50 protein-coding genes (1 of these 50 running past the window's edge) are annotated in these 56,957 nt (G+C 69.0%); 27 read left to right on the top strand and 23 right to left on the bottom strand.

The annotated features are described in order from the left end of the window. The 4 genes in view from LZ199_RS43160 to LZ199_RS43145 are tightly spaced (at most 60 nt apart) and all read left to right on the top strand, a layout consistent with a single transcriptional unit that may run on beyond the window. Window positions 1-528, top strand: the end of a protein-coding gene (locus tag LZ199_RS43160) for an FAD-dependent oxidoreductase (RefSeq protein ID WP_253999660.1). It extends 651 nt beyond the left edge of the window; the window shows 528 of its 1,179 coding nt (coding positions 652-1,179); its start codon lies beyond the left edge, outside the window; it ends in the stop codon at window positions 526-528. Between the two features lie 33 nt (window positions 529-561). Continuing rightward, the gene (locus LZ199_RS43155) at window positions 562-1,095 is read left to right on the top strand and encodes an AidA/PixA family protein (protein ID WP_253999659.1); all 534 of its coding nucleotides are present in this window, start codon (window positions 562-564) and stop codon (window positions 1,093-1,095) included. 60 nt (window positions 1,096-1,155) lie between these two features. Continuing rightward, window positions 1,156-1,689 (top strand): AidA/PixA family protein, encoded by a 534-nt coding sequence (locus LZ199_RS43150; RefSeq protein WP_253999658.1) that lies wholly within the window; start codon window positions 1,156-1,158, stop codon window positions 1,687-1,689. A 31-nt stretch (window positions 1,690-1,720) separates the two neighbouring features. Next, complete coding sequence (locus LZ199_RS43145) at window positions 1,721-3,232, top strand: peroxidase family protein (RefSeq protein ID WP_253999657.1); 1,512 nt, start codon at window positions 1,721-1,723, stop codon at window positions 3,230-3,232. Between the two features lie 68 nt (window positions 3,233-3,300). Here the strand turns inward: LZ199_RS43145 and LZ199_RS43140 are convergent, their stop codons facing one another. From LZ199_RS43140 to LZ199_RS43100, 9 genes are all read right to left on the bottom strand, one after another. Continuing rightward, the gene (locus LZ199_RS43140) at window positions 3,301-4,104 is read right to left on the bottom strand and encodes a hypothetical protein (protein ID WP_253999656.1); all 804 of its coding nucleotides are present in this window, start codon (window positions 4,102-4,104) and stop codon (window positions 3,301-3,303) included. Window positions 4,105-4,237: 133 nt separating this feature from the next. Beyond that, window positions 4,238-4,627 carry a hypothetical protein gene (locus LZ199_RS43135; RefSeq protein ID WP_253999655.1) on the bottom strand — a complete coding sequence of 130 codons (390 nt, stop codon included), beginning with the start codon at window positions 4,625-4,627 and terminating at the stop codon, window positions 4,238-4,240. 199 nt (window positions 4,628-4,826) lie between these two features. Beyond that, on the bottom strand, window positions 4,827-5,261 hold the full coding sequence (locus LZ199_RS43130; RefSeq protein WP_253999654.1) for a DUF779 domain-containing protein: 435 nt from the start codon (window positions 5,259-5,261) through the stop codon (window positions 4,827-4,829). Next, window positions 5,261-6,781, bottom strand: a complete 1,521-nt coding sequence (gene adh, locus LZ199_RS43125; protein ID WP_253999653.1) for an aldehyde dehydrogenase — start codon at window positions 6,779-6,781, stop codon at window positions 5,261-5,263. The genes LZ199_RS43130 and adh overlap by 1 nt, the downstream gene beginning before the upstream one ends. A gap of 246 nt (window positions 6,782-7,027) precedes the next feature. Beyond that, complete coding sequence (locus LZ199_RS43120; protein ID WP_253999652.1) at window positions 7,028-9,007, bottom strand: sigma-54-dependent Fis family transcriptional regulator; 1,980 nt, start codon at window positions 9,005-9,007, stop codon at window positions 7,028-7,030. 115 nt (window positions 9,008-9,122) lie between these two features. Continuing rightward, a complete protein-coding gene (locus tag LZ199_RS43115) occupies window positions 9,123-9,350 on the bottom strand; it encodes a YtxH domain-containing protein (RefSeq protein ID WP_253999651.1) in 228 nt (75 codons plus the stop codon). A 99-nt stretch (window positions 9,351-9,449) separates the two neighbouring features. Next, window positions 9,450-9,833, bottom strand: coding sequence for a hypothetical protein (locus LZ199_RS43110; RefSeq protein ID WP_253999650.1), 384 nt, complete (start codon window positions 9,831-9,833; stop codon window positions 9,450-9,452). A gap of 119 nt (window positions 9,834-9,952) precedes the next feature. Further along, window positions 9,953-10,693 carry a hypothetical protein gene (locus LZ199_RS43105; RefSeq protein ID WP_253999649.1) on the bottom strand — a complete coding sequence of 247 codons (741 nt, stop codon included), beginning with the start codon at window positions 10,691-10,693 and terminating at the stop codon, window positions 9,953-9,955. Continuing rightward, complete coding sequence (locus LZ199_RS43100) at window positions 10,690-11,370, bottom strand: hypothetical protein (RefSeq protein WP_253999648.1); 681 nt, start codon at window positions 11,368-11,370, stop codon at window positions 10,690-10,692. Before LZ199_RS43100 ends, LZ199_RS43105 begins: the two co-directional genes overlap by 4 nt. 163 nt (window positions 11,371-11,533) lie before the next feature. Between LZ199_RS43100 and LZ199_RS43095 the strand changes: the two genes are divergently transcribed. Then, on the top strand, window positions 11,534-12,277 hold the full coding sequence (locus tag LZ199_RS43095; protein WP_253999647.1) for a DUF6600 domain-containing protein: 744 nt from the start codon (window positions 11,534-11,536) through the stop codon (window positions 12,275-12,277). Between the two features lie 74 nt (window positions 12,278-12,351). Here LZ199_RS43095 and LZ199_RS43090 read toward each other — a convergent pair whose 3' ends face one another. After that, window positions 12,352-13,419 (bottom strand): fatty acid desaturase family protein, encoded by a 1,068-nt coding sequence (locus LZ199_RS43090; protein ID WP_253999646.1) that lies wholly within the window; start codon window positions 13,417-13,419, stop codon window positions 12,352-12,354. Between the two features lie 273 nt (window positions 13,420-13,692). Between LZ199_RS43090 and LZ199_RS43085 the strand changes: the two genes are divergently transcribed. Beyond that, window positions 13,693-14,172 carry an FBP domain-containing protein gene (locus LZ199_RS43085; protein ID WP_253999645.1) on the top strand — a complete coding sequence of 160 codons (480 nt, stop codon included), beginning with the start codon at window positions 13,693-13,695 and terminating at the stop codon, window positions 14,170-14,172. Window positions 14,173-14,175: 3 nt separating this feature from the next. Here the strand turns inward: LZ199_RS43085 and LZ199_RS43080 are convergent, their stop codons facing one another. The 4 genes from LZ199_RS43080 to LZ199_RS43065 are packed head-to-tail and all read right to left on the bottom strand — an operon-like array spanning window position 14,176 to window position 24,941. After that, window positions 14,176-15,675 (bottom strand): DUF4388 domain-containing protein, encoded by a 1,500-nt coding sequence (locus LZ199_RS43080; protein WP_253999644.1) that lies wholly within the window; start codon window positions 15,673-15,675, stop codon window positions 14,176-14,178. A gap of 18 nt (window positions 15,676-15,693) precedes the next feature. Then, on the bottom strand, window positions 15,694-17,544 hold the full coding sequence (locus LZ199_RS46870) for a GGDEF domain-containing response regulator (RefSeq protein WP_253999643.1): 1,851 nt from the start codon (window positions 17,542-17,544) through the stop codon (window positions 15,694-15,696). Between the two features lie 38 nt (window positions 17,545-17,582). Beyond that, window positions 17,583-18,434 carry a diaminopimelate epimerase gene (dapF, locus tag LZ199_RS43070; RefSeq protein WP_253999642.1) on the bottom strand — a complete coding sequence of 284 codons (852 nt, stop codon included), beginning with the start codon at window positions 18,432-18,434 and terminating at the stop codon, window positions 17,583-17,585. 24 nt (window positions 18,435-18,458) lie between these two features. Further along, a complete protein-coding gene (locus LZ199_RS43065; protein ID WP_253999641.1) occupies window positions 18,459-24,941 on the bottom strand; it encodes a methyltransferase domain-containing protein in 6,483 nt (2,160 codons plus the stop codon). 104 nt (window positions 24,942-25,045) lie between these two features. On the opposite strand from LZ199_RS43065, the gene LZ199_RS43060 reads away from it, so the two are divergent. The 3 genes from LZ199_RS43060 to LZ199_RS43050 all read left to right on the top strand — a co-directional run bounded on the left by LZ199_RS43060 (window position 25,046) and on the right by LZ199_RS43050 (window position 30,039). Beyond that, window positions 25,046-25,864 (top strand): IF-2 protein, encoded by an 819-nt coding sequence (locus LZ199_RS43060; protein ID WP_253999640.1) that lies wholly within the window; start codon window positions 25,046-25,048, stop codon window positions 25,862-25,864. Between the two features lie 453 nt (window positions 25,865-26,317). Beyond that, on the top strand, window positions 26,318-28,819 hold the full coding sequence (locus LZ199_RS43055; protein ID WP_253999639.1) for a ribonucleoside-diphosphate reductase subunit alpha: 2,502 nt from the start codon (window positions 26,318-26,320) through the stop codon (window positions 28,817-28,819). Window positions 28,820-29,028: 209 nt separating this feature from the next. Beyond that, window positions 29,029-30,039 carry a ribonucleotide-diphosphate reductase subunit beta gene (locus LZ199_RS43050; RefSeq protein WP_253999638.1) on the top strand — a complete coding sequence of 337 codons (1,011 nt, stop codon included), beginning with the start codon at window positions 29,029-29,031 and terminating at the stop codon, window positions 30,037-30,039. A 39-nt stretch (window positions 30,040-30,078) separates the two neighbouring features. On the opposite strand, the gene LZ199_RS43045 is transcribed toward LZ199_RS43050, so the two are convergent. Continuing rightward, window positions 30,079-30,729 carry a GNAT family N-acetyltransferase gene (locus LZ199_RS43045; RefSeq protein ID WP_253999637.1) on the bottom strand — a complete coding sequence of 217 codons (651 nt, stop codon included), beginning with the start codon at window positions 30,727-30,729 and terminating at the stop codon, window positions 30,079-30,081. 394 nt (window positions 30,730-31,123) lie between these two features. On the opposite strand from LZ199_RS43045, the gene LZ199_RS43040 reads away from it, so the two are divergent. From LZ199_RS43040 to LZ199_RS43030, 3 genes are all read left to right on the top strand, one after another. Then, the gene (locus LZ199_RS43040) at window positions 31,124-37,159 is read left to right on the top strand and encodes an FG-GAP-like repeat-containing protein (protein ID WP_253999636.1); all 6,036 of its coding nucleotides are present in this window, start codon (window positions 31,124-31,126) and stop codon (window positions 37,157-37,159) included. A 95-nt stretch (window positions 37,160-37,254) separates the two neighbouring features. Further along, window positions 37,255-38,676, top strand: a complete 1,422-nt coding sequence (locus LZ199_RS43035) for a hypothetical protein (protein WP_253999635.1) — start codon at window positions 37,255-37,257, stop codon at window positions 38,674-38,676. A 52-nt stretch (window positions 38,677-38,728) separates the two neighbouring features. After that, window positions 38,729-39,403 (top strand): site-2 protease family protein, encoded by a 675-nt coding sequence (locus tag LZ199_RS43030; protein WP_253999634.1) that lies wholly within the window; start codon window positions 38,729-38,731, stop codon window positions 39,401-39,403. A gap of 20 nt (window positions 39,404-39,423) precedes the next feature. Here the strand turns inward: LZ199_RS43030 and LZ199_RS43025 are convergent, their stop codons facing one another. The 5 genes from LZ199_RS43025 to LZ199_RS43005 form a co-directional block, all read right to left on the bottom strand. Next, window positions 39,424-40,080, bottom strand: a complete 657-nt coding sequence (locus LZ199_RS43025) for a LysE family translocator (protein ID WP_253999633.1) — start codon at window positions 40,078-40,080, stop codon at window positions 39,424-39,426. 151 nt (window positions 40,081-40,231) lie between these two features. Next, complete coding sequence (gene aqpZ, locus LZ199_RS43020; RefSeq protein WP_267145182.1) at window positions 40,232-41,059, bottom strand: aquaporin Z; 828 nt, start codon at window positions 41,057-41,059, stop codon at window positions 40,232-40,234. Between the two features lie 232 nt (window positions 41,060-41,291). Next, window positions 41,292-41,825 carry a hypoxanthine phosphoribosyltransferase gene (gene hpt / locus LZ199_RS43015; protein WP_163862068.1) on the bottom strand — a complete coding sequence of 178 codons (534 nt, stop codon included), beginning with the start codon at window positions 41,823-41,825 and terminating at the stop codon, window positions 41,292-41,294. Window positions 41,826-41,838: 13 nt separating this feature from the next. Beyond that, window positions 41,839-42,654 (bottom strand): uracil phosphoribosyltransferase, encoded by an 816-nt coding sequence (locus tag LZ199_RS43010; protein WP_253999632.1) that lies wholly within the window; start codon window positions 42,652-42,654, stop codon window positions 41,839-41,841. A 45-nt stretch (window positions 42,655-42,699) separates the two neighbouring features. Further along, window positions 42,700-43,299: a thymidine kinase gene (locus LZ199_RS43005; RefSeq protein ID WP_256569837.1), complete on the bottom strand. Its 600-nt coding sequence runs from the start codon at window positions 43,297-43,299 to the stop codon at window positions 42,700-42,702. A gap of 204 nt (window positions 43,300-43,503) precedes the next feature. Between LZ199_RS43005 and LZ199_RS43000 the strand changes: the two genes are divergently transcribed. The 12 genes from LZ199_RS43000 to dnaB all read left to right on the top strand — a co-directional run bounded on the left by LZ199_RS43000 (window position 43,504) and on the right by dnaB (window position 53,243). After that, window positions 43,504-43,881, top strand: a complete 378-nt coding sequence (locus LZ199_RS43000; RefSeq protein ID WP_407667345.1) for a DUF5658 family protein — start codon at window positions 43,504-43,506, stop codon at window positions 43,879-43,881. Window positions 43,882-44,014: 133 nt separating this feature from the next. After that, complete coding sequence (gene spoVG / locus LZ199_RS42995) at window positions 44,015-44,314, top strand: septation regulator SpoVG (RefSeq protein WP_046715132.1); 300 nt, start codon at window positions 44,015-44,017, stop codon at window positions 44,312-44,314. 45 nt (window positions 44,315-44,359) lie between these two features. Continuing rightward, window positions 44,360-45,310 (top strand): ribose-phosphate pyrophosphokinase, encoded by a 951-nt coding sequence (locus tag LZ199_RS42990; protein WP_253999630.1) that lies wholly within the window; start codon window positions 44,360-44,362, stop codon window positions 45,308-45,310. Window positions 45,311-45,486: 176 nt separating this feature from the next. Continuing rightward, the gene (locus LZ199_RS42985; protein ID WP_253999629.1) at window positions 45,487-46,167 is read left to right on the top strand and encodes a 50S ribosomal protein L25/general stress protein Ctc; all 681 of its coding nucleotides are present in this window, start codon (window positions 45,487-45,489) and stop codon (window positions 46,165-46,167) included. A 72-nt stretch (window positions 46,168-46,239) separates the two neighbouring features. Beyond that, on the top strand, window positions 46,240-46,815 hold the full coding sequence (gene pth / locus LZ199_RS42980) for an aminoacyl-tRNA hydrolase (RefSeq protein ID WP_253999628.1): 576 nt from the start codon (window positions 46,240-46,242) through the stop codon (window positions 46,813-46,815). Between the two features lie 275 nt (window positions 46,816-47,090). Continuing rightward, window positions 47,091-47,573 (top strand): 30S ribosomal protein S6, encoded by a 483-nt coding sequence (gene rpsF, locus LZ199_RS42975; protein WP_253999627.1) that lies wholly within the window; start codon window positions 47,091-47,093, stop codon window positions 47,571-47,573. Between the two features lie 50 nt (window positions 47,574-47,623). Then, window positions 47,624-48,022: a 30S ribosomal protein S18 gene (gene rpsR / locus LZ199_RS42970; RefSeq protein ID WP_141648007.1), complete on the top strand. Its 399-nt coding sequence runs from the start codon at window positions 47,624-47,626 to the stop codon at window positions 48,020-48,022. A gap of 27 nt (window positions 48,023-48,049) precedes the next feature. Continuing rightward, window positions 48,050-48,493: a 50S ribosomal protein L9 gene (gene rplI / locus LZ199_RS42965; protein ID WP_253999626.1), complete on the top strand. Its 444-nt coding sequence runs from the start codon at window positions 48,050-48,052 to the stop codon at window positions 48,491-48,493. A 183-nt stretch (window positions 48,494-48,676) separates the two neighbouring features. Further along, window positions 48,677-49,858 carry an acyltransferase family protein gene (locus LZ199_RS42960; RefSeq protein WP_253999625.1) on the top strand — a complete coding sequence of 394 codons (1,182 nt, stop codon included), beginning with the start codon at window positions 48,677-48,679 and terminating at the stop codon, window positions 49,856-49,858. An 11-nt stretch (window positions 49,859-49,869) separates the two neighbouring features. Further along, window positions 49,870-51,009, top strand: a complete 1,140-nt coding sequence (locus LZ199_RS42955; RefSeq protein ID WP_253999624.1) for a sensor histidine kinase — start codon at window positions 49,870-49,872, stop codon at window positions 51,007-51,009. After that, window positions 51,006-51,776, top strand: coding sequence for a LytR/AlgR family response regulator transcription factor (locus tag LZ199_RS42950; protein WP_253999623.1), 771 nt, complete (start codon window positions 51,006-51,008; stop codon window positions 51,774-51,776). The genes LZ199_RS42955 and LZ199_RS42950 overlap by 4 nt, the downstream gene beginning before the upstream one ends. A 99-nt stretch (window positions 51,777-51,875) precedes the next feature. After that, complete coding sequence (gene dnaB / locus LZ199_RS42945) at window positions 51,876-53,243, top strand: replicative DNA helicase (protein WP_253999622.1); 1,368 nt, start codon at window positions 51,876-51,878, stop codon at window positions 53,241-53,243. A gap of 15 nt (window positions 53,244-53,258) precedes the next feature. Here the strand turns inward: dnaB and thiD are convergent, their stop codons facing one another. The 3 genes from thiD to thiE are packed head-to-tail and all read right to left on the bottom strand — an operon-like array spanning window position 53,259 to window position 55,438. Beyond that, window positions 53,259-53,999, bottom strand: a complete 741-nt coding sequence (thiD, locus tag LZ199_RS42940; RefSeq protein WP_253999621.1) for a bifunctional hydroxymethylpyrimidine kinase/phosphomethylpyrimidine kinase — start codon at window positions 53,997-53,999, stop codon at window positions 53,259-53,261. Beyond that, window positions 53,996-54,760, bottom strand: coding sequence for a gamma-glutamyl-gamma-aminobutyrate hydrolase family protein (locus tag LZ199_RS42935; RefSeq protein WP_253999620.1), 765 nt, complete (start codon window positions 54,758-54,760; stop codon window positions 53,996-53,998). Before LZ199_RS42935 ends, thiD begins: the two co-directional genes overlap by 4 nt. 21 nt (window positions 54,761-54,781) lie before the next feature. Next, window positions 54,782-55,438, bottom strand: a complete 657-nt coding sequence (thiE, locus tag LZ199_RS42930; protein WP_253999619.1) for a thiamine phosphate synthase — start codon at window positions 55,436-55,438, stop codon at window positions 54,782-54,784. A gap of 93 nt (window positions 55,439-55,531) precedes the next feature. Here thiE and LZ199_RS42925 point away from each other — a divergent pair, with 93 nt between their 5' ends. The 3 genes from LZ199_RS42925 to LZ199_RS42915 are packed head-to-tail and all read left to right on the top strand — an operon-like array spanning window position 55,532 to window position 56,828. After that, window positions 55,532-55,870: an RNA polymerase subunit sigma gene (locus LZ199_RS42925; protein WP_253999618.1), complete on the top strand. Its 339-nt coding sequence runs from the start codon at window positions 55,532-55,534 to the stop codon at window positions 55,868-55,870. After that, complete coding sequence (locus LZ199_RS42920) at window positions 55,867-56,181, top strand: DUF1844 domain-containing protein (protein WP_253999617.1); 315 nt, start codon at window positions 55,867-55,869, stop codon at window positions 56,179-56,181. The genes LZ199_RS42925 and LZ199_RS42920 overlap by 4 nt, the downstream gene beginning before the upstream one ends. After that, a complete protein-coding gene (locus tag LZ199_RS42915) occupies window positions 56,178-56,828 on the top strand; it encodes a hypothetical protein (RefSeq protein WP_253999616.1) in 651 nt (216 codons plus the stop codon). The genes LZ199_RS42920 and LZ199_RS42915 overlap by 4 nt, the downstream gene beginning before the upstream one ends. Window positions 56,829-56,957 lie beyond the last annotated feature (129 nt).

Genomic DNA, 56,957 nt, shown 5'->3' with positions numbered 1-56,957 from the left:
AACGTCCAGTTGGAGCTGGAGATCTGGACCATGACGTATGCCTACTTCACGGTGGCCCAATCCCAGTACAACTACCCGCTCTGGTTCTACTTCGGCGCGCCCCAGTTCCCTGGCGATGACCAGACGACCTACTACGGCCTGCCCCCGCTCCTGACGCCCGGGCGCCTCAAGGTGGGCACGGACTTCACCTTCCAGAAGTCCCCGCTGCCGCCCACCTCGCCGCCCCAGGCGGACCCTCGGATGGTGGAGCTGCTCAACACCTTCATGCGGGCGCACTTCCAGGGACTTCAATCCCTGGCACAGGACGCCGTGGGCTGCCTCTACACGATGACCCCCGACTTGAACTTCGTCCTGGATGCCCTGCCCGGCCACCCGGACATCCTCCTGTTCACCGGTGACACGGGGCAGGCGTTCAAGTTCACCCCGCTGCTCGGGAAGATTCTCGCCGAGCTCGCGCTGACGGGCGTCACCCAGTTCAACATCCAGCCCTTCTCCATCCAGCGCCCCGGAATCCTGCGGCCCCGCTGAGCCCTCTCACCCCGTCTCAATCAGGAGTGGTCCATGCCGGATACTGAAAATACAGCCAACGTCCTCGTCGTCGTGGATGCGGAGAGCATCTACAATGCCTACCAGGGGCAGTTCAGCACGGACTCCAACAGGCCCGTGTCCCTGGGCGAGAGCACGCCCTACATCTACATGTTCGTCCGTCAGGACGAGGTGCTCTCCGGACAGGCCACGGATGACCTGGTCATCACCCTCAACACCAACAACAACATCCGCTGGCGCATCACCTCGCTGACCGGGAACACGCGCTTCAGCGTCGCGCTCAGCCAGTGCAACATCCTCCGGGGCGTGGAGCTCATCACCCAGCCTGGCCTCATCGAGCCCACGGTGACGGTGCCCCTCCCGTCGGTGAATGGCTCCCAGGTGACCATCAATCAGACGCAGACCTATACGGACGCCTATTTCCAGGCGACGGCGGTGAACCCCTCGCCGCCCAATGTCTCGTACCAGTTCTCGTTCGTCCTCGCGAACAACGACGGGAACATCCTGAGCTACTTCTCGTGGGATCCGCAGATCTCCATCACCTCATGACGTCACCGGCTGGCTTGCCGACGGTGTCTGGTTTCTTCCTTCAAAAGGATTGGATGCGATATGGGAACGGATAGCGGATTCATCGATGTGCTCACCGTGGTGGACGTGGACAAGGTCGTCGGCAAGTACGGCCCCAACGCGTCGCTCGACAACCCCGGGGTGGCCATCGCGGACTGTGTGTACATGCTCGTCCGGCGGGACTCGGCCGTGGGGGCGGAGGCGATACCGGAGCTGACGGTCGCCGCGAAGACCAGCGACAACCTCCGGTGGCGGCTGGCGTCGATGACGCTCAACACGCGCTACAGCGCCCTGCTCTACAAGATGAATGTCTCCGGAAACGCGCAGTGCATCACCCCGCCCCAGCCCCTGGTGTCCCACATCAAGGTGCCAGTCCCCGAGGTGTCGGGCGGGCAGAGCAGCGGCTTCAACGTGCAGCCCTACGTGGACTTCTTCTTCCAGTCCACCGCGATGCTGCCCACCGCCACGCTCCCCGGCGGGCGGGTGACCTACCAGCTCTATCTCCAGGTGACGGACAACCAGGGCAACAAGGTGGGCACCTACTCGTGGGACCCGTACATCACCATCACGTCATAGGCCGCGCTTCCCATTCACGAGGAGACCCATCATGAGTGACAAGAACCGGCCCTCGGGCCACACCGCGCTGCCTGGGAGCGGCTGTCCGTTCCACCGGGGCGCGGGAAACGCGATGCTGTCCAAGGCGCCCTCCGGCAACCTGGTGCGCCCCCACGGCGGCGTGGGCACGGCCGTCTCCAGCAAGTCCGCGCAGTCGCTGAGCGGAGACAACGGCCCCGTCTTCTCCGACTTCTTCCGCATGTTCCCGGACCTGGGCCCTTCCCTCTTCAACGTGGAGGACCTCCGGGCGCTCACCCTGCCTGGCGGTCCCATGGATGTGGCCAACCAGAGCCCGGGGCTCCCCCAGGACAACCCCACCATCCCCGCGGGCTACACGTTCCTGGGCCAGTTCCTGGACCATGACCTGACGTTCGACGTCTTTTCGAACATCAATGGTCGGGACACCCAACCCAACCAGACGCGGGATGCCATCACCCCCACCCTGGACCTGGGCAACATCTATGGCCGGGGGCCCGTGCAGGACGCCTTCCTCTTCGACCAGAAGGACGGCGCCACGCTGCTGTTCGGCCGGCCTGACAATCCGGACGGCGACGTGCTCCGCAACTCCCAGGGCACGGCCATCATCGGGGACCCGCGCAATGACGACAACATGTTCGTCGACCAGCTCCACCTGGCCGTCATCAAGTTCCACAACCAGGTGGTCAAGGACCTGTCGAGCCAGTTCTCCGGAGGGGCGCTCTTCACCGAGGCGTCGCAGCGCGTGCGCTGGCATTACCAGTGGATTGTCTACCACGACTTCGTGCGCCGCTTCGTCGGGGATGAGCTGTATGGGAAGCTGCTGAGCCAGGGCCCGCAGTACTTCCCGCCCAACCTCCAGGCGATTCCCATCGAGTTCTCCGCGGCCGCCTACCGCATGGGCCACGCGACGATTCGCGAGGTCTACCAGGTCAATGACAACTACAAGGACGCGCAGATTTTCGACCTGCACCAGCCCGGGACGTTCCTGAGCCCGGAGAAGCGCGTCGACTGGAAGTACTTCTTCAACACCGACTCCCGCGTCACGCCCCAGGGCGCCAAGCTGTTCGACACGCTGGTGGCGTCGGAGCTGCTTCAGCTGCCCGAGGCCCTCATCCCCGGCTTCGACCATCCCCAGTATCAGGGCAAGCCGGATCCGCTCTACCTGTCGCTGCCGGGCCGCAACCTGCTGCGCCAGAATGAGTTCACCCTGCCGGCGGGACAGACGGTCGCCAAGGCGCTGGGGACGACCCAGTACTCCAACTCCCAACTGGGCCTGCCGACGAGTTGGGGGAGCACGCTGGCGCCGCTCTGGTTCTACATCCTCAAGGAGGCGAAGCTCGCCAACCAGGGCCGCTTCCTCGGGCCCGTGGGCGGTCGCATCGTGGGTGAGACGTTCTTCAGCGTGCTCATCAACGACCCCCAGTCCTTCCTGCACAACAAGGGCTGGAAACCCACCTACGGCACGGGCGGCGACTTCACCATCGTCGACCTGCTGCGCATCGCGGACGCGTACAAGTCCTCCTGAGGTTCCCCCCGCGCATGACTGTCTCCGGGCTCTGCCTCGAGCCCGGAGACGCTCGCGCACCTGGAGGGCTACTTGCCCCAGCGGAGCAGCTTCGTGCGGGCCGTCTCGGAGAGCTGCGTCACGACGAACTGCTCCAGCAGCGAGGGGTCCGGCTCCTTGCGCACGGGGTCCACCATGAAGTCCCAGGTCTCGAAGTCGGTGGGGTCCTGGAAGAGAATCAACCCCACGCCCATGCGCTGCGCCTCCGAGGTGAGTCGGGAGATGTCCGAGTCATCGGGGTTGGGGGGCAGCTCCAGGAGCGCGAAGGCGTGGGTCGCCGTTCTCGCGTGCGCCGCGGCCTCGAAGATGCCGGTGATGTTGAACTCCCACTGCGGTTTGACTTCGAACGTCCAGATATCGAACGTGCGCCCGGGCCAGTGAGAGAATGTGCGCATGCTGATGGCGGTGATGTCCGGCCGGGTCCAGACGCCGCCTGTCTTCCTGGCGCCCTGGTTGGCCGTAATCTCGATGTGGACGTCGTGGAGCCCTCGCTCCTTGGTCCACTTCTCCTTCAGCACCGCCAGACAGGGGCCGTAGAGGTCCGCCTCGGTCCTGTCCAACAGGGAGGCGGCGGCCGCCGTTCCCGGGACGGGCCCCGTGAGGGTATTCGTCTCCGGAGGCTTGAACTCCTTGACCAGCACCACGCTGCCGCCGCGGCCCCTGCCCCGGAGAATCTGTCCCTCCTCGATGAGCTGCTCCCGCAGGCGCCAATACTCGGCATCCGACCACCCCAGTTCACTCATCAGACTGGTGTTGCCGGACGAGCCTCCATTCTGGGTCAGGACATCGAGGAACCTCTTCCGCTGGATGTCATCGATGGGGCGTCCGGCCATTGACAGTCCTCCGTGCGAACCTCGCACGGCAAGCCTATCAATTCCGCCACGAATGGGGGAATGGCCACGCAAGACAGGAGAGCCCCCTCGCGGAGGCTCCCCCAGCACTCGAAGAGCGCGCTTCTACCGCGACTCAGTGCGTCTCGACGTAGATCTGGTCGAGGGTCGGGCTGAGGCCCTGGTTCTGGACATACAGACGCGCGCCGGGCCAGGCGCAGTTCAGGCTCGTGGGATAGACCTGATTCGGCGCCAGCAGGATGGAGATGTTGTTCGCGCCACAGTACGCGTTGAAGCGCGTGGAGCGGGTGGCGGACATGTTACGCACATAGAACGGCGTCGTGCCGAACAGCCAGGTCGAGAAGTCACGCGTCTGACCGCCAGCGATGAACGCGCTCTCCACGGCCTGCGTTGCTTCACCCATCTCCGGGTTCTGAGCGGCCTCTTCGGGCGTGTACTCCCCACCGCAGCCCACCGCCATCAGAGACACCACTCCCATCACTCCCAACGTCTTGAACGACTTCATGACTTCCCCCTCATTGCGAGTTACCCCTGACTTGGGGCGGGCTCTGTGTATAAGTACTTCCACGCAGTGTAAATGGTGTATTCATGACACCGCATGGGTCTTGTTTGAGGGGATGGTTGTCATTGCCCGCGCTGTAACATGACTCGTTACTGTCGGGTGGCGGGCGACCCGGGCTCCGCTTCGAGCCCGGGGCCCTGGCTCACTCCGGCGGTCCGCGCCTGGGCGGTGGCTGGGTTTTCATGCGCTCGTACTCCTCATCCGTGAAGACACGGCTTCGCGTGAGGAAGCGCACGCCCAGGGGCGCCTCCAGGCTGAAGCCCGCGCCCCTTCCCGGCACCACGTCCAGCGTCAGGTGCGTGTGTTGCCAGACCTCGAACTGCGCGCCGCCGATGTAGACGGGGCAGCCTTCGACTTCGCCCAGGAAGACATCCCGCTGACCGACACGGAACTCCTTCGCCGGGTAGCACATGGGCGCGCTGCCGTCGCAGCAGCCGCCCGACTGGTGGAACATCAGCGGCCCGTTCGCGGCACGCAGGGAGCGGATGACGGCGGCGGCCTCGGGCGTCACCGCCACCCGGGCCACCTCCTGCTCCGGCGGCCCACCCGCGCCGGGCTCGGCACGGGTGTCACTCATCAGAAGAACCCCATCGCCTTCGGGCTGTAGCTGACGAGCAGGTTCTTGGTCTGCTGGTAGTGGTCCAGCATCTTCCGGTGCGTCTCGCGGCCGATGCCCGACTGCTTGTAGCCGCCGAACGCCGCGTGCGCCGGGTACAGGTGGTAGCAGTTGGTCCACACCCGGCCCGCTTCGATGGTGCGGCCCGCGCGGTACGCGGTGTTCGTGTCACGCGTCCACACCCCCGCGCCCAGGCCGTACAGCGTGTCATTGGCCATGCGCATCGCGTCGTCGAAGTCCTTGAACGTGGTGACGCTCACCACCGGCCCGAAGATCTCCTCCTGGAACACGCGCATCTTGTTGTTGCCCTGGAACACCGTCGGGGCCACGTAGTAGCCGCCCTTGAGGTCGCCCGGCAGGCTCACGCGCTCGCCGCCCGTGAGGACCTTGGCGCCCTCCTTCTTGCCGATGTCGATGTAGCCGAGAATCTTCTCGAGCTGGTCATTGGACGCCTGCGCACCCAGCGTCGTCTCCGTGTCCAGCGGGTTGCCCGGGCGAATCCGCTTCACACGCTCCAGCGCCCGCTCGATGAACTGGCCGTAGATGCGCTCGCCCACCAGCGCGCGGGACGGACACGTGCAGACCTCGCCCTGGTTCAGCGCGAACATGGCGAAGCCCTCCATCGCCTTGTCCAGGAAGTCGTCGTCGTGCGCCATGACGTCGTCGAAGAAGATGTTCGGGCTCTTGCCGCCCAGCTCCAGCGTCACGGGGATGAGGTTCTCGCTCGCGTACTGGAGGATGAGCCGGCCCGTCGTCGTCTCACCCGTGAAGGCGACCTTCGCCACGCGGGGGCTGCTGGCCAGCGGCTTGCCCGCCTCGACGCCAAAGCCGTTGACGATGTTGAGGACACCCTCGGGCAACAGGTCCTGGATGAGCTCGGCCAGGACGAGGATGCCCACGGGCGTCTGCTCCGCGGGCTTGAGCACCACGCAGTTGCCCGCCGCCAGCGCGGGCGCGACCTTCCACGCCGCCATCAGGATGGGGAAGTTCCACGGGATGATCTGCCCCACCACGCCCAAAGGCTCATGGAAGTGATAGGCGACGGTGTCGTGGTCCAGCTCGCCCACCGTGCCTTCCTGCGCGCGGATGCAGCCGGCGAAGTAGCGGAAGTGGTCGATGGCCAGCGGCAGGTCCGCCGCCAGCGTCTCGCGCACCGGCTTGCCGTTGTCCCACGCCTCGGCCACCGCGAGCATCTCGAGGTTCTGCTCCATCCGGTCGGCGATTTTCAGCAGGATGTTCGAGCGCGCGGTGGGCGACGTGCGGCCCCAGGAGACGCGCGCCGCGTGCGCCGCATCCAGCGCCAGGTCGATGTCCTCCGCCGTGGAGCGGGGAATCTCGCAGAAGACCTGTCCCGTCACGGGAGAGATGTTCTCGAAGTATTGCCCGCGCTTCGGCTCGACCCAGCGACCTCCGATGAAGTTCTGGTAGCGGGACTTGAACTTCACCTTCGAGCCGGGCTGATTGGGGGCGGCGTAGAGCATGAACGCTCTCCTTGCGGGTGGGGCTGCGGGTGGAAGCCCCGTCCGCCAGAGCAGCGCGCATGCCATTCCCCGCACCGACGACGTCGCGGCGCGTCGTGTCCCGCGATGCGACACCTTCGTCCGAACGCCTGGCGCACCTCGCGACAGTGTCGCGTCCGGTGTGCCACCGCCTGGATGAAATGTTCCGATGCGGGCGCGCGGTGCACGCGGTGCCCGGCCTCTCTCACAGCGGCCGAGCGGCCCGCGTCACGAGCGCGGAGGGAGCTTCAAGCCGAAGCGCTCCACCATCCGGTACAGCGTGCTCCGCGCAATCCCGAGCAGGCGCGCCGCGCGGGCCACGTTGCCACCGCTGCGCGACAGCGCCTCCAGGATGGCGTGGGCCTCCAGCTCTCGCAGGCCCGTGGCGCTGACGGGCTGCTCGACAGCGGGCGCGGGAGTCCGTCCCAGCTCGGGGGGAAGCGCCGCCACGCTCACCACGGACTCGCCGCCGGCTCGGACCAGGGCCAGGCGCAACACCGTCTTCAGCTCGCGCACGTTGCCCGGCCAGACATGGGCACGCAGTCGCGCCAGCGCCTCCGCGGACAGCGTGCTCGGGGGATGGCCTCCTTCGACGCACAGCTCGCTCAACAACGAGCGGGCCAGCTCCGGCAGGTCCACCCGCTCACGCAATGGCGGCAGCCGCAGCACCGCCCCCTGGAGGCGATAGTAGAGGTCGCTCCGGAAGGTGCCCTCGCGCACGGCCACTTCGAGGTCCCGACACGTGGCGCCGATGAGGCGGAAGCGCGAGTGCCTCACGCGCGACTCGCCCACGCGTGAGTAGCCGCCGTCCTCCAGCACGCGCAGCAGCATCACCTGAAGCGCCGCGGGCATCTCCGCGAGCTCATCCAGGAAGAGCGTGCCACCATCCGCCGCGGCCAGCTTCCCGTCCGCCCCGGCCGAGCGCGCGCCCGTGAAGGAGCCCGGCGCATGGCCGAACAGCTCGCTCTCCAGCAGCGTGGCGGAGAGCGCGCCGCAGTTGACGGCGACGAAGGGACCGGACGCCACCGCGCTCGCGTCATGCACCGCGCGCGCGAGCAGCTCCTTGCCCGTGCCCGTCTCCGAGAGGAGCAACACCGGCAGCATCGTCGGCGCGAAGCGCGCGGCCTCACGCAGCGTCGCGCGATGCTCGGAGTCACTTCCCTTCAGCCGGGCCCAGGCGCCTTCGTCGGGGGTGACCTCCGCCACCGCGGGCCGCACCCGCGCCGTGACATGTGTCGCGCGTGGCTCCAGCCGCACCAGCACCGCCAGCGCCGAGTCACCCTCCCCCACGGCCTCCGCATGCACCCGCCACGTCGCGCCCGACGCCTGATGCCGCGCCTCCAGCGCATGGCCGCGCAGCGCCGCGTCCTTCAAGGCCCGCCAGGACAAGCCGAGCACGCGCCCCGGCGCGATGTCCTCCCGCGAGGACTCCATGCCGAGCAGCGAGCGCGCCGCCCCGTTGAGGCGCCGCACGCGTCCCGGCGGCTCGATGAGCAGCACGGGGCCGTCCTCGCGCGACAGGCGAGCCTCCAGACCTCCTCGGGCCGCCGCCGCCACGCTCGCCCAGGCCACCTCGCGCAGCCGCGCCTCCGCCGAGTGCGCGATGCTCGCCACCGCCACCAGCACCAGCGGGTCCGCGCCGCTCGCCGGGCCCGTGATGTCCAGCACGCCGATGACTTCGCCGAACGGGTCTCTCACCGGCGCGGCGTAGCAGACGAGCCCATGGTGCCGCTGCGCGTAGTGCGCCGGCCCCACCACGGCCACGGCCGAGGACTCCACCAGCGCGGTGCCAATCGCATTGGTGCCTCGCGACACCTCATCCCAGCAGGCGCCGGCCACCAGTCGGACGTAGTCCGCGTGGTCCCTGAAGTCGCCCCCCGAGCTGCGCGTGGCGAGGATGACGCCTTCCCGGTCCGCCAGCAGCGCCACCCGCCCCGAAGGCATGGGCGCGGCGGCGAGCAGGTCGAGGATGTCACGGACCTCGTGCCACACCGGCTCCAGGCGGGCGCGACGCTCGATGAGCGCGACACCGGCGACGCTGGGGCCCTCGTCCGGCAGGCCGGTGCTCGGAGCGCCGAGCGCCCGCGAGCGCTGCCACCGCGACAGGATGGGCGGGGCCTCTGGAACCGAGGCCACCTCCCCGTCGAGCGCGCCGACGAGAAACTGCTCCCACAGGTGCGCGGAGGCGCTGAGCGTGAGCGTTCCCATGGGACGTGATTATTCGGCCAGTCCCCACGCCGACGGCAACCCGTGGCCTCCCCGAAACGCGACTGCCGAACCAACGCAGTGCGGCGTCCAGGGAGGCCAGAGGCCTGTCACCTGACTACTTGTCGGTGGCGTCCTCAATCTTGTCACCCGCCTCCTCGGCGGCGTCCTCGACCTTGTCGCCGACCTTCTCGGCGGCGTCCTCGGTCTTGTCCGCGGCGCGCTCCGCGTCATCCTTCGCGCTCTCACGGGTGTTGCGGTGGCAACCCACTCCGAACGTCATGGACCCGACCACCAGGGCCAGCAGAATCTTCGCCTGCACCGTCAGCTCCTCGCGTGACGACACCGGGCATTTCGCCCCGGTGTCGCATTGTGCGCGGAAAGCTAGTCACGACCCGCCGGCTGCCAAGTGCTCACCCCCGAGCTTTTCGCCGGGCTCACGGGCTCAGAAGACGCAATAGCCATTGGAGCCGCAGGTGCCCTGCTGGCCCTCGCAGACGCAGTTCCAGTCGCCGCCACAGCGGTAGCCCGTGCACAACCCAGGGCCCCCACCGCCGCCACCGCCACCGCCGCCCGGCTCCGGGTAGGTGTACTCGCAATAGAAGTTGACGCAGACGGCGGTGGCCGCCTCGGGGCAGTTGGCCTCGCAAGTCCAGTCCGCTCCGCACCGGGCCCGCCCACAGGTGAGCAGCGAGGCCTCACTGCTGGAGTCCTCGCGAGAGACCAGCTCCTCCTCCGACGAGGACTCCGCGAACGCGGGCAGCGCGGTGAGCGCGAAGGTGAGCACCACGGCCAGGCTCCAGGGATACGACACGCGACGCGAAGTCATAGCGGCTCCTCCAGGTGACCCGCCCGGGCTTCAGTCCAGGGCCCGTACGGGGAGTGCGAGACTAGCACTCCTGGAAAGAGCCGTTCGCACAGGCCTTCACCCGCGCCTGGATTCCGCCGTCAGGGGGAGGTGGCCTTGACGGTGCCCGGCGCGTCGGGCCCGGGCTTCAGGGTCTTCGCGTCGAGCACCTCGCTGTCCGACGGCTTGGGAACGCAGCGCACCTCGCCGTCCCGCTCGCGGACGCGGGGGTCCCTGGCGGCCACCAGGATGACCCGCTCGCCTTCGGGGCCCACCCGGGAGAACACCTGCTGCGCCTCCAACAGGGCGTGGAGCGAGGGCTTCGCGAACAGCTTGCGCGTGAGCTGCTCGGGGGGAATGCCCGCGTCGACCAACTCCCGGACCTCGTCACACAATCTGTGAGAAGTGCGCACGCCCTCCATCTCGAACTGGGGCCATGAGCTGCGCACCAGCCGCGCGCGCCCCGACATCAGCCAGCCCACGTGGTGCCCGACTCCCACCGAGGCCATCGTCGCGGCGAAGAGCAGGACGCCCACGAGCAGCAGCGACACGCTCCAGCGCGGGCGCCACGTGGAGGCCTCTGGCGCCTGCGCATGCAGCTGACGCCACAGCCACCGGAGGAACAGGTGGGAGCCTGTGCCGAGCACCGCCGCGACGACGAGGAACTCGACGATGGCGCCCCACCGGAGCGTCACCTCCGGCACCACCTGCTTGAGGAAGGACAGCCAACCGAAGGCGAGCAGGAACGGCACGCTCATGACCCAGACCTGCCCCATGCAGAGGAAGATCATCATCACGAAGACGCTGACCAGGACGACCACGCCCTTCTTGCCCGACGTCACGGCGCGCCCTCCGCCACGAGCGCGCGGTGGATGTCCTCGACGGGGAGCCGCCGGAGGTCGCCATCGGTGAAGAGCACCCAGCGCTCACGTCCGAAGAGGCCCGGCTCGTACGCCAGTGGCGCCGCGGGGGCGTCCGCCTTCTGTCCGCCGATGTAGATGAAGTGCAGGCCGGAGTCCCCGAGCACCTTCCAGCGCGCGGCGGGAAGCTCGGTGCCCAGGTCGTTCTGGGGGAAGTCACCGCCATGCTCGGCAGCATGGGCCCACAGCGCCACTCGCAGCTCATCCAGCCGCTGCCGCCGCGCCTGGACCAGCAGGTCCGCGTCCGAGGGAGGCGGCGCGGGGATGACCTGGTACGTGACGCCCTTCTTCTCCCACGCACCCGGCGTCATCAGCTCACGGCCACCGGCGATCATCGACAGGACCAACTGGAGGCCCAGCCCCAGCAGGAACACCAGCGCGAGCGACGCCCGGTAGCTCAAGCGGGGCAGCCGGGGCACGTCCCGCCGCAGCCAGTTCCACAGCCCCCAGACGCCCAGCGACACGAGCAGGAAGATGGCGATGAAGAAGGAGATGGCCTCCAACCGCTGCTCGGCGATCTCCGTGAGCATGAAGCTGGGCATTCCGGCCAGGGCCACGGCCGGCGTCAGCAGCAGGGCTGAGAGGAGGAGTTTTTTCACGCGCACGCCGGGCAGTCTGCCTTGCCTGGGTGACAGGAAGTCAACCAGGGGGCCGGTCACGCCGAGCGACCAGGCATCCCAGGGCATCGCCCCCGAGGGTCTCTGCGTTCAAGGAGAAGGCACATCCTGAGGCAAGACGGATATCCACCATGGAGGGCCGACGATGCGCACCTGGAAGAGAACCTGGCGCTGGCTGCGCCTGGGTGGCGTGAGCGCGGGCGCGCTGCTGGCTTCACTGGGCTGCGCGACGGGGCCCGAGGAGTTCGGTCCCCAGGTGAAGTCGAACGCGACGACGCTCGGCAGCAACATCTCCATCTTCCGCGATGTGATGGCGCCACATGGCGAGTGGCTCCAGCTGCCCGAAGTCGGCTGGGTGTGGCGCCCCGACGCGAAGGTCGTGGGCCTGGACTTCGTGCCCTACGCCACCTCCGGCCAGTGGGTATTCAGCGACTGGGGCTGGACGTTCCAGAGCGACTGGGACTGGGGCTGGGCCCCCTTCCACTTCGGCAGGTGGTTCGTCGCTCCCTCGGAGGGCTGGGTGTGGTGGCCCGACGACGAGTGGGCCCCTTCATGGGTCGACTGGCGCTGGGGAGAGGGCCTCGTCGGCTGGCAGCCCATGCCCCTGCCCGGAATGAATGTCCGCAGGCCGTGGACCTTCGTCGCCACCAGCGACCTGGTGCAACCCGATGTCAGCCGCTACCTGGTTCCACCTGACCAGGAGGCCGCGCTGGTGGGGAAGACGCAGCCGGTGGGCGAGCGCGTGACGGGACGCACGGGCCAGTGGAACGTGGGCCCCGCGCCCGACGAGGTCGCGAGCGCCACCGGAGCACCCGTGCCTCGCACCGGGCCCATCGCGCCGCCCACGGGGCAGCCGCCCATCGCGGGGCCCCACGCCGCCGCGCGGTGACGCGCACGCCAACGCCAGGCACGACCTGGGGTTGGCGCGCGAGCGTCAGCCGAGACTCGACCACCCTGGCCTGCTCACGACACCGCGTGCCCCTCGGAGGAGACAGCGCTCCGGGCGGGCGCGTCGGCCCGGGCCTCCCAGGTGCGCACGCTGGCGTCGCGATAGCGCACCATCCGCCCGAGAGCGGGCTCCCACAGGTTCAACCGCAGGCAGTGGGCGATGTCGCGCGGGCTCAGCGTCGTGACGTGCGGGTGCTGCAGCTCGGGGATGGCCGCCATCGCCTCGGGGAGTCGGTAGAACGGGATGCGCGGGTTGAGGTGGTGCACGTGGTGGTAGCCGATGTTGCCGGTGAACCACGCCATCACCTTGCCGCAGCGCAGGTAGCTGGAGGCCTCCAGCGCGGCATCCGCGTGGGTCCACTGATGCTCCGGCAGGATGCGGACCTCGTCGAAGTTGTGCTGCGAGTAGAACAGGTACGTGCCCAGGGCGTACGCGAGGAACAGCGGGCCCACGAAGGCGAACAGGTACACGGCGGGGCCGAAGAAGACCCAGAGCGCCACGGACAGGGCCACGTGCACGCCGAGCGCGAGCCCGGACGTCCAGTAGCGCTTCGGGTCCTTCACGAAGGGCACCAGGCACAGGCTGATGAGGAACGCGGTGACGTAGCCGAACAGGATGGTCACCGGGTGGCGCTCCACCACGTAGCCCAGCCGCTGCCAGCCGGAGGCGTTGCGCCACTGCTCGGTGGTCCACGTGGCGAACGTGCCCGCCGAGTCCGCGGCGATGCGCGCCGTGTTGGCGTGGTGGTGGTTGTGCGTGTCGTTCCAGATGCGCGCGGGAGTGAGCGTCAGGATGCCCTGCACGTGGAAGACGACCTTCGCCCAGCGCGACGAGGGCAGGAGCGCGCCGTGCATGGCGTCATGGAAGAGGATGAACGCGCGGATGAGGACGAGCGCCTCCAGCACGCCGCCCACGACGCGCAGGGGCCACCAGGGCGCGGCCACCGCCAGCGTCACGGCCGCCGCGAGCGCGGCATAGGTGGCCACCAGGTTCCAGCTCGAGCGCGCGACGTCCTGCAGGGCGAAGGGGCGCGTCCGGGCAATGAGCTCCTTGCTCGACGGCGGCGGTGCGGCTCGTTCCATTGAGAGGGGCTCCTACAAACGTGGGGTGTGTCCGGCCCTGTGCCGGAGATGAGGAGCCAGCGTTGTCCCATCGCCATGTCACGCGCGGGTCAGCCGTTGGAACGACGCGGGGCCGCGACGGCGATGACGCGGTTCGCCGTGTGCAATGGCTTGCACGCTCGCGCCTCCCTCCTCCCCGGGCGACCTGGAGGCACGGCGCCTGGCCCCCCGGTGGGTTTGGGTAGAATCAGGGGCCGGTGGCTGTTAGGTCGAAACGTTCTCCAAGGAGCAACCGTGTTCCGCATCGAAACCGACCGGGACCTCATCCAGTCCTTCCGCCCGAGAGACCGCCGCGTCATCGAGATGCCGCCGGGCCTCACCTTCCCCTTGTTCGTGCGTGACTACGTGGCCTGGACGGAGACGTCCGGCTTGCGCGTGTACCTCATCTTCTCCGCGCCCGGCAGCCACCAGCCCATCGGCATCATCTTCCGGCGTGACAGGGGTGGCCCCGACGTCGCCCGCATGTGCGAGTGGTGCCACGACTACGGCTCGTCGCAGGCGGTGGACCTGCTCACCACCGACGTGAACAGCAAGGTTCGCGTGGGCATCAGCCTCTGCGTCGACCTGCGCTGCAAGGAGAAGCTGGAGGACGCGGCCAACCGCGCCGGCAGGCACACCCTGGAGGCGTTGGAGCAGCTCCGCGCCCGCATGTACCGCTTCGCGAACGAGGCGCTCGGCATCGAGGCCAGGCCCTCCGCGCCCGCCGCCTGGTGACGACTACCCGACGGAGGCGGTGGCACGCTGCACCTGCGTCACGCCGGGCAGCATGGGCGCGGGGTTGAGGGCCTGCACCAGCAGGGACCTCAGCGCCTCGCCCAGGTCGTCCACCACGCTCAGCGCGCCCGCGGGTGCGCCCTGGAGCACCGCGGGGACTTCGGCGCCCACGACGACAATGGGCATCCGCGCCTCCCACGCCAGGTAGTGCGCCAGCCTCACCGCCGGCTCGGACACGTCCAGCAGCAGCGCCCCCACCGCGCCCGCGCTGAAGGGACGCCACAGGGGCCGGGCCGCTTCGGCCGGGGGCAGCGTGCAGAAGTCCAGCCGCAGCACCTCGCTCAGCACCAGCCGCCCCAGCGTCCCGAAGCCGCTCTTCACCGCGGTGGGCTCCGCCGACAGCGCCTCCAGGCCGGGCACGCGCGCCATCACCCGACGCGCCGCGGACGCGCCGCTGCCGCACACGAAAATCTTGGCGGTGGCCACCCGCGACGGCGCCTTCGTGCGGAGGATTCGGCCTCGCAGCGCGTGCACCTCCGCCGCGCCCAGCAGTTCGTTGGCGTTGGCGTCCGTGCCATTCACGTCCGCCGGCCTCGCCACCCCGCGCTGCATCAGCGTGGACAGCACGCCCAGCACTTCCAGGTCCGTGGCGGGCGCCAGGTCCAGCACCTCGCCCAGCGCGCGCGGCTGGCGCAAGAGGTCCATCACCTGCGCCGTCACCGGGTGCTGGTCCTGCTGGAAGTCCACGTCCAGCGCCAGCATCAGCCGCGTGTGGCGCGGCGGCAGGCCCGGCATCAGGCGATTGACCTCGTCCGACTGCCGCATGCCCTCCAGCAGCGCGTCGTCCATGGCGCGGTTGATGCGCGCCTTCGCCGCGCTGGCGCCCGGGGAGAACGTGAAGGTCCCATCGCCCCAGGCCAGCAGGCGGAACAGCGCCTTCTCGCCCTCCACCCGCCCCAGCTTCGAATTCACGGGGCGGCCCTCCACCACGTGGATTTCACCGCGCTCGTTGCCGCGCTCCAGCGAGAGCTTCCCGCTGCGCCGGTTCATCCCGAGCAGCTGCATCAGGTCCGGGATGCTGAGCTGACTGAGCGAGCCTTCGATTTCCTGCTGCTCGACCTTGAGGTCCTTGGCCGCCTCGTTGCGCCGGAAGATGTGCTCGATTCGGCTGAGCACCTCGTCCAGGTTGAAGGGCTTGCGCAGGTAGCCGTCCCGCAGGCCGCGATACCGGTCCCCGTCGAAGCTCGACGTGGTGAGCACCACCGGGATGTCTTCGGTGCGCGGGTTGGTGCGCAGAATCTGGATGAAGGTGCGCGCCTCCAGCAGCCGACAGTGCTCGTCGAACAGCGTGAGGTCCGGGTGGCGCAGCACCGCCACCTCCAGCGCCCGCGAGCCGTCCGGCGCGTAGTGCACCTGGTAGCCCTTGGTGCGCAGCGCGCGGGACAGCGCGCGCACGGACTCGAGGTCGGGGTCGGCGATGAGGATCTTCCGGACCTGGGCCACGCGTCACTCCACTTCGTGTCAGTAGGGCTGCAGGTCGTATTCGGCCTGCAGCTTGGAGATGAGCCCGTCCACCACGGCGGTGTCCGAGGTGTGGAAGCCCCACGTCGCGCCCCGCCCCCGCCGCTGGATGAGCGCGTAGGCGGCGCTCTCCGACAGCCAGAGGATGAACTCGTGCCGGGACACCCGCTCGTCGCCCTCCAGGAACACGGGCGTCAGCGCGGGATGCGACTCCAAATCGACCCGGCGGCCCAGCAGGTAGATGCGCGAGGACAGGTCCGGTGGCGCCGACTCCAGCCCGGCCGCTATCGGCAGGTCCGCGCGAATCTCCGGCCCGCCCACATACAGGAGGCCGCGCGTGCCCGGGTCTCGGGTCAGCTCGCGGGCAATCTCCGCCTGGAGTTCGTCGAAGAGGACGTCCGCCACCTTGCCTCGGCGGCTGGGCTCGGCGCGCTCGTCCACCGGCAGCCGGGGGCTGTTGGGCGTGCCCAGGAGCAGGTCCACCTCGTCCCAGAACGGCAGCCCGTCCAGCATCAGCCGCCGCTGGAGCGACGCGCGACGCTCGTCCATGCGGCGACGGCAGCGGTGCACCAGCTCGTCGAAGTCCTCGCCGTCCTTCGGGAAGGTGCTCGCACCGCCCACGAGGGCCAGCGGCAGGCGCGACTCCACGTCCTGGACTTCCGGCTCCTCGCGCACCGCCGCCACCGCGCGACGCACGAACATCATCGCGCCGAAGAAGTCCGTCTCCGGCAGCAACAGGTAGAACTCCTGGTCGCTCGCCTTCGCGATGACGTCCGAGTCGCGGATGATCTTGCTCAGCGCGCGGATGATGCCGCGCACCGCCTTCTTCGCGTCCGCCGCGCCCTGGCGCACGCGCACCAGGGGCAGGTTGTCGATGGAGAAGGTCAACAGCGAGAACGTCCGCCCGTACCGCCGCGCCTTGTAGATCTCCTTGGAGGCGTAGTCGGTGAAGTAGCTGAGGTTGTAGGCCGCCGTCTCGCGGTCTCTCAGGCCCAGGCGCTGGAGCGCCATCATCCGCCGGCCGTTCTTCACGCTCACGGCGGCGAAGTCCGCGAGCACGCGGGCGTCCCGCGAGTGCTCCGGCCGGAAGTCCCCGGTCAGCGGGTCCGAGAGCTGCGCGAGGCCGACGATTTCCCCGGAGACCATCAGCGGCACGTACAGCACCGCGGAGCGCTCATCGCGCGCGAACCACGGCTGCGCATCCCGCAGGCGCCCCGCCAATGGCCCCTCCGGGTTCATCTTCTCCGCGAGGAACTGCTTGTCGAGCAGCCCCCGGTACGCGCGCAGCACCAGGTCTCCCCGGTCGTCCAGCACCCACAGCGCGGCGCTCTGCGCGTCGCACACCGCGGACAGCTCCGAGATGATGCGCTCCTGCAGCCACTCCAAGTCCGATTGGGAGATGAGCTCCAGGCAGCGCTGGTGCAGGTTGTGGAAGCGGGCGAACTCGATGTTCTCGTCGCGCAGCTGGGTGCGCTCCCGGCGCAGGGCGGCGCGCTCCAGGGCGCGGTCCACCGCGAGCACCAGGTCCGTCTCCTCCACGGGCTTGGCCAGGCAGTCCGCCGCGCCCGAGCGCAGCGCCATCTCCGAGCCCTTCACGTCGGTGCGTTGGCTGACCAGGATGACTTCCTGGTCCGGGTCTCGTTCGCGAAGGCGCGCGGTGAGCGCGAAGCCGTCGACGCCCGGCATCACCACGTCGGTGATGACCAGGTCGAAGGGCGTGCGAGCCGCCTCCTCGAGCGCCAACGTGCCGTTCTCCACAGAGACCACACGGTGCCCATGACGGGACAGCATGTCGCTGGCGAGCTGGCGGAAGAACAGGTCGTCGTCGACGACGAGAATGGGACCGGCCACGCGCTGTCTGACCCGGGTGCGAAGGGGGAGGTCGGAGGTTACCGGCCCCCAGCAAGCGCGACAACGCCCTCGAAGACGAAGGCGACAGGTCCACGGAGGCGGATGTCGGACAGGTCGGCCGGCACGCGGATGCGCAGGTTGCCTCCTGGCAGGGTGACGCGCAGCCAGGTGTCCGAGGGCAGGCGACCCGCCAGCACCGCCGCCACCGCCGAGGCGCAGGCCCCCGTGCCGCACGCCTGGGTGAGCCCACAGCCCCGCTCCCAGACGACGACGGTGAGGCCGTCCTCCTCCACCCGGACGAACTCCACGTTGGTGCGGTCCTGGAACGAGGGGTGCCGCTCCAGCTCCGGCCCCAGTCGAGGCGCGTCCTCCAGCGGCTGGTCCAGGAGGACCAGGTGGGGATTGCCCATGCTCACCGCGGAGGCTCGAAGCTCGGGGCGCCCTGGCAGTGGAGCGTCCAGGAACGGCTTCCCGGTGACGCCCGATGGCAGGTTCGGGGCCACGAGCCGTGCTGGCCCCATGGAAATGTCCACCGCGACCACCCCGCCGTCGCCATAGCCGGGCATGCAGGTGAGCACTCCGGCGCCCGTCTCCACGTCGATGCGGCCCGGGTTTTCCCCGGACTGGTCGACCAGGTACTTCACGGCGCAGCGCAGGCCGTTGCCGCACATCTCCGCGATGCTGCCGTCGGCGTTGTGGACGACCATCCGGGCCAGGCCGTGCTCGGAGGGGAGCAGCGCGAGGACTCCGTCGGCGCCGATGCCGAGCCGGCGGTCGCACATCCAGCGGGACGTCGCCGCGTCGATGTCCACGCCGGACTGGCGACGGTCGAGCACGACGAAGTCGTTGCCCAGTCCCTGGTACTTGAAGATGCGTTCGCGAGCGTCCACGGACGCAATCCTAGCCCTGGTCCGTCACTCGCGCTCGTCCGCCTTCTTCGGAGGTGTCGGGTCGGGCATGTCGAGCGCCGGCACGGCGGTGCGCGGGGGTTTGGCCTGGGGGATGGTGGGGGTCCGGACGGGTGTGCCACCGGGAGGGGTCAGCGCCACGCCCGTGCGCCGGGACAGCTCGCTCTTCACGGCGTTGATTTCCGCGTTGGCGCGCTCGTAGATGTCCTGGACGGGGTTGCCGCCGGCGCGGGCCACCTGACGGCGCAGGGTGCCCAGCTCCGACTCCTGGGCCTGGAGCTTCTCCTGGAGCGAGTCCACCTCCGACTGGAGCTGCTCCAGCTCCGCGGCCATCTCCAGGACGGCGTCGGTCTGCGAGGCGGCCTTGAGCTCCTCGGTGGCCTTGAGCAGGTCGTTGCGCTCGGCCTCCAGGGAGGTGAGCCGGGCCTGCTGCTCCTTCACGAGCGGCTCCAGGCGCTCCCGCTCGAAGCGGTCCTTGAGGAGGTCCTGCTTTTCGGCCGTGAGGGCCTGGGCCTGTTCCTGGAGGCGCGTCAGCTCGGTGCGCAGCGTGGTGAGTCGGTCGGACGTGGTGCCGTCGCGCTGCGCGAGCTGGCGGCGGGCTTCCTCCAGCGCCTCGGAGGCACGGGTGCGCTCGGCGCGCTCGGCGTCGAGCAGGCGGACCGCGTCCGTGGAGGCGGTCTCCAGTGCGGTGATGCGGCCTTCCAGTCGGACGCGGGCGGCCCGGGCGACGGTGAGGTCCGATTGGAGACGCTCCCGTTCGGACTCGGCGCGAGTCAGGCGCTCCTGCACGGCATGGAGCGCGGTGGCGCTCGCCGTCGTGGAGGACTCCAGCTCGGACAGGCGGGCTTCGAGTTCGACGCGTCGGGCCTCGAAGTCGGTGGTGGCCTCGGCGAGCTTCGCGGTGTGCTCCTCACGCAAGGCCGCGGCGCGAGCCTGGAGCGAGGAGAGCTGGGCTTCCAGTTCGGCTCGACGGGTCTCGGTGTCGACGAGACGCAAGGACAGCGTGGACTGAGTCGCCCACTCCGCTTCGAGCCGGGACTCCAGCTCGGCGCTCTCCGTGCGCTGTTCCTCCAACCGAGCCACTGTCTCCGTGAGCCGCGCCTCCACTTGCGCTCGCTCGGCGCGCTGCGCTTCGAGCTGCGACGTGGTCTCCGTGAGGCGTGCATCCAGCGCGGACTGTTCCGCGCGGTGTGCCTGGAGCTGCGTGTCCGTCTCGGTGAGCCGTGCCTCCAGCGCGGCCAGGGCCGAGCGCTGTGCCTCGAATCGCTCCACGGTCTGCGTGAGCCGAGCCTCCAGCTCCCCCTTCTCCGCGCGGCTGGACTCCAGCTCGGTGCGCTGACGTTCGAGGTGCGCGGTGAGGTCGGCGAACCGGGCCTCCCAGTCCGCGCGGGCCTGTCCCAGCGCCTCCGTGGCCTCCCGCAGTCGTGCTTCCAGACTCGCGGAGCGCTCCTGTTCCGTGCGGGCCGTCTCGGTGATTCGCGCCAGCTCCGCGCGAGTGGTCTCCAACGCGGCGCGCTCGCTTTCGAGCGAGCTCTCCATCGCGGTGGCCTTGCCCGCGAAGCGCCGCGCCGTCTCCAGCTGCACCATGAGCAGCTCGGCGTTCTCGCGCTGGGCGACCAGTCGCTCCCTCGCGTCCACCAGCTCCGCATCGAGCCGGGAGAGGTGCATCCCCCGGTCGTGAAGCGCGGCCATGGCCCGCTGGAGTTCCATGCCCAGGCGCATCACTTCCTGCCGCGCCGCTGCCAGGTGCGTCAGCTCGCCGCGCAGGTCCAGGACTTCCTGGCGCGTGGTCTCCAGCGTGGCCTCGGTGGCTTCCTGCGTCCGCAGGCTCTCCCGAAGCTCTGTTTCACGTGCGGCAGCCTGGGCCTGAAGCTCTTGCAGAGCCCACTCGCGCTCGGAGAGCGTCGCGTCCACGGCGCGCTTCGCCAGCTCCGACTCGCTCAACGCCTGCTCCACGGACGCCAGTCGCGCTCCCATGGACTCCGCTTCGGACAGCCGTGCATCCAGGGTCGTCCGCAGCTCCCGCGCCGAATCCTCGGCCTGGGAGCGTTCGCCTTCCAGTCGCTCCACGCTGGCGCGCAGCGCCTGCTCGCGAGCCTCGGAGTCCTCGCGCAACTGAGTCAGGGCCTGCTCGCGGGCCGCCAGCTCGGCGCGAACCTGGGCCAGCGCCTCGCGTTCGGCCTGAAGGGCCGCTCGCGCTTCGGCATGCGTCTCCCGCTCACGGGCCAGCTCGGAGCGTGCCGCTTCCGCGCCCTGCTGCTCCGTCGCCAGCGCGGCTTCCGACGCAGCGCGGGCGGACGACTCGGAGGACAGCGCGTCACGGGCGCGCGTCAGCGACGACTCGACCTCCGCGCGGGCGGACGACTCGGAGGACAGCGCGTCGCGAGTGCGCGTCAGCGACGACTCGACCTCCGCGCGGGCGGCCTCTTCAGCGGACAGCGCCTCGCGAGCGCGAGCCAACGACGACTCGACCTCCGCGCGCGCGGTCTCTTCACGGGTCAGGGCTTCGCGAGTGCGAGCCAGTGACGACTCGACCTCCGCGCGCGCTGCTTCTTCTGTAGAGAGGGCCTCGCGAGTGCGAGCCAGTGACGACTCGACCTCCGCACGTGCCGTCTCTTCAGACGCCAGGGCTTCACGCGTGCGCGCCATCGAAGCTTCCGCCTCGGCGCGCGCGCGCTGCTCCCCTTCCAGCCGCTCGTGTACGCGAGCCAGGCCGGCCTCGCCGTCGCTGCGCTCCTGCCGCTCGGTCTCCAGCTCCGCGCGAGCCGCGCTCAGCGCCTCACGCTCCGCCGCCAACGCGGTCTCGACGCGAGCCCGACCTTCGAGCTCCGACTGGAATCGGGTGACGGTCTCGGACAGCTCGGCCGCCAGGGCTTCGCGCGCCTCACGCTCGGAAGCGAGAGACTGGCGCACCTCCGCCAGGGAGGCCTGGGCCTGGACTTCACCCTGCCCTCGGGACTCGCGCTCCGTGGCCAGTGCCTCGCGGGCCTCGGCGAGAGCCGCTTCAGCCCGTGCACGCTGCTCCGCTTCCGCCTGGAGTCGACGCTGGGTCTCCGACAGCGCCTCATCGGCGCGTGTCCGCTGCGCCTCGACGTCCTCGAGCCGTGCGCGAGCCTCGGTCAGCGAGGCTTCGACGCGAGCCTTTTCCTCGGTCTCCGTCAGCAGGCGGGCTTGGGCCTCGGCCACTGTCGCTTCGGCGAGTGAGCGCTGTTCGGCCTCACGCTGAAGCAGGGTTCGGGCCTCGGCGAGTTCGGCCTCGACGCGCGCCCGCTCCTCGCCATCCTCGTGACCACGGCTCCGGGCCGCGGCCAGCGCGGTCTCGACACGCGCCCTCGCCTCAGCCTCGGACTGGATCCTGGCCTGCGTCTCGGCCAGCGCCGCCGCGAAGCGCGCCCTCTCCTGGGTCTCGCCCTGAAGGAGTGTCTGAGTCTCGGCCAGCGAGGTCTCGACTCGCGCCCTCGTCTGGGTCTCGCCCTCAAGGAGCGTCTGGGCCTCGGCCAGCGCCGCCTCGACGCGCGCCTTCGCTTCGACCTCTGACTGGTTCCTGGCCTGAGCCTCGGCCAGCGCCGCCTCGACGCGCGCCTTGGCTTCCGACTCCGACTGGCCTCGAGCCCGAGCCTCGGCGAGCGCCGTCTCGACGAGCGCCTTCGCTTCGGCTTCCGACTCGATCCGAGCCTGGACCTCGGCGAGCGACGCGGAGACTCGCGCCTTCGCCTCGCGCTCTTCCTCAAGGCGAGCCTGTGCCTCGGCCAGCGTCGCTTCGACGCGCGCCTTCGCTTCCGCCTCTTCCTGAAGTCGGGCGGCGGCCTCGGCCAGTGCCGCCTCGAAGCGGGCCTGAGCCTCCGTCAGCGCCGCTTCGGAACGGCTCCGCCGCTCGGCCTCTGTCTGGAGGCGCGCCTGCGCTTCCGCCAGCGTCCCCTCGACATGGGTCCGCTGCTGGCCCTCGCCTTGAAGTTGTCCTCGCGCCTCCGCCAGCGCCTCCTCGGCGCGGGTGCGTCGCTGCAGCTCATCCTGGAGCTGGACCTGCACGTCCGCGAGCACCGCTTCCCAACGGGCCCGACGCTCCGTCTCCGCGTCCAGGGCCTCCTTCGACTGGTTGAGCGCCTGTCGTGCCTCGGCGAGTCCCGCCTGGGCCTCGGTGAGCGCCGCCTCCGCGGTCTCCCGGCGCGCCTGCTCCGTCTCCAGTTGCGCGCGCAGGGTCTCCAGCGCGGAGCCCGACCTCAGGCGACCATCGCGCTCGGACTCCAGCGTGGCCTGGACCTCCGCCAGCGAAGTCTCCAGCGCGGCGCGACGCTCCACCTCCGCGTCCACCGCCTCACGGGTCCGGGCCAGGGTCGCCTCGGCCTCGACGAGCCGCTGGGCCGCGCTCTCCAGCTTGCCGCGAGAGACGCGCAGCGCGTCCTCGACCGCCGCGCGCGACTCACGCTCCTGGTCCAGCTCTCCGCCCACGCGAGCGGCCAGGGCCGCCGTGGCGTCCCGCTCCTGGTGCGCCGTCTCCAGGTCCGACTGCACGGACTGAAGCGAGGCCGCCAGCTCCTCCGCGCGCTCAGCCTCCTCGCGGCGGGAGCGGCTCAACGTGGAGACCTCCGCCTCCAGCTCCACCACACGGCGGACCAGCGCCTGGCGCTCCTCCTCCAGCTCCAGCTTGCGCGCCTCCGTCTCCGCACGAATGGCGGCCTCGGTGCGAGCCTCGTCCGCGAGCGCCTCCGCGCGCACGCGCTCCGACTCCAGCACGCCCTCCAGCGCCGACAGCCGGGCCTGAAGTCCGGAGCGCTCCGTCTCCAGGACCCCCGTCAGCCCCGCCTCCACGCGAGCGCGCTCCTCCTCCAGCGCGGTGATGCGCTGCTCGGCCTCGTGGAGCGCTTCCTCCAGCTTCCGCGCGGTGGCGCGAGCGGAGGCCTCGCCCTGCGTCAGCGCCTCCAGTTCGGCCCGCAGTCGTGCTTCCCGCTCGCGCGCGGCGACGAGCTCCGTCTCCTGACCCCGTCCCTCCGCCTGGAGCGCCGCCAGCCGCTCCTCCGCGTCCCGTCGAGCCCCTTCGGCCGACGACACCCGCAGGGACGCCTCCGTCAGCTCGCGAGCCGCGCGCGCCAGCTCCGCTTCCCGCACGGACAGGGCCGCCACGGCATCGCGCGCGGCCTCCTCCGCCCGAGCCGTGCCGTCCTTCAGATGCTCCACCGCCGCCAGGGCCGCCGAGTACTGCTCGGCGATGCGCAGCTCCCGCTCCCGGGCCGCGTCCGCCGCGCGACGCCGGTCCTCGGACTGCTCCCCAGCGCGCTCCGCCAGGAGCCGGTCCTTCTCCCGGTCGATGCGCAGCGTGGTCAGCTCATCCTGAAGCTCACGCACCTGGGTATAGGTCTGCGTCAGCCGCTCCCGGGCCTCCTCCAAGGAGGTGGCCAGCTCCTCGCGGCGCGCGCGCTCCAGCCGGAGCGTCTCCTGCCCCGCGAGCACCTGGACTCCGGCCTCCGCCTGCGCGCGCTGCGCGGCCTCGACCTCCAGACGTTGAGCCGCCAGACGGCGGTCCGCATCCCCCAGCCGCTCGTGCGCGACCTGGAGCTCCAGCTCACGTCGGCGCAGCCGTCCCGCCAGGTCATCCCGCTCGCGCTGCGACTCCGGCGTGCCCCGCGCCTGCTCCAGCTGCGCGGTGAGCCGCGCCACCTCGTCCCGAGTCACCTCCAGCACGGGCTTGAGTGAAGCGACCTCCGCCTCGCGGTCCGTCAGCTCGGTGCGAAGCCGCGTCAGCGACTCCTTCAGCCGCGCGCTGCGCTCCTCCCAGGACTTCGCGCGCGCCACGACTTCGTCGAGCTTGCCCCGCGTGAAGGCCAGCGGCTCCGGCGGGAGCTGCACCCACGTGGGGTCCACCGAGCGCGCGGGCTCCTGCCCGGCGACGACCACGAAGTACGCCGCCTCGCCGTTCTCCACGAGCGAGCCGTCCACCTGGAGCCCCTCGCCCCGCTCGAAGGCGAGCTGGTACCCCAGCACCGGCGACTGCGTGGCCACCTCCACATGGGGGAAGTGCACGTTGAGCGCATCCAGCAGGAGCCCGTAGGTGGGCGGAACGTTCCCCTCTTCCGCTTCCACCAGCTGCGGCAGCGCCAGGCCCGCCACATTGCGCAGGCCGCCCACCAGGAAGCCCTGCTTCGCCACCAGCCGCGCCAGCTCAGCCAGGAGCTCCGGGGCCCGGACGTACGGCGCCAGGTCCGCCACGAGCACCACGTCGAAGCTGCCCGGCTCGAAGTCGTCGTAGATGTTGGCGCGGTAGCGCAGCGTGGGCCCACCGTGCGCCTTCTGCGCGGCCTGGACCGCCTTCACGTCCTCGTCACAGGCGACGACAGCCCGGGCTCCCCGCTCCAGCAGGAAACGCGCGCTCTCTCCTCCGGTGGAGGCCACCGCGTCGACCTCCAGCACGCGTCGGCGCGCGAAGAGGCTCTCGGCGAAAATGTAGCGGGGCAGCAGTTCACTGGGCCCCATGCGACGGAATGTGTGATGCATGGGTGTGTTCGGGGGTGGGAGTATAGCCGTGGGCCTCCGCGCCCCAAGGAAAGCGCCAGGGGCCGAAATCAGCCCGGCGCCCGGACGTCAGGAGAGCAGGCGACATGAACGGATCGGCACAGCAGGGCTTTGGCTATCGGGCACGGCGGACCTTCACCAGGCTGCTCGTCTTCTGCCTCATTCTCGGACTGGGCGGGGTGGTCGTCTTCCTCCTGTCCCAGCTCAACTCGCGCACCTTCACCCTGGCCCCCGTGGACGGCCAGCTCGTGGTGATGAAGGGCCGCATGGCCCCCATGGGCTCCGTCCCCTACCGGCCCGGAGACCCCCGGCTGGCGGACGCCTATGCCCCCATCCCCCTGGAGGGCCAGGACGTCGGCTCCCTCATCCTGCGCAGCTTCACCGAGCGTGATGAGCTGGACCGGGCCCTCTTCCCGCTCCTGGAGTCCATGGCCCGCCCCCGCATCGCCTCCGAAGAGCCCCCCAAGGTGGAGCAGGGCCTGTACTACCTGCGCCGCGCGGAGAAGCTCTCCGGCGTCACCGAGGAGCAGCGCCTCACGCTCCAGAAGCTCATGACCGAGGTGGCCTTCTTCCAGGCCCGCCAGAAGCTCGAGGATGCCCGGAGGCTCGTCAGCGACGCCCTGGCCCAGCTCAAGCTCGCCGCGGAGAGCCAGAGCCGCCACGCGCGCAGCGCCAACCAGATGCTCTCCACCGTCTCGCCCCCCGCCCGCGCGCTCGAGGAGGCCCTCCGCCGCGCCGTCCACACCTTGAGTGGACCCCAGGAGACGCCCCGTGAGACGCCTCCCGAGGCCCCCGTCCAGGCACCCCCACCCGCACCCACACCGACCTCGCCAGAGGCCCCCACGCAGGGTGCCACTCCGACGCCGGAGGTGGATTCGGGGATGGACTCGGGCACGACTCCCTGAGCAGGGCCCCGCGCACCCGTCCTCCCAGGTTCGATTTCACGCCCCCCGCACGGAGTGTCCTCCAGTCTGTCACGGAGTGTTGTGAGCAGAACGTGACGAGGGGCGTTGGAGATCGATCATAGATTGCAAAGGACGGACCTACCCAGGCACTAGATCTCGCGTTGACACCAACGGGAGCCCCCAATACCTTGTGCCCGGTCGACGACGCCCCACCGTTCGGTGGCGTCCCACGGGGTTCAGGGAGGGGTTGTGGTGTCTTTACACACGTCAGTCTACCCCGCATGTCACCTGAGCCTCCGGGTATCCTCGAGACCGTAGGCCCGCGCCAGTAGAGCGGGCCTTCTCCCCTACACATCCGTGCAGTTATTTCGTGGCCCGGGAAACCCCTCCCAGGGCAAGCTCGTCGCTTGCCCTCGTGGCCACGCCATTGCCCTCGTTTGGAGTGAGCCGCTCGTGAACTTCGAAACGCCCGTGAAGCCCGCCCCCGCGCCCATGCCTGTCCCGCCCGCCACCCACGCCCAACCCGGGCCGACCGCGAGCGTGACGCCCGTGGCCGAGCCCACACAGAGCGACTTCGCCCCCACCACCATGCGCGTGCGCAAGCGCAACGGCACGGCCGAGCCGGTGGACCTGAACAAGATTGTGCGCGCGGTGGGCAAGAGCTGCATGGGGCTGTCCCGCGTGGACGTCATGCGCGTGGCCACGAAGACCATCTCCGGCCTCTACGACGGAGCCACGACGCGCGAGCTGGACAGCCTCTCCATCCAGACGGCCGCCGCCCTCATCGTCGAGGAGCCCGAGTACGCGCGCCTGTCCGCGCGCCTGTTGGCCACCTTCATCCAGAAGGAGGTCAGCAACCAGGACATCCACTCCTTCAGCCAGTCCGTCGCCGCCGGCCACAAGCACGGCCTCATCGCGGACCGGCTGCTGCAGTTCGTCCAGGCCAACGCGCGCAAGCTCAACGCCGCCATCGACCCGTCGCGCAATGACTTGTTCGAGTACTTCGGCCTGCGCACCGTCTACGACCGCTATCTGCTGAAGAACCCGCAGACGCGCGAGGTGCTGGAGACGCCGCAGGAGTTCTTCCTCCGCGTCGCGTGCGCGCTGAGCGGCGACAACGCGAAGGAGGCCATCGAGCTGTACCGGCTGTTCAGCTCCCTGGAGTACCTGCCCAGCTCCCCCACGCTCTTCAACTCCGGCACCCGCCACGAGCAGCTCTCCAGCTGCTTCCTGCTGGACTCGCCGACGGACGAGCTGGACGCCATCTACCGGAAGTATTCGGACATCGCGATGCTGTCCAAGTTCTCCGGCGGCATCGGCGTGGGCTACCACCGCGTGCGCGCGCGCGGCTCGCTCATCCGCTCCACCAACGGCCACTCCAACGGCATCGTCCCCTGGCTGAAGACGCTGGACGCGTCCGTGGCGGCGGTGAATCAGGGCGGCAAGCGCAAGGGCGCCTGCTGCGTGTACCTGGAGACGTGGCACGCGGACATCGAGGACTTCCTCGAGCTGCGCGAGAACACCGGTGACGATGCGCGCCGCACCCACAACCTGAACCTGGCCAACTGGGTGCCGGACCTGTTCATGAAGCGGGTGGAGTCGGAGGGCGACTGGAGCCTGTTCGACCCCAAGGTGGTGCCCCACCTGACGGACCTGTTCGGCGAGGCGTTCGAGAAGGCCTACGTCGAGGCGGAGGCTTCTGGCCTGGCGATGCGCAAGGTGAAGGCGCGAGACCTCTACGCCAAGATGATGAAGACGCTGGCGCAGACGGGCAACGGCTGGATGACCTTCAAGGACATCAGCAACCGCAAGAGCAACCAGACGGGCCTGCCCGGCAACGTCATCCACCTGTCCAACCTGTGCACCGAAATCCTGGAGGTGACGAGCCAGGGTGAGACGGCGGTGTGCAACCTGGGCTCGCTGAACCTGGGCCGCCTGGTGGTGGACGGGAAGTTCGACTTCGAGCGCCTGCGCGCCAACGCCCAGCTCGCGATGAAGCAGCTGGACCGGGTCATCGACCTCAACTTCTACCCCATCCCCACGGCGGCGGACTCCAACCGCCGCTGGCGTCCGGTGGGCCTGGGCCTGATGGGCCTGCAGGACGTCTTCTTCCAGCTCCGCCTGCCGTTCGACGCCCCCGAGGCTCGCGCGCTGTCGCGGAAGATTTCGGAGGAGATCTACTTCGCGGCGCTGACCACGTCGTGCGAGATGGCCGAGCAGTTCGGCGCGCATCCCTCCTTCCCGGAGACGCGGGCGGCGAAGGGCGAGCTCCAGTTCGACAGCTGGGGTGTGACGCCGGAGGACACGGCGCGCTGGGATGCGCTGCGCGCTCGCATCATGAAGCACGGCCTGCGCAACTCGCTGATGATTGCGATTGCGCCCACCGCGACGATTGCGTCCATCGCCGGCTGCTACGAGTGCATCGAGCCGCAGGTGTCCAACCTGTTCAAGCGCGAGACGCTGTCGGGTGACTTCCTCCAGGTGAACCGCTACCTCGTCCGTGACCTCCAGGCGATTGGCATCTGGAACGAGGGCGTGCGCAATCGCATCAAGATGGCGGAAGGCAGCATCCAGGACCTGGCGGAGCTGCCGGCGGACCTGCGCACCATCTACCGGACCGCGTGGGAGCTGCCCATGCGCTCGCTCATCGACATGGCGGCCGACCGCGGCGCCTTCATCGACCAGAGCCAGTCGCTCAACCTCTTCGTGGAGACGCCGAACATCGGCAAGCTCTCCTCCATGTATTTCTACGCATGGCAGAAGGGGCTGAAGACGACGTATTACATGCGCTCCCGTCCGGCCACACGCATCGCCAAGGCGACGGTGGGCAACAGCACCGCGAGTGCACCCGCGCCCTCCGCGCCCGCGCCTGTCGCATCCGCCTCCTCGGTGACGGACGCCGAAGCAGTCGCGTGCTCCCTGGAGAACCCGGAAGCGTGCGAGGCGTGCCAGTAAGGAATTCCTGACTCACTGAGTTTTCATCCGGGCGAGCATGCGCGAGAGCGTGTGCTCGCTTCGTTTTGCGGGCGCATTTCACACCGCGGAACGTACGTGAAGGCGTCCGCGCGCTTCGCATCAGGAGAATTGTTCAGAGGACGTGGACGCGAGCAGGCGAGCACATCAGGAGTTTGTTCGCCCACTCGGCTGCTGTATTGATCGCGCCCATGCTGCTCGAACCCGGCCTGAACCTGACGCTGCGCCCGATGGCCTACCCGGTCTTCTTCGAGATGTACCGGAACGCCATCAAGAACACGTGGACTGTCGAGGAGGTCGACTTCTCCACGGACCTGGTCGACCTCCGCTCGAAGATGACGGACGCGGAAAGACATCTCATCCACCGGTTGGTGGCCTTCTTCGCGACGGGCGACAGCATCGTCGGCAACAACCTGGTGTTGAACCTGTACAAACACATCAACGCGCCCGAGGCGCGGATGTACCTGTCGCGTCAGCTCTATGAAGAGGCCCTGCACGTCCAGTTCTACCTGACGCTGCTGGACACCTACGTGCCGGACCAGGCCGAGCGCGCGAAGGCGTTCGCCGCCATCGACAACATCCCCTCCATCCAGCGCAAGGCGCGCTTCTGCATGAAGTGGATGGACAGCATCAACGGGCTGAACGAGCTGACGACGAAGGAGCACCGCCGCGCCTTCCTGCTCAACCTCATCTGCTTCGCGGGCTGCATCGAGGGCCTCTTCTTCTTCGCGGCCTTCGCCTACGTGTACTTCCTGCGCAGCAAGGGCCTGCTCAACGGGCTCGCCGCCGGGACGAACTGGGTGTTCCGCGACGAGAGTTCGCACATGGCCTTCGCCTACGAGTGCATCACGGTGGCCCGCAAGGAGGAGCCCGACCTCTTCGACGCGAAGATGGAGCGCGACGTGGAGGCGATGCTGCGCGAGGCGGTGGAGTGCGAGACGCAGTTCGCCCAGGACCTCTTGAGCGGCGGCGTCGCGGGCTTGTCCGTGCAGGAGATGCGCGGCTACCTGGAGTACACGGCGGACCAGCGGCTCCAGATGCTGGGGCTGACGCCCGTGTTCCGCACGAAGAACCCCCTGTCCTTCATGGACCTTCAGGACGTGCAGGAGCTCACCAACTTCTTCGAGCGCCGTGTGTCCGCCTACCAGGTCGCCGTGGGCGTGGGCGCGGCCAACGACGTGGTGCTCGACGCCACGTTCTGATGTCCCCGGGCGGGCCCCCTCCAGGGCTCGCCCTCCCTGTCACGCGGACAGCTCGTACCGGTAGACGTGGCGGCGACTTCCCTCTCGCCCCACTTCCTGGAAGCCGAGCTGTTCGAACGTCTCCACGAAGCCCATGAAGCGATAGCTCGGTGAGCTGGGGTCCACGGGGTACGCCTCGACGACGCTGGCGCCCCGCTTGCGAGCGTGGGCGATGGCGGCCTTGATGAGTCTTTGCGCAATCCCCTGCCCTCGGGCCGCTCGGGTGACGAAGAAACACGCCAGGGACCACACGCGCTCTGGCGCCTCGTCCTCCGGATTCAAGCCTCCGAGCCCCTTGCGGTACGTGTCACGCGGCGCGAGGGAACACCACGCCACCGGCTCGTCCCCGAGGTAGCCGAGCAGCCCCACCGGAGTCCCCTGCTTCACGCGCCGCTGCATCGCCGCCTTGCGATGCGCATTGTCCGCGAGCCGGGCTTCCGCGCCCTCGGCCCGCCACACCATGCACCAGCAGTACTTGGGTCCGCCCTGGCTCTCGAACAGCCGCGCGAAGTCGGGCCAGCGCTTCGAATCCACCTCATGCGTCGAGAATCGCCCCGAGGGCGCCTCGGAGGTGGCCGGCTTCGTAGTCGCGCGCTGAGCCGTGCTCCGCTTGGGAGAGGACGTCCTGCGTATCGTCTTCCGAGTGGGCATGCGTCGCTCCTCCTTCTCAAGATAGGGACTTCCCCTCAGGACGGCACGCCGCGCGCAACTTGCACTGTCCGCTCCCTCGCCCGCCCTGCCAGCAAACGCTGTTGGTGGGAAACACTCTCCACGTACGAAGGTCCCAGCTGACAATCTTTGTCTCGACTTTCACCGCCCCGTCAAACCAGACTCCCACCCACTCCGGGCCTACCCATCCAATTGGACGACCCCTGCGTCTCGGCCCATGGAGAAGCAACCCACTCCGCCGAATCTCCTGGTCATACACAATTCCAGCACACACCGCGCGCGCTCCCGACTGTGTCTGCATTGACCATGCGGCATCCCCTCCTGGCCGGGCGGGGACGTCGACGGCGGAGCTTCACGCGACCCACGGGGGCAGACAATGGCAGACAGCACCGGAAGATTGAAGGACCAGTTCAGCGTCGACAAGGACGGCGGCACCTCCTATGCCTTCGAGCTCAAGGTCCCCCCGGGCACGGCGGGGCTCGCTCCCGCCCTGGGCATCGCCTACAACAGCGGCGGCGGGGACGGACTGCTCGGCGTGGGGTGGGGCCTGAGCGGGCTGTCCTCCATCACCCGCGCGGGCCGCACCGTCGCGCAGGACGGTCGGCACGGCTCCGTCAACTATGACCTGGACGACCGCTTCACCCTGGATGGACAGCGATTGATGGCCGTCTCGGGCGCCTACGGGCAACCCCAGACAACCTATCACACAGAAATCCAGACCTGGCGGAAGGTGACCCCGCACTACCCCTCGGGATGGGACGCCCAACGAGGCCCGCAATCCTTCACAGTCCTCACCCGGGATGGACAGACATGGGAATACGGGGCGACCGTGGACTCGCGAGTCCCCGCGTCCAGCACCGTGCCCTCCATCCGCCTCTGGTCCCTCAACCGCGTCACGGACCGGCACGGCAACTTCCTGACGGTGACGTACGAACTCGACGCGCAGAACAACGCCCACTATCCCAAGGTCATCGAATACACGGACAACGTCAAAAGCCCCATCGCGAAGAAGCGACAGGTCCGCTTCGGCTACACCACTCGGCAGGACGTCACCACGAGCTATGTCGGCGGCCATCCCGTCCGCATGGCCCGGCTGCTCTCCCAGGTGCAGACCTTCGTCGATGACGTCCTCGTCCGCACGTATCGGTTCGACTTCCAGCCCAGCAAGGCCACCCGGCGCCCCCTGCTCCAGTCGGTCGCCACGGACGCCCGCGACACCTCCCTGCCCCGCACCACCTTCGCATGGCAGGGCCAGGCCGAGAGCGAGCCCACCGTCTTCCAGCCCTCGCGCTCGCTGGGCAAGAACATGCCCGGAGGGATTCGCATCCCCATGGACGTCAGCGGCAACGGCCTCACGGACGTGCTGCACGCCTACCACGTCAGCCAGCAGCTCCGGCTGGACCTCTACCTGTCCACCCGCACCGGGCTGGACGGTCCCCACCCGGTGGACCTGGGCGGCTCGGCGATGGCGTGGGGAGGAACGTTCTGTCCGCTCGACGTGGATGCCGACGGCCACATGGACCTGCTCTACGCGGCCAACAACGGCGGCAGGCTGGGGTTGACCCTCTTCAAGGCCACCGAGCGCAACGGCCGCTGGACTCTGGCGCGCGAAGGCGCCGTGCATGGCGCGGGGCCCGACACCCTCATCTGGGGAGGACGGCTGCTCTCACTGGATGTCGACGGGGACGGCCGCACGGACCTGGTCTACGCCACGAACAACGCGTCCCAGCTCAAGCTGGACGTCCTGTACTCCAATGGCAGGACCTTCGCGCCCTCCGCCCACGGCCCGACGACGTCGACGCTCCCCTTCGGCGGGCACCTGATGCCCCTAGACCTCGACGGCAACGGACAGACGGACCTGGTCCACGCGGCCAACGACGGCGGCTTCCTGAAGCTGACCTGGCTGCGCGCGGACGCCGAGCGCAAGGGCTTCCAACAACAGAGCACACCCCTGCTGCCCTCCGGCACCCGCATCCCCTGGGGTGGCAGCCTCATCCCCATCCACCTGAACGGCGACGGGCAGGTGGACCTCCTCAACCCCTACACCGACGGCACCACCCTTCACCTGCGAGCCCTGCACAACACGGGCAAGGGCTTCATCCTCCAGGACCTGGGGAGCACCGGGCTCAAGTACGGCGCCACCATTCCCCAGCTCATGCCCGCCGACGTCACCGGCAGCGGGAAGGACGACCTGGTCATCGTCGGGGAACACCAACGCGACGGCTCATCGACCCCCAGTCGCATCGCCGTGCTGCTCAATGAAGCGGGCACGCTGCGCTACCACGCGAAGGTGTCCCAGGTGCCCGCCTTCGTCGCGGTGGGGGAGTCCACCGCCGCGCTGGGAATAACAGGCGTGGGCAAGGCGGACCTCCTCCACGTGGACGGCTCTGGCGCGGCCCACCTGCTCTCCGCCACACCCGAGTACCCCGACCTGGTCTCCACCATCACCAACGGCCTGGGGGGCCGCTTCGAGCTGACCTACAAGCCCCTCACCGACCCGGCTGTCTACACCCGCGAGCCACCGGGCCAGGAGCAGGTCGACACCCAGGCGCTCTTCAACAACCAGCTCCCCGGGGCGACGTATGCGCTGGCCGCCAATCCAGGCAGCCAGACGGGCACGGTGGGCATGAGCTTCGCCTCCCGCAGCGTCCAGTACCCGCGTTACGTCGTGTCGGCGTACGCACAGGTCTATACGTCCGCGCAGCGCTACTCCCACGGCTTCACATACGCGGGGGCCCGGCTGAACCTCCAGGGCCGGGGCTGGCTGGGCTTCGCGGCGTGGAGCAAGTCGGACCCGCACACGGGCCCCGCGGGAGTCATCACCGAGACGCGCTACCACCAGGAGTTCCCACGCACGTACGCGGTGCAGACGCAGACGGTGCGGCGCGCGTCGGACCGGGCCCTGATGGTCCGCTCCGAATACGACTACAGCACTCCGGCGAGCGCGGGGGTCTACCAGCTCCAGACCACCAGCGTGCGCAAGAAGCTCTACACCTTCGCGGCCACGGACACGCCCGACTGCGTGCGCATCAAGTCGTTCCAGTACGACGACTACGGCAACGCCACGTCCATCACCCAGAGCACCACCGGAGCCCCGTCCGCGCCCCTCCATACCCGGCAGACCTTCCAGAATGACGTGGAGAAGCACCGCTTCGGCTTCTTGAAGGAGCGCCGACTCAGCGCGGACCCCGCGGGCAACGAGACGCTGCGCTGGGAGCGCATGACGTTCGACGAATCGACCTGGGACGTGAAGACCCACTCCCGCTGGAGTGGCGGGGACACGTGGCAGGTCTACTCGTACCAGTACGACGACTGGGGCAACCAGACGCGCCTGGAGGACCCGGGCAAGGGCGTGGTGACCCACGTCTACGACTCCACCTGGCGCACCTTCCCGAGCAAGCGCGTGCTGCCCGCCACGGCGTCGGGACGCGCGCTGGAGGTCGACTTCCAGTACGACGCCGCCACCGGAGTGCTCGTCTCCCAGACACAACCCAATGGCGGCCGGGAGGTCCACCAGCACGACGGGCTGGGCCGCCCGGTGGAGACCCAGCGCGTGGGGCCCACGGGCTCGCTCGTGGCGACCATGCGCTTCCAGCGCGGCCAGGACGCCCTGGGCAAACACCGCAAGACGCTGACGCGCCAGGAGTGGAACCGCGACGTCTGGGCGGTGCGGACGGAGTACGTGGACGGCTTCGGCCGCGTCACGCGCACGGTGAGCCAGGGCATGGAGAACGGCGGGCTCGTGGGCCGCGCCATCCTGGAGGACACGGTGCTGGACGCGCATGACCAGCCCGTGGAGCAGTCGCTCCCCTACTTCAGCGGAGACACGCCCAAGCGGGCCCAGGCCCTGTCCTACGACGAATACGAGCGCGTGGTGCGCCGTGAGGCGTCCAGCGCGGGCACCGCCCCCAACGTCACCACCTACGAATACCCCCGCGCCAACCGCGTAGTGCTCACCGAGGGCGCCACGTCGCCGGAGCCGCGAACCCGCACGCTGACCCACGGCTTCTACGGAGAAGCGCAGTGCCTGGACGAGTTGCAGGACAGCCGCGGCAACACCACCCGCTTCACCCACGACGCCGCGGGCCGACGCCTGAGCGCGACGGACCCCAAGGTGGAGACCGCGTTCTCCTACGACGGCCTGGACCGGCACTCCACCATCACCACCCGCTCGGGCAGCACCACCTTCACGCGGGAGAGCTACGCGTACCAGGACGAGCAACGGCAGTGGACCCACACCGATGGCGCCGGGCTGGTGACGACCTTCCGGCACGACGCGCTCCGGCGCATGGTGTCGAAGCAGGTGGGCGGCGAGCGAACGGACTACACCTATGACGAGCAGACCAGTCCCCACTCGCTCGGGCTCCTGACGGGAGTCCAGCTGCCCGACGGGACGGCGTATGTCTATGGCCATGACACGGAGGGCAACACCACGTCCGTGAAGCTGACGCTGGAGGGCACGACGTACACGCTGGGCCAGGACTTCACGCCCACGAAGCTGCTCTCCCGCATCGTCTACCCGGACGCCGCCCGGACGGAGGTGCTCTATCACCGCGACGCGCTCCAACGCCTGCTCAAGATGACCGAGGGCGCGAAGGAGCATCTGGTCCAGTCTGACTTCACCCCCACCGGGGCCCCGGCGGTGGCCCGGTATGGCAATGGCGTGAGGACGGCCTGGACGTACACGCCAGACGGCCACCTGCTGACCCAGGATGTCTTCAGCCAGGACGAGCGCCCCGTGGCGGCGAGCACCCTGGAGTGGGATGCCTTCTGGCAGGTGGGCGCCATCAGAGACAGGCTGGAGGCCCCCCAGAACCAGACCTTCACCTACGACACCCTGGGCCAGCTGCTGAAGGCGCAGGGCGGCGGCTACGGGCTTCAGGAGTATGCCTATGACGGCGCCTGCAGCCTCACGCGCAAGGCGGGCCTCACGCTGGAGCGCACGGGCCATCAAATCTCCGGCGGCTTCTCTCCCTCCAGCCCGGACGCGATGCACACGCGCTACGACGCCAATGGCAGCCTCGTCGAGCTGCGCTACCAGGGCCTCACCACCCACTTCGGCTACGACAGCGAGCGCCGGCTCCAGCAGGTGGGCGAGGTGCGCTTCAGCTATGACCAGGACGGCCGCCGGCTGAAGAAGGCGGAGTCCGGCCTCACCACGTACTACGTCGCGCCCTGCTACGAGGTGGTGGCGTTCTCCGGAGGCGCGCGGCAACACACGCGCTACCTGATGGACGGCGAGCAGTTGGTCGCGTCCGTCACCGTCGTGGAGTCGGGCACGCCTCCCGGAGGACAGACGGGCGTGCCGGCGCCGGGCACCCGCTACTTCCACGTCAACAACACGCGCAGCACCACGCTGGTGACGGACGAGCGGGGTCAGGTGTCGAGCGCCATGGACTACGACCCGTTCGGCACGCCGCGCCTGCGCTCGGGTAGCGACGACTTCCGGCGGAAGTACTCCGGCCTGGAACTGGACAGCACGGGGCTCTATTACGCGTCCTCGCGCTACTACAGCCCGCTCCTGGGAGGCTTCATCACCGCCGACACGCAGCTCGGCGCGCCCGAGGACCAGATGGGGGCGTACAACCGCTACGCCTACGTCCTCAATGACCCGATGACACTCATCGACCCGTCGGGCTTTGGCCTGTTCGGCAGCATCAAGAACTTCTTCACCAACACGCTGCCCGACTGGTTCTCCAAGAACTGGGAGCAGATTGTCTCCTACGCGGTGGACATCGCGCTCATCGCCGGAGGCATCGCGCTGTCGTTCGTCCCGGGCCTGCAGGGAGTCGCCGCGTTCGCCGTGGGCATGGCGGTGGGAGGCCTGGTGGGCGCGGGCCTGGGAGGGCTCGCGTACAACATCAGCACCAACGCCACTGGCAAGGAGTTCAGCTGGGCGGACTGGGGTGCGCAGGTGGGCATCGGCGCGGCGGCGGGCGCCATCGCCGGAGGCTTCTCCGCGGTGGGGGAGCTGGCGGCGACGGGCCTCAACCTCGCGAGCCGGAGCCTGCTCAACGTCGGCCTGAGAGCGGGCACGGACCTGATTGGAGGCGTGGTCTCTGGCGTGGCCAGCCAGGTGATTGGCAACGCCGTGGCGGGTGCCCCCCTGGGCGCGGACCTCACGTTCGCCGCGGTGTTCGGCGGCGCGGCGGGGGCGCTGGGCAGCGTCGTCGCCTCGGGAGGCAAGGCCGCGCTCAGCCGCGTGGCCCGCTCGCTGGATGACCTGGATGGACTGGCGGATGGGCTGCGCCGGGCGTCCTACAACGTCGCGGGAGGGCCGACGATGCAGCTCGAAGTCGAGGGCATGCGCAAGCTCGTCGCGCTCACGCTGGGGGGCACCTTCGGCACGTCGCTCGGGTACACGTTCAGCTACCTGCACGCGGAGCAGTTCCTCCTGCCCGGGATGAAGTGAACCCGACGGACGTCATTCGCGGACCCTGTTGTGGCCCCGGAGGGTGGACCGTCCGGGGCCTGGTTGCAGTTCCACGACGTGGAGGGCAGACGCACATGGAATCGACGACACGGACGAAGCCGAAGATCCTCTTCACCGGCGCACCGGTTGGAAAGGACTTCGACGCGCTGAAGGACGTGGGTGAGGTCTCCGTCAAGAACGGCAAGGACGGCCTGGAGCTCGCGGAGGTGCTCTGGGTGGACTGCGCCACGACGAAGCCCGAGCAGTACGGGCCCCTGCTGCGCACGGCCCTGGATGCGGGAAAGATGCTGGTGCTCGGTCATCCCGATGCCGCGGCCCACCAGGCGCTGTCGGACCTCGTGGGCAGCCAGTTGGACGAAGGGGCCGCCGCGGTGATGGTCACCCGGGACCTGAAGGCCACCACGCCCTCCAGCTATGCCCTCACCGTGCTGGACGGAACGCCGCTCGTCGACGGCAACGAGGAGACCCACTCGGGCGACGATACCGACTCCAGGTCCGCCGCCGCCAGTCCACCGAGCGCGCCCCAGCGGCGCTCGCCCCGCGCGAGCCTCGACGGCGATGGTGTGGCGGGACATGACTGGGCCGCGACGCTGGACGCCCACCGGGCACGCACCAACCGCTCCGTGGGTGGCCCCGGGCTCATTCCACCTCAAGGTGTCATGTATGGCATTCGGACCCTGGCCGGTAGCTTCAGCGCACGGCTGACGGGGGCCGACTGGAGCGCGATGCGAGGGAAGTCACAGTCCGTGGAGTATGGCTTCAACAGCTCGTTCTATGTCTACCGGGAGAACGGCAAGGCGAGCCCGGACTACGTCGTGATTCGCGTGCAGCAAGCGACCTTCAGCCCCGGGGCGCTCATGGTGAGTGAGAACAACGCGAAGGGGTACTGGCAGTTCGAGCTTCGCCCCGAGTGCACCAACAACCGGGGCGCGGCGCTGCTGGGCACCAGCCCCGATACCACCAACGCGGGGAGCATGATCACCCAGATCTCCATCCCCTTGCATGTGAAGTACCTGCAGGACGGAAGCTGCCTCGCCAACTACTGGTCCGCGGCCCACGGCCCGGTGGGGAGGACCAACGAAGGCTGGGGAGTGTCGAACCAGAGCACCTCCGGTTCAGGCAAGGCCGCCTGGTATCACTTCCACCGAGACCCCTGGAACGCCGTCAACGACCCGCCCAACGACTTCGGTCGCTGGTGGTCGAACATGTATGACGGTGGCTACGGCGGCAGGGTCAAGAACCTGAACACCCTGGCCGGCTCCTCCTTCACCGTCGAGAACGTCTCCGCGTGGCGCTTCAGCGCCAGCATGATCAGCTCCAATCCCAGCGTGACGTTCACGGAGTCGCTCAGCCATCGGCTGGCGGCCTTCGCCAACCCCTCGGGGACCGGCAACGGCCACCACCAGATCTCCTGGTACAACCTGGGCCCGGGCACCAAGTCCATCACCCTGAACCTGCCCAGCGTGACGGAAGACGTCAGCAGTCCGTGCCGCTGACCCCGGCACGGTGAAGCCTTCCAGCGCCACGTGATAGACAGGGGGCACGCCCATGGAACGTGCCGCCCTGCTCTTCTGGCTCTGGATGCTCGCCTTCTCCGTCACCGCCCTCTGGGCCTTGGGCCAGGCGGCCGTGGCCAGCTCGTTTGGCGTCAGGCCCACCCTGGTCAAGCTGGGCTACGGCCCGAAGCTCACCACGCTGTCGCTGGGCGGCATCCAGTGGGCCGTGCATCCGCTCATCCCCCTGGGCAGCTCGGTGCGCTTCAACGGGCCTCCAGAGGAGGCTCCCACTGAAGCCCCCGCCGACAACCGGCTCCACCAGCTCCCAGTCGTCCTGCACGCGGCCATCATCCTCCTGCCCTGGGCCCTCATCATGATGGTTGCCATGGCCTGCCTCGGTGCCGGCGAGGGACTGAACCAGTTCCTCACCGGCTTCACCATCCCCTTTCAGTTCTCAAGGCTCCCCGGCCGCATCGATCGCTTGGTCACCCTGCTGCGCGACGGCGAGCTGCTTGGGGCCTGGGGAGTGGTGAGCGCCAAGGTGGCCGCCATCAATATGCTGCCCATGCCATTCCTGGCGGGTGGCTCGCTGCTGGCGCTCCCCTGGCGACACCAGCGCTCGCGCCTCCCGGTGTGGGCCGCGAGCCTGAACTTCGTGACGCTGGTCGTCATGCTGCCCTGGGCGGTCTACGCCCTCTACCTGTTCGGCGCCGCCATCTTCCGCTGAAGGCAGCGACGCAACGCCAGCTAGGAGCGCTCCTGGAGCGCCAGCCGCGCGCCCAGCGCGACGAAGACGCCCCCCGTCATCCGCTGCTGCCACGCCGCGAAGCGCGGGTTGCGCCGCAGCCAGCCGCCAAACGCGCCCGCCACGCCCGCGAGGAACGCGAGCCACAAGGTCCCCGTCACGGCGAACAACAGCCCGAGCACGACGAACTGCAGACCCGGAGAGCCTCGCGTCGGGTCCACGAATTGTGGCAGGAAGGCCAGGAAGAACAACGCCACCTTCGGGTTCAGCACGTTGGTGACGACACCATCGCGGAAGATTCGCCACAGGCTCGCGGGCTGGAGTCCCCGCACCGCCTCAGGCCCTTGGTTGCTGAGCAGCATCCGCACGCCCATCCACACGAGGTAGAGCGCGCCCACCCACTTCACCACCAGGAAGGCCATGGCCGAGGTCGCCAGCAACGCCGACAGGCCCAGGGCCGCCGCCGCGATGTGGAACAGGCAGCCGACGCAGATGCCCAGCGCGGAGACGAAACCCGCGGCGCGGCCCTGTCCCATGCTCCTGGCCAGCACATACATCGTGTCCGGCCCTGGCGTGAGGTTGAGGACCAGTCCCGCGAGAAGAAAGGCCACCAGGCGCGTCGGCTCGAAGAGCATGTCGAAGGGCTTTCGCTCCGTCATCCCGGAGCAGGGAACAGGAAGGCACGGCCCCTTCCCAACCCCCGTATACCCCCGGAAGCACCTCCACGAGAACCACAGGCAGGTGGCCCGCGCGCGACGAGCCCGGCGCTGGTGAGCAAGGCCCGTCCACGCAAAGCAGCTTCTCTCGCCCCTACACCGGCGAACGGGTGCGGTCCTGAGCGACGCGCTCCTTGCGCTCCACATCCAGCGAGCGCTCGGCCGTACGAGCCGTGATGGCGCCCGCCGGGCTGAACACGGTGCGGTACACCGCCGCCGCCAGCCCCGCGCCCAACAGCGGCGCGATGATGAACATCCACAGCTGGCCAATCGCCTGCCCGCCCGCGAACACCGCCGGCCCCAGGCTGCGCGCGGGATTCACCGACGTGTTCGTCACGGGGATGCCCACCAGGTGGATGAGCGTCAGCACCAGGCCAATGGCCAGGCCCGCGAAGCCCACCGGCGCCTTCGCGTCCGTCGCCCCCAGCACCGTCAACACGAGCAGGAACGTGAGCATGACCTCCGCCAGGAACGCCGCCCCCGCGCCATAGCCCTCCGGTGAGGCAAGCCCGTACCCGTTCGAGCCCAGTCCCGAAATCGACGCCTGGTAGCCCCCGGGAATCCCCTTGGCGATGAGCAGCACCACGCCCGCCGCCAGCACCGCCCCCACACACTGCGCGACGATGTAGCCGAGGATGTGCTTGTTCTCGAACTTGCCCGCCAGCGACAGCCCCACCGTCACCGCGGGATTCACGTGGCAGCCGGAGATGGGCCCAATCGCATACACCATGGCCAGCAGCGAGAGGCCAAAGGCGAACGACACGCCCAGGAAACCGATGCGGTCCCCCGCCAGCACGGCCGCTCCCACGCCGCCGAGCACAAGGACGAACGTCCCGATGAACTCCGCCACGTACCTCCGCATCGAATCATTGACCCCGGCCGCGGATGCGGCGGGGAGTCTCTTGTCTGTCGCTGAACGCATGCGCACTCTCTCAGGCCGCACACACCAGGACACGACTCCTCGCGTCTGGCGCCTCGCGGCGCAATCAGTCCCACTTGGGACGCTGCGCACGCTCGGACTGACGACAACCGGAAACCGCGCTCCACGCCCGCGGAGTGGCATCCACGCGAGGCGCTCGACGCTCCGCCCCCCTGAGTCCACGAGCCGGCGGGAAGACGACCCTCTCCCCGCACGGCCGAGGGCGACTCGGGGGCTACTTGCCCTTCATCACGCCAATGAATGGCACGTTCCGGTACTTCTCCCCGAAGTCCAGGCCATAGCCGACGACGAAGAGGTCCTCGATGACGAAGCCCTTGTAGTCGATGTCTATCTTCGTCCGCGCCCGCGCCGGCTTCTCCAACAGCGAGCACAACTTCAGCGACGCCGGGTGCCGGGCCCGCAGGTTCTCCAACAGGAAGCTCATGGTGAGCCCCGTGTCGATGATGTCCTCGATGATGAGCAGGTGCTTGCCCGCCATCGGCTTGCTGACGTCGGTGGTGATGCGCACCTCGCCCGTCGTCTCCGTGCCGCCCTGGTAGCTGGACACGCCCAGGAACTCCAACGTCAGCGGCAGGTCCACCGCCCGCGCCAGGTCCATGGCGAAGAACGTGGAGCCCTTCAAGACACAGACAAGCGTCAGCTCCTTGCCCGCGTAGTCCCGGGTGATTTGCGCACCCAGCTCCCGCACGCGCGCCTGCAGCTTCTCCTCGGAAATATGGACGCCGACTTCCTGCTCGTAGAACGCCAAGGCTTCCTCCGCGCTACACGTAGGCGTTGTTCATGATCTCCCCGAAGCCGCCGCCTCCGGGGACGATGTACTGCCGGTCATCCAGGCCTCGCTCCTTCTCCCAGAGCGCGCCCGGCGCCGTGCCGAAGACCTCCGGCGGAGACAGGCCCCGGTCCAACCGGAGCGCGTAGATGACCACGTCCGGATGGTCCGTCGTCATCTTCCGCAAGTACTCCGGCGTGACGATGAGGTTCAGGGTGATGATGCGCCGGGGCGTGCCGGGCACCTTCTCTTTGTAGAGCTTGATCGCCGTGGAGAGGCTGCCGCCCGTGGCCCCCATGGGGTCCGGGAAGAGAACGAGCGCGTCATCCACGTCCCCGCCAATCTTCGCGCCGCCAATCTGGGAGCCCACCACCGTCTCGGCCGCGTCAATCATGCGGCTCATGATGATGTGGTCCTGCCGCACCACCGACGGGTCCAGCGTGGCGTTGAGCAGGTCGTACGTCACCTGCGACGGCAGCGTGCCCGCCCGCGCGATGTTCACCGTCACCACCCGGACATGCGGGTCGATGACCTCGCCCTGGTAGAGCCCCTGCGGGGTGGAGTCGATCATCCGTGTCGGCAGGCTGACCATCTTCCGCGGGAACTCCGCGTTCACCACCGTCTTCACCAGGTCGCTGTAGAGCGTCTCCACCAGCCGGTTGATTTGAGGCTGGATGACGCCCTTGGCGCACAAGGTGGCCAATTGGGAGAGCAGGAACGGATTGCCCACCAGGTGGACGTGGGGTCCATAGTGGTGGGTCATCTCGTTCAACCGGAAGGGCACGTTCGCGTACAGGGTGTCACGCATGCGGTCGGTTCCTCTCGTGCCCGAAAGCCCCGGGGCGAAACGGCGTCAGTCGAACAGTTCGAGCGTCTGCGGCGGCGTGCCCTCGGTGGGCTCCGGGACGTGACACTTGCGGCAGCGGGGCTCGTACGCGCCCGCCGCGCCCACCACCACGCGCTCGCCACTGGAGACGATGCGCTGGGAGCGATTGGCCGGATTGCCGCAAACCACGCAGATGGCCAGCTCCTTCGTCACGTACTCCGCCACCGCCATCAGCTGCGGCATCGGCTCGAAGGGACGGCCCTGGTAGTCCTGGTCCAGTCCCGCGCAGATGACGCGCAGGCCCTTGTTGGCCAGCGCCTCCACCACCGCGACGACCTCGGCGCCGAAGAACTGCACCTCGTCGATGCCCACCACCTGCGTGTCGGGCTCCAACCGGTAAAAAATCTCTTCAGCCCGCTCCACCGGCGTGGAGGTCACCCGCTGCTTCGAGTGGCTCACCACCTGCGTCTCGTCGTACCGGTTGTCGATGCGGGGCTTGAACACCTGCACCTTCTGCTTGCCGTACACGGCACGCTGGATGCGGCGGATCAACTCCTCCGTCTTACCGGAGAACATCGAACCGCAAATGACCTCTATCCACCCGATATCTTTGGGGAATTGGTGCAAGGGACGCTCGCCTGGCCTGGGGGCGGAGGGGCGCGGATACTCTGTCACCCCCCCGCGGGAGTCAACCGCCAAGCGCGTCCTCGTGACAGGGCCTGGAGGCGTGCCGGGGCGCGCCTGCCCGCCTGCCCTTCCTCGGCCCATCCGGGCGCTGGCAAGCCACTTGAAAGGGAACGCCTCCGGAAGGTCGGGACTGGGAGGCAGGGCGTGGCGACGACGACGATGGAGCAGGTTCGGGGCGCGGTCCGCGGTGGAATGGCTTCCTTCTATGCGTCACCCGCCTCGGTGGCGTTGCTGATGCTCAACCTGATGGACGGGCTCTTCACCCTGCTCTTCCTTCAGCTGGGCGTGGCGGAGGAGCTCAACCCTCTCATGCGCGTGGCCTACGAGCAGTCACCGCTCTTCTTCATGTTCGCCAAGCTGCTCATCGTGAACACCGGCCTGTGGCTCTTGTGCTTGCACCGACGCCTGCGCGCCAGCCGCCTGGCCATCCGAGCGGGGGCCGTCGTCTACGGCATCATCGTCGTCTACCATCTGGCTTTTCTGACCCACCTGGTCATGCACTGGCCAGGAGCCCTTGGGTAGTCCCGCCAATCCCTCTGGACTGTGAGCGAGTGGAACAATGGTGAGGGTTCTCCTTCACCATACCCTTGCATTTTGCACCCGGTATGTCCCAGGCTTCCCGCCAGCTCCGACCTTTCGGGTTCGGGGGGGGACCATGAACATCACCGACGTCCGGGTGTTTCCGGTCGAAGAGGACAAGCTCAAGGCGTACGTCACCATCACCCTGGATCACTGCTTCGTCATTCGCGACTTGAAGGTCATCCACGGCTCCTCGGGGCTGTTCATCGCGATGCCGGCGAAGAAGCGCAAGGATGGGACGTACAAGGATATAGCCCACCCGCTCAACGCGGACACACGCAGCCAGATGGAGCGTGTCATTCTCATGGAGTACGAGCGGCACCTCCATCAGGCGCAAGCCGGGATGCTCGGTCCGATGCCAGCAGATCTCGACTAACGGCCTTCACATCCGCGCGTGTCCAGGTTAGTCAGCGGGCCCATCATGCAGCCGCGCGACTTCAAGATCTTCGCCGGGAGCTCGAATCCCGGCCTGGCTCACCGAATCTGTGAGTACCTCAAGCGTCCGCTCGGCAAGGCGGAGGTGGGTCGCTTCTCCGACGGAGAAATCCACGTCGAGATTGGAGAGAACGTCCGCGGCCACGACGTCTTCATCCTCCAGTCGACGAGCCCGCCGACCAACGACCACCTGATGGAGATGCTCATCATCTGCGACGCCCTGAAGCGGGCGAGCGCGAGTTCCATCACCGCCGTCATCCCGTATTACGGGTATGCCCGGCAGGACCGGAAGGTCGCCCCGCGCACCCCGATTACCGCGAAGCTCGTCGCGGACCTGCTGGAAGTGGCAGGGGCCGAGCGCGTGGTGTCCATGGACATGCACGCCGGGCAGATCCAGGGCTTCTTCAACATCCCCTCGGACCACCTGTACGGCTCGCCGGTGTTCCTGGAGGACCTGCGCAAGCGCTTCCCGGAGTCGCAGGAGCTGGTCATCGTGTCGCCGGACGCCGGTGGCGTGGAGCGCGCGCGCGCCTACTCCAAGCGCCTGAACACGGGCCTGGCCATCATCGACAAGCGCCGCCCGCGCCCCAACGCCTCCGAGGTGATGAACCTCATCGGCGACGTGTCCGGCAAGGACGCCGTGCTGGTGGACGACATGGTGGACACCGCCGGCACGCTCGCGCAGGCCGCCGCGGCGCTCAAGGCCAAGGGCGCCCGCCGCGTGGTCGCCTACGCGGTGCACCCCATCCTCTCCGGGCCCGCCATCCAGCGAATCACCGACTCGGTGCTCGAAGAGGTCGTCTTCACGGACACGGTGCCGCTGTCGGCCGCGGCGCAGGCGTGCACGAAGATTCGCGTGCTCACCACCGAGCGGCTCTTCGGCGAGGCCATTGCCCGCATCCACCGGGCCGACTCGCTCAGCTCGCTGTTCGTCTGAGAAGCGAAGCGCCCGGCCGTCGGGCGACTTGACTCCCTGTCCGGGGGCTGGCATGTCCGGCCTCCTCCAACGGTCCCCTTCGCGGCGCCGTCTTCGGGGCCCGCCACCGGGGCGGGATGCCGAGGGCGCCAGGGTGGCCGGTGGTCACCGCGGTATCCATCTCCAAAGGTATTTCCATGTCCGTCGAAAAGACCACCCTCGAGGCGAAGTCGCGTGAAGGCTCTGGCAAGGGCTTTGCCCGCAAGCTGCGCGCCCAGGGCCTGGTGCCCGCCGTGGTGTACGGCAAGCACATGCAGAAGCCCGTGCACATCGCCGTGGACCCGAAGTCCGTGCGCGCGGCCATCAACACCCCGCACAAGTTCAACACCCTCATCCAGCTGAAGCTGGCCGGCGGTGACCAGCAGGTCCTCCTGAAGGACTACCAGATGGACCCCGTCACCCGGGACATCCTGCACGTGGACTTCATCGGCGTGCGCGAGAACGAGCAGGTCAAGGTGGACGTGCCGCTCGTGCTCGTCGGCAAGTCGGTGGGCGTGGCGGAGGGCGGTCTGCTCAGCCAGATTCGCCGTGAGATCCAGGTCTGGGCGCTGCCGAACGCCATCCCCGAGCGCATCGAGGTGGACGTGACGGCGCTGAAGATCGCCGAGGCGCTGCACATCAACGACGTGAAGTTCCCGGCCGGCGTGTCGGTGAAGTCGAACGTCAACTACACCGTGGCGGTCGTCGCCGCGCCCGAGGCGGCCGAGGTGGCTCCCGCGGCGGCTGCGGCGGCTCCTGCCGCGGCGGCTCCGGCGGCGAAGGCCGGCGACAAGGCGGCGGCCCCCGCGGCGGCGGCCAAGGCTCCCGCGAAGAAGTAGTCGTCTTCCGGTGTACCCTGGACACGGGGCTGGCCTCCCTGAGGCTGGCCCCGTTTCTTTTTGGAGCCTCCCATGAAGCTCATCTGCGGGCTGGGCAACCCGGGGCGCGAGTACGAGCGGCACCGGCACAACATCGGATTCATGGTGGTGGAGGCGCTGCTGTCCCGGGCGCGCGCGGAGCTGAACCAGGAGAAGTTCGCCGCGAAGGTGGGCCAGGGAACCCTGGCGGGCGAGCGCATCCTCTTCGTCGAGCCGCAGACCTTCATGAACCTGTCCGGCCGCTCGGTGGCCGAGGCGGCGCGCTTCTACAAAATCCCGCCCGAGGACGTGCTCGTCATCCACGACGAGCTGGACTTGCCCCTGGGCCGGCTGCAGCTCAAGGCGGGGGGCGGCAGCGGCGGCCACAACGGCCTGAAGAGCATTGTCGCGAGCCTGGGCTCGGAGGCGTTCATCCGCCTGCGCTTCGGCATCGACAAGCCGGAGGGCCCCAACGCCCGCGAGCGCGTGGCCGGCTACGTCCTGTCCAACTTCGACGACGGGGAGCGCCGCCAGTTGGACGAGCTGATGGACCGCGCCATGGACATGACGGAGTGCTGGGTGCGCGAGGGGCTGTCGGTGGCGATGAACCGCTTCAACCGGAAGGCCTGAGGCCCCCTCGGGGCGCCGTGGGCCAGGGGGGCGGACAGGCGGACCTTCCGGGAGCTTGACTTGCCCGGGGGGCCCCCCTAGAAGGCCCGTTCGCTCGCTGGGGTGGTTCAACCAGCGGGATGTTCTTTTTCAGCTTCCCGTGTTGGTGCACGGGACGTAGCGCGAGGGTGACGGGCGCGCGGTTTCCCGTTCCCGGTGGTGGCCATGGGGCCAATCGCCGTTTCCCCGCTCCTCGGATTGTCCGGGGGGCACTCGACCCCAAGGGGAGAGAAAACATGGCAGAGACGCAGGCCGCCAAGCGGCTTCGTGAGTACGAGACCATCTTCCTGGTCAAGCCGGACCTGACCGACGACAACGTGGACAAGCTCAAGGAGCGCGTCCGTGGCATCGTCTCCCGCGAGGGTGGCAAGGTCCTCCGCTTCACGGTGTGGGGCAAGAAGAAGACCCTGTTCCCCATCGCGAAGCAGCCCCGCGCCATCTACGTGCACGCCAGCTACCTGGGCAGCTCGGGTCTGGTGGCGGAGATTGAGCGCAACCTGAAGAACCTCGATGAGGTCACCCGCTACATCTCCGTGAAGCTGGCGGATGAGGTGGACCCCGAGACGCGTCCGGTCCTCGAGGACCTGAAGCTCGCCGGCGACGTGGAGGAGACCCGTCCGGGCGCTCCCGAGCCGCGTGAGGGTGGCGGATTCCGAGGCGTCGACGTGGCCGAGGAGTCCGTGGGCGAGGCGGAGGAGGAGTCGTCCGAGGAGGCCTGAGCGCCACCTTGGACATTCTCTAGGGACCTATCCAGGAAACGAGAAAGTTCATGAGCAACGGAACGGACAGCAAGACGGGCGGCTCGTCGTCGGGCGGCCGCAGTGGCGGCTTCGGCGGCGGCGGTGGGCCTCGCGGTGATCGCGGTGGAGACCGTGGCGGCGACCGCGGTGGAGATCGCGGAGACCGTGGTGGCATGGGCGGCGATGACGAGAAGCGCGGCGGTGGCCGTGGCTTCGGCCGCAAGAAGGTCTGCCGCTTCTGCGCGGAGAAGAACGCGTCGGTGGATTTCAAGGACCAGGCGACGCTGAAGTACTTCGTCACCGAGCGCGGCAAGATCATCCCCCGCCGCATCTCCGGCAACTGCGCGAAGCACCAGCGTGAGGTGGCCACGGCCATCAAGCGCGCGCGCGGCATCGCCCTGCTCCCCTACAACGCGGTGGTCGGCTAACCGCCGGGTCCGCTCAGGAGACTGAACATGAAGGTCATTCTGCGTGAGGACATCGAGAACCTCGGCAAGTCCGGGGAGCTCGTCACCGTGAAGGACGGCTTCGGCCGTAACTACCTGCTGCCGCGCAAGAAGGCGGTTCTGGCGAGCGAGCAGAACCTCCGTCAGCTCGAGCACGAGAAGGCGGTCATCACCGCCCGCAATGCCAAGCTGAAGGGCGCCGCGGAGGAGCAGGCGAAGAAGGTCGGCTCCATCAAGGTCGTCATCAAGCGCAAGGTCGGAGATCAGGACAAGCTGTTCGGCTCCGTCACCGCGCTGGACATCGCCGAGGCCGTGGCGGCCCAGGGGCAGACGGTGGACCGTCGCGCCATCCACCTGGCCGACCCCATCAAGTCGATTGGCCACTACGAAGTCGAGCTGCGTCTGCACCGCGACGTGGTGGCGAAGATCAAGGTCGAAGTCGCCGCCGAGTAACGGCAAGCGACTCCACCTCACCGTGGTCTTGAGAAGGCCGTCCGGGGCAACCCGGGCGGCCTTTTCATTTTGCGGGCCTGGCCCCGGGCACGTCCGGCTGGCGCCGCGGCCGGTCCGTCCTGCGACATGCGCGTGGAGGCCGTTGAAGCGGGTGGGTATCCCTGAGGCACAGGAGGCTCGCCCATGAGCACGCCCGCACCCGCCCCGCTGCCGTCCCACGTTGACGCCCACCGCCCTGATTTGGACTGGCTCCGCGTGGTCGCCATCCTCGTGCTGCACCTGTTCCACACCGGGATGATGTTCAACCGGTGGGACTGGCACATCAAGGCGCCCACGCTGCTGCCAGCGCTGGAGCCGATGATGGAGGTGCTGCACCACGTGCGCATGCCGCTCTTGATGGTCGTCTCCGGCGTGGGCACGGCGCTGGCGTTGAAGCGGCGCTCGCTGCGCGCCTTCGCGGGAGACCGGACGCGGCGACTGCTGCTGCCGGTGGTGTTCGGCATGCTCGTCATCGTGCCGCCGCAAATCTACGTGGAGCGCGTGTTGCGGGGGACCTTCCAGGGCAGCTACGCGGACTTCTATCCGTCCGTCTTCGGCTTCGTGCCCTACCCCGCGGGCAGCCTGAGCTGGCATCACCTGTGGTTCGTCGTCTACCTCTTCGCCTACTGCCTCCTGGCGCTGCCGCTCTTCTGGGCGCTGGGGACGGGGCGCGGACAGGCGTGGCTCGCGAAGGTCGAGGCCTGGCTGTGCCGGGGCGTGAATCTGGGGTGGCTGTTCGTCCCGCTCTTCGTCAACGACGTGCTGCTGCACCGCTTCCCGGAGACGCACGCGCTGCTCGACGACCCGAGGACCTTCGGCCACTACGGCCTGCTCTTCCTCCTGGGCCACCTGCTCGGCCGCGCGCCCGGGGTCTGGGACGTGTTGGTGGAGCGCCGGTGGTGGCTGCTGGGGATTTCGGCGGTCCTCTTCGCCATCATGGTGCCGGAGAGCGAGTTCGCCCTGGTGCCCGAGGTGCTCGGAGGCACGTCGGCCCAGTGGCTCTTCATCCTGACCGCGCTGGGCTGGGCGCGCCGCTGCGTGCGCACCGGGAGCCGGTGGGTGAAGCACGCGCAGGAGCTGTCGTACCCGTTCTACATCTTCCACCAGACGGTCATCATCGTGGTGGGCTTCGCGATGCTGCGGCTTCCCGTGGGGCCGTGGAGCCTCTTCGGCTGCGTGCTCGTCACGACGTTCCTCATCAGCTGGGCCTTGAGCGAGCTGGTGGCCCGCCTGCCCTGGTTGAGGCCGTTCTTCGGGTTGAAGGCCCGGGTGGCGCCCCGTCCCGAAGTGAAGCTCCAGGACGTGCCCACGGGGCATACTGCGTGACGAAAGCGCCCATGGCCGACACCCTCCCGACGTCCGTCCTCGAAGTGTCGCCGTCCCAGGCCTGGCAATGGCCCCGCTTCCGACCGCGCTCGGTGCTCGGGGTGTTGGCCTTCTGCCTCGTCGTTGGAGTGTCGTATGGCGCGGCGGTGAGGTTGGATCAGCTCGCCAACGGCCATGACACCCTGCCCGCCTCGCGCGCCTTCCTCTGGGAAATCACCGGCGCGCTCTCGGCCTGGGTGGCGCTGCCCATCATCCAGACCGCGGCGCTGAACGCCTCGTCCCCGCGCGCCGCCGGGTGGGCACGCTTCCTGGGGCTGCACACGGTGGGCTTCGCGCTCTACACCTGCGTGCACATCCTCGTGATGCTGGGAGTCCGCTACCTGCTCTACCCGCTGCTGGGCTGGGGCGAGTACGAGTACGGACCGATGGCCTTCCGCCTGCCCATGGAGGTGTCGAAGGACCTGATTGTCTACGGGCTCGCCGTCACCTTCATCAGCCTCTTCGAGGCCTGGAGGAACCAGCATGCCCGGGCGCTGCGCGAGGCGGAGCTGGAGGGCGAGCTGCGGTCCGCGCAGCTCCAGTCCCTCACCGGCCAGCTCCACCCGCACTTCCTCTTCAACTCGCTGCACACCATCAGCTCCGTCATGTACGAGGACCTGGAGCGCACGGACCGGCTGCTCAGCGATTTGGGCCACGTGCTGCGCGCCAGCCTGGAGCGCGCGGAGCCCACGTGGACGCTGGCCGAGGAGCGCATGCACACCGCGCGCTTCGTGGGACTCCTGTCGGCGCGCTTCGGAGAGCGGCTCACGGTGAACTGGAGCGTGGCGCCGGGCCTGGACTCGGCGCGCGTGCCCTGCTTCGCGCTGCAGACGCTGGTGGAGAACGCGGTGAAGCACAACCAGGACCGCGTGGAGCCGCTGGAGGTGCGCATCCGTGCCCACGAAGCGGCGGACACGTGGCGACTGGAGGTCGAGGACACGGGCCGGGGCTTCGGCGGTGAATCCCCCGCCACCGGCCCCGGAGTCGGGCTGGCGCACCTGGAGCAGATCCTCGCGCTCCTGCATGGCGGGCGGGCCCGGCTGGAGAAGGGACAGGGACCCGAGGGTGGCGCGCGCGTGTCGCTGACCCTGCCCCGGGGAGCGCGCCCATGACGACCTTCCGCGTGCTGGCCGTGGATGACGAGTCGCCCGCCCGAGCCAAGGTGCGGCGGCTGTTGGAGGGCGAGGCGCGCTTCACGCTGGTGGGCGAGGCAGCGGATGGAACCGAAGCGCTCACGCGCATCGAGTCGCTGAAGCCGGACCTCGTCGTCCTCGACGTGCAGATGCCCGGCCTGACGGGCTTCGAGGTGCTGGAGGCCTTGGGCCCGGGGCCTGGCCCCGCTGTCATCTTCTCCACCGCGTACGACGGCTTCGCGCTGCGGGCCTTCGAAGCCCACGCGGTGGACTACCTGCTCAAGCCCTACGACGGCGAGCGCTTCGCCCGCGCGCTGGACAAGGCGCATGCGCTGCTGCTCGGCGGAGGCTCGGAGGCCACCCGGCTCCAGGCCCTGCTGCGAGAGGTGGCCGCGACGACGCCTCGGAAGGCGCTGGAGCGGCTGGTGGTGAAGGCGGGCGAGGCCTGGGTGCCCCTGCGCATGGAAGACGTGTGGCGCTTGTCCTCCGAGGACAAGTACGTGCGCGTGTACACGGCCCAGGCGGAGCACCTGGTGCGCCAGAGCCTGCGCGCATTGGAGGAGCGGTTGGATCCGGAGCGCTTCGTGCGCGTGCACCGCGGCGACATCATCAATCTGGACGCGGTGGCGAAGCTGGAGCCGTGGAGCCACGGCGATGGAATTCTTGTCCTGAAGAACGGCACCACGGTGGTGCTCAGCCGTACGTGGCGTGAAGCATTCCTCCAGCGCTGGGGCATGGAAGGGTAGCGGCGGGTAGGTCCACCTTCCTTCCCCCACCCGCCGCTACAGGTCTGTGGCGGATAATTTCGGCCATGTCAGTGCGGCCTGTAGAGTGGGCGGGCAGACATGGAGAACTCCCTCGACCTCAGAGATGGGCGAAAGGTCCACGAGGACCTGGCCGCCGAGCGTGCAGTGCTCGGCGCCGTGCTCGCGGACAACTCGCTCATCTCCGCCGTAGGCGAAGTAGTCCACGCGGACGACTTCTCCAGCCCAGCACACGCGCAGATTTTCGCGGCGATGATTCGCCTGGATGGCAAGCAGCAGCAGGTCGACCACCTGACGTTGTCCGAGGAGCTGAAGGTCCTCGGGCAGCTCGTCGCCGTGGGCGGTCCCGCGTACCTGATGCGGTTGGACCAGGTGGTGCCGCTGGCCTCCAACGCCGTCCAGTACGCGAACATCGTCAAGGACCAGGCGCTGCGACGCCGGCTGGCGCACGTCGGCCGCGAAATCCAGGACCTCGCCAGCCAGGAGACGGGCGAGCTGGAGGTGTTGCTCGACGAGGCCGAGCGCAAGGTGTTCCTCCTCGCGGAGAAGAAGCGCGAAGGAGACCTGCGGCCGGTCAGCGAGCTGATGGAGCAGACGCTGGATCTGCTCGACAAGATGAAGGCGGCGGCGACGGGCATCACCGGCCTGTCCACCGGCTACATCGACCTGGACAACCAGCTCACGGGGCTGCACGCCGGCGAGCTCATCATCCTCGCGGCGCGTCCCGGCATCGGCAAGACGTCCTTCGCGATGAACATCGCGGTGCACGCGGCGCTGAAGGAGAACAAGGCCGTCGGCATCTTCAGCCTGGAAATGCCCGCGGACCAGCTCCTGATGCGTCTGCTCGCGTCCACCGCGCGCGTGGACATGAAGAAGCTGCGCGGCGGCCGGCTCTCGCCTCACGACGAAGAGAAGTTCCAGGAGATGGCGGGCGCGCTCTACAACGCGCCCATCTACATCGACGACTCGGGTGGCTTGTCCCCGTTCGACCTGCGCGCCAAGGCGCGCCGCGTGAAGCAGAAGGACCCCCGGCTGTCGCTGCTGGTCATCGACTACCTCCAGCTCATGCACCAGAAGGGCAAGGTGGAGAGCCGTCAGTTGGAGGTCGCCGAAATCTCCCGCGCGCTCAAGCAGCTCGCCAAGGAGCTGGAGGTCCCCATCATCGCGCTCAGTCAGCTCAACCGTAAGGTGGAGGAGCGCAAGGGCGGCAAGCCCATGCTGTCGGACCTTCGTGAGTCGGGCTCCATCGAGCAGGACGCCGACGTGGTGATGTTCATCCACCGCGAAGAGACGGAAGAAGGCCCTGACGGCAACCCGCAGGCGCCCACGAGCACCGTCATCCCCGTGGAGCTCATCGTCGCCAAGCAGCGCAACGGCCCCATCGGCTCCGTCGACCTCGTGTTCCTCTCGGAATACACCCGGTTCGAGAGCCGCAGCCGAGGCGAGTAGCGCGGGAGTCCGGCGCTACTCCACGCCCGTGCGCAGGTAGCGCACCACCAACGCCCGGGCCGCGCGCGTCGCGGCCTCCAGCGTCAGCCCGCGCCCCAACTCCGTCGCCAGCGCGGAGGCCAGTCGACACCCGGTGCCACGGCGCTCCGGCGCCCGCTCCAGTCGCTGGCCCTTCAGCACGCGGACGCCCTCCGGTGTGGCCAGCACGTCCGCCAGCCCCTGCGCATCCGGCAGGTGTCCCCCCTTCACCAGCACCGCGCCAAAGCCCTTCTCCACCAGCGCGAGCGCGGCCTCACGCGCCGCCACCACGGTGTCCGGCACGGGCCTGCGCAGGAGCCACCCGGCCTCGTCCAGGTTCGGGGTGAGCATGACGCGCGGGCCCGCGAGCGACAGGTAGCGCCGGGCGGACAGGCGGGACAAAGGCTGCCCTCGCGACGTCCGCACCACCGGGTCCACCACCCACCACGCCCGCGTCCCGGCCAGCGCGGCGCTCGCGGCCTCCAGCTGCGCGAGGCCGGGCACCATGCCCCACTTCACCGCGTGGACGTCGCCCAGCTCGCGCGCGGCGACCAGCTGCGCATGGATGACGCGCGGCGGAGAGGCCACCCAGGAGAACGTCGCCCGTCCTTGCGCCGTCTGCGCCAGGGGCACCGCCACCGGCTGCCCTCCGCGCGCACGCACCGCCGCCACATCCGCCAGCAGCCCCGCTCTTCCCGTGGGCTCGAGCCCCGCCAACAGGACGACGCGAGGAATCACCGCCGGTGCTCTCGCGCTTTCTGGATGAACGACTTGTAAAGCCCCACGTGCACGGGAATCGTCGTCGCCATGTACTCGGGATGCCACTGCACGCCCACGGCGAAGACATGCGCGGTGGACTCAATCGCCTCCACCACGCCATCCGGCGCCATCGCGCAGATGCTCACGTCGCGCCCGGGGCTCCGCACCGACTGGTGATGCGTGGAGTTCACCATGAGCTGGCCGTGCCCCACCGCCTCCGCCAGCAGCGAGCCGCTGCGCACTTCCACCGGATGCTGCGGCTGGGTGCGGTCATGCTTCTGCTCGTGCTCACGAGCGCCCTGCACCTCGCGGCCGATGTCCTGGAAGAGCGTGCCGCCCAGCACCACGTTGAGCAGCTGCATGCCGCCACACACGCCCAGCACCGGCATGTTGCGCTTGAGCGCCCCGCGCATCAGCGCCGCCTCGAACGCGGTGCGCCCCTCCTTCAGCGCGCCCAGTCCCTCGCGCGCCGTCTCGCCATACGCCTCGGGAGGAATGTCGAAGGCGCCGCCGGTGACGAGCAGCCCCGACACGCGGTCCAGATACGCGTCCACGCACGTGGGGTCGTCCGCGTACGGCAGCACGAAGGGAAGGCCCCCGGCGCGCAGCACCGCGTCCGCGTAGGGCACCTTCAACTCATACCGCGCGAAGGGCTGATCCTCGGGCTGAGCCCAGTCCGGGGTGATGCCGATGTTGGGCCGCCGGGGCGGCTGGCCATGGTGACGCGGATGATTGTTCATGGGGGAGTCCGTCGGTCGACCCTACCCCCCCACACGTCCCCGTTCAAACGCGCCCGTCAGCAGGCGCACCCGCTCGGCGATGTCCAGGGCGAGCAGGACGTCCGACACCACCGCCGCGCCATGCGCGCCCGTCGCCGCGACGGAGGCCACGTTCTCGAGCCCCACCCCCCCAATGCCCACCACCGGCAGCGGGCTTCCCTTCACCACCCGCGCGAGCCCCTCCAGCCCCAGCACCGGTGCGGGCACCTGCTTCGTCGTCGTGCCGAAGACGGGCCCCACGCCCACATAGTCCGCGCCTGCCTCCCGCGCGGCCTTCGCGCCGTCCACGTCGCGCACCGTGACGCCCACCAGGCGGCCGGGCCCCAGCAGCGCACGCGCCGCCTCCGGAGGCAGGTCCTCGTCGCCCACGTGCACGCCATCCGCGTCCGCCAGCAGCGCCAGGTCCACCCTGTCGTTGAGCAGGCACACCGCGCCCGCTTGCCGGCACAGCGCGGCCACCTGCTGGGCCACCACCAGGGCCTCTCGCATCGGCGTGCGCTTCATGCGCAGCTGCACCACCCGGGCGCCCCCCGCGAGCATCCGCTCGGCCTTGAGAACCAGGGGCATGTCCCCCCGGACGGTGTCGTCGCACAGCAGATACGGGCCCGGGGGAAGCAGCGGACGAGGCGGGGCGTTCATCGGCACCAGGAAGGCGGGACGGCGGCGTTGACAGATGCCCCCTCTGCTATAAGGTAGCCCGCTATTTTCCAAGCAATTCCGAGGATTTGAAACATGGCGGACACGGTGGACCCCAAGTATCTCGATAAGCGCACCGCGGAGCGGTACCTGCGCTCGGGCCAGTTGGACGAGAAGGCGTTCGAGCGCCACGTGAAGGGCCTGCCGGATGTGGCGGACAAGGCCACGCCGGTGGAGACGTTCATGGACGACGACGTCACGGACGACTACGACGACGAAGAGGACGACCTCGACGAAGAGGAGGACGAGGCGGACGAAGAGGACGAAGAGGACGAGGACGAGTCCTCCGACGTCGCCGACGAGTCGCCTGTTTCCACCGACGAGGCCGCGCTCAAGGACATCGCCGAGGGTGGCGAGGAGCCGAACACCCCATGAGCCCCGTGGACGAGAAGCGCGGCGAGACCTTCGTGATGCGGGGGGAAGCGCGCTCCGCGTCCGAGGAGGCCATCTCCCTCAGCACGTTCATCATGGGGCTGGGCACCGCGGTGCTCATCCACCTGGGTGACACGCCGAACCCGGAGACGGGCCAGACGTCGAAGGACCTGCCGCTGGCCCGGCAGAACCTGGACCTGTTGTCGATGTTGCGGCAGAAGACGCGGGGCAACCTGACGGCGGACGAGGAGAAGCTCTTCGACAGCCTGCTCGTGGATCTTCGCCTGCGCTTCGTGGAGGCGAGCAAGCGGTGACGGCGCCTGTTCTCCGCTCGGGCAAGCTGCCTGGGCGCATCCGCTTCGCGGCGCTCGTGGGTGTCGTGCTCGCCATCTTCACCGGCTGGGGCGCGCTCAACGAGGCCATGGAAATGGCCCACTTCTACGAGGTCCGCTCCCGCCACATGGAGGCCGGCCCGCCGTTCCTCCTGGGCAGCGACCCCGCCATCCTCCAGAAGCTCTTGGAGGCCCAGTACCAGGCCCTGGAGCCCATGCGGGAGCCTCGCGCCGTGCTGATGGGCGTGCTCGCCGTGGCGTGCGCCTTCGTCTTCGTGTCCGCCTCCCACATGCTCCGCGCGGACGGTCTACCCCGGGAGGCCCTGCGCAAGATGCTCGGTCGCGCCGCGCTCACCGTGGCGGTGCTGCGCACCATCGACGGCGCCCAGTGGGCCGTGGTGTCCCGGCGCGTGGGCGTCACCCTCACCCAGACGCTCACCCAGCGCCCCGAGTACCAGGACCCGACGACGGCCGAGGTCCTCACCAGCGTGGCCCCGTGGATGGCCCTGGGCCTGACGGTGCTGGGCACGGCCGTCATCGCGGGCACCTTCGCCCTGCTCGGCCAGTACTTCCGCAGCGACACCGTGCGGGACGCGCTCGTCGCCCAGGACAGCCCGGCCGACGGCTAGCTGCAATGCTGATCAGTTAGGTAGCCCTTGCATGGGGCTACCAAGCTGGTTGAGGGTGTGGCGATCTCGCTCTTGGAGATCGCTACATGGGGCTGGCTCAGGCCGTCCAGGGCGCCGCGTTGGTGGCTC

The organism is Myxococcus qinghaiensis, assembly GCF_024198215.1.
Classification (GTDB): domain Bacteria; phylum Myxococcota; class Myxococcia; order Myxococcales; family Myxococcaceae; genus Myxococcus; species Myxococcus qinghaiensis.
This window is presented reverse-complemented; position numbering and strand designations above follow the sequence as displayed.

Excerpts from the sequence above, each read along its gene's own strand:
- LZ199_RS43155 (WP_253999659.1), top strand. The coding sequence starts at position 562 with ATGCCGGATACTGAAAATACAGCCAACGTCCTCGTCGTCGTGGATGCG.
- LZ199_RS43150 (WP_253999658.1), top strand. The coding sequence starts at position 1,156 with ATGGGAACGGATAGCGGATTCATCGATGTGCTCACCGTGGTGGACGTG.
- LZ199_RS43145 (WP_253999657.1), top strand. The coding sequence starts at position 1,721 with ATGAGTGACAAGAACCGGCCCTCGGGCCACACCGCGCTGCCTGGGAGC.
- LZ199_RS43140 (WP_253999656.1), bottom strand. The coding sequence starts at position 4,104 with ATGGCCGGACGCCCCATCGATGACATCCAGCGGAAGAGGTTCCTCGAT.
- LZ199_RS43135 (WP_253999655.1), bottom strand. The coding sequence starts at position 4,627 with ATGAAGTCGTTCAAGACGTTGGGAGTGATGGGAGTGGTGTCTCTGATG.
- LZ199_RS43130 (WP_253999654.1), bottom strand. The coding sequence starts at position 5,261 with ATGAGTGACACCCGTGCCGAGCCCGGCGCGGGTGGGCCGCCGGAGCAG.
- adh (WP_253999653.1), bottom strand. The coding sequence starts at position 6,781 with ATGCTCTACGCCGCCCCCAATCAGCCCGGCTCGAAGGTGAAGTTCAAG.
- LZ199_RS43120 (WP_253999652.1), bottom strand. The coding sequence starts at position 9,007 with ATGGGAACGCTCACGCTCAGCGCCTCCGCGCACCTGTGGGAGCAGTTT.
- LZ199_RS43110 (WP_253999650.1), bottom strand. The coding sequence starts at position 9,833 with ATGACTTCGCGTCGCGTGTCGTATCCCTGGAGCCTGGCCGTGGTGCTC.
- LZ199_RS43095 (WP_253999647.1), top strand. The coding sequence starts at position 11,534 with ATGCGCACCTGGAAGAGAACCTGGCGCTGGCTGCGCCTGGGTGGCGTG.
- LZ199_RS43090 (WP_253999646.1), bottom strand. The coding sequence starts at position 13,419 with ATGGAACGAGCCGCACCGCCGCCGTCGAGCAAGGAGCTCATTGCCCGG.
- LZ199_RS43065 (WP_253999641.1), bottom strand. The coding sequence starts at position 24,941 with ATGCATCACACATTCCGTCGCATGGGGCCCAGTGAACTGCTGCCCCGC.
- LZ199_RS43060 (WP_253999640.1), top strand. The coding sequence starts at position 25,046 with ATGAACGGATCGGCACAGCAGGGCTTTGGCTATCGGGCACGGCGGACC.
- LZ199_RS43050 (WP_253999638.1), top strand. The coding sequence starts at position 29,029 with ATGCTGCTCGAACCCGGCCTGAACCTGACGCTGCGCCCGATGGCCTAC.
- LZ199_RS43045 (WP_253999637.1), bottom strand. The coding sequence starts at position 30,729 with ATGCCCACTCGGAAGACGATACGCAGGACGTCCTCTCCCAAGCGGAGC.
- LZ199_RS43040 (WP_253999636.1), top strand. The coding sequence starts at position 31,124 with ATGGCAGACAGCACCGGAAGATTGAAGGACCAGTTCAGCGTCGACAAG.
- LZ199_RS43035 (WP_253999635.1), top strand. The coding sequence starts at position 37,255 with ATGGAATCGACGACACGGACGAAGCCGAAGATCCTCTTCACCGGCGCA.
- LZ199_RS43030 (WP_253999634.1), top strand. The coding sequence starts at position 38,729 with ATGGAACGTGCCGCCCTGCTCTTCTGGCTCTGGATGCTCGCCTTCTCC.
- LZ199_RS43025 (WP_253999633.1), bottom strand. The coding sequence starts at position 40,080 with ATGACGGAGCGAAAGCCCTTCGACATGCTCTTCGAGCCGACGCGCCTG.
- aqpZ (WP_267145182.1), bottom strand. The coding sequence starts at position 41,059 with ATGCGTTCAGCGACAGACAAGAGACTCCCCGCCGCATCCGCGGCCGGG.
- LZ199_RS43010 (WP_253999632.1), bottom strand. The coding sequence starts at position 42,654 with ATGCGTGACACCCTGTACGCGAACGTGCCCTTCCGGTTGAACGAGATG.
- spoVG (WP_046715132.1), top strand. The coding sequence starts at position 44,015 with ATGAACATCACCGACGTCCGGGTGTTTCCGGTCGAAGAGGACAAGCTC.
- LZ199_RS42990 (WP_253999630.1), top strand. The coding sequence starts at position 44,360 with ATGCAGCCGCGCGACTTCAAGATCTTCGCCGGGAGCTCGAATCCCGGC.
- LZ199_RS42985 (WP_253999629.1), top strand. The coding sequence starts at position 45,487 with ATGTCCGTCGAAAAGACCACCCTCGAGGCGAAGTCGCGTGAAGGCTCT.
- pth (WP_253999628.1), top strand. The coding sequence starts at position 46,240 with ATGAAGCTCATCTGCGGGCTGGGCAACCCGGGGCGCGAGTACGAGCGG.
- rpsF (WP_253999627.1), top strand. The coding sequence starts at position 47,091 with ATGGCAGAGACGCAGGCCGCCAAGCGGCTTCGTGAGTACGAGACCATC.
- rpsR (WP_141648007.1), top strand. The coding sequence starts at position 47,624 with ATGAGCAACGGAACGGACAGCAAGACGGGCGGCTCGTCGTCGGGCGGC.
- rplI (WP_253999626.1), top strand. The coding sequence starts at position 48,050 with ATGAAGGTCATTCTGCGTGAGGACATCGAGAACCTCGGCAAGTCCGGG.
- LZ199_RS42960 (WP_253999625.1), top strand. The coding sequence starts at position 48,677 with ATGAGCACGCCCGCACCCGCCCCGCTGCCGTCCCACGTTGACGCCCAC.
- LZ199_RS42955 (WP_253999624.1), top strand. The coding sequence starts at position 49,870 with ATGGCCGACACCCTCCCGACGTCCGTCCTCGAAGTGTCGCCGTCCCAG.
- LZ199_RS42950 (WP_253999623.1), top strand. The coding sequence starts at position 51,006 with ATGACGACCTTCCGCGTGCTGGCCGTGGATGACGAGTCGCCCGCCCGA.
- dnaB (WP_253999622.1), top strand. The coding sequence starts at position 51,876 with ATGGAGAACTCCCTCGACCTCAGAGATGGGCGAAAGGTCCACGAGGAC.
- LZ199_RS42935 (WP_253999620.1), bottom strand. The coding sequence starts at position 54,760 with ATGAACAATCATCCGCGTCACCATGGCCAGCCGCCCCGGCGGCCCAAC.
- thiE (WP_253999619.1), bottom strand. The coding sequence starts at position 55,438 with ATGAACGCCCCGCCTCGTCCGCTGCTTCCCCCGGGCCCGTATCTGCTG.
- LZ199_RS42925 (WP_253999618.1), top strand. The coding sequence starts at position 55,532 with ATGGCGGACACGGTGGACCCCAAGTATCTCGATAAGCGCACCGCGGAG.
- LZ199_RS42920 (WP_253999617.1), top strand. The coding sequence starts at position 55,867 with ATGAGCCCCGTGGACGAGAAGCGCGGCGAGACCTTCGTGATGCGGGGG.